This window comes from Pedobacter sp., from assembly GCF_045628745.1.
Classification (GTDB): Bacteria; Bacteroidota; Bacteroidia; order Sphingobacteriales; family Sphingobacteriaceae; genus Pedobacter.
Genome location: NZ_JAZQPU010000373.1, coordinates 1 through 49,266, shown reverse-complemented (window position 1 = coordinate 49,266; position 49,266 = coordinate 1). Strand labels below are relative to the sequence as shown.

At 39.9% G+C, this 49,266-nt stretch carries 44 protein-coding genes; 22 read left to right on the top strand and 22 right to left on the bottom strand.

What is annotated here, in order from left to right; genetic code table 11:
• The 3 genes from ACR2F7_RS13720 to ACR2F7_RS13710 all read right to left on the bottom strand — a co-directional run.
• On the bottom strand, positions 1-779 hold a 779-nt coding region (locus tag ACR2F7_RS13720), incomplete at its 3' end, for a Gfo/Idh/MocA family protein (RefSeq protein WP_432714124.1).
• Entirely contained in the window at positions 779-2,482 is a 1,704-nt protein-coding gene (locus ACR2F7_RS13715; RefSeq protein WP_432714123.1) for a GMC oxidoreductase, read from the bottom strand. The genes ACR2F7_RS13720 and ACR2F7_RS13715, both read right to left, overlap by 1 nt.
• A 15-nt stretch (positions 2,483-2,497) precedes the next feature.
• The gene (locus ACR2F7_RS13710) at positions 2,498-3,169 is read right to left on the bottom strand and encodes a gluconate 2-dehydrogenase subunit 3 family protein (protein WP_432714122.1); all 672 of its coding nucleotides are present in this window, start codon (positions 3,167-3,169) and stop codon (positions 2,498-2,500) included.
• A 173-nt stretch (positions 3,170-3,342) separates the two neighbouring features.
• Between ACR2F7_RS13710 and ACR2F7_RS13705 the strand changes: the two genes are divergently transcribed.
• Both ACR2F7_RS13705 and ACR2F7_RS13700 read left to right on the top strand, forming a co-directional pair.
• A complete protein-coding gene (locus tag ACR2F7_RS13705; RefSeq protein ID WP_432714121.1) occupies positions 3,343-4,293 on the top strand; it encodes an NAD-dependent epimerase/dehydratase family protein in 951 nt (316 codons plus the stop codon).
• 18 nt (positions 4,294-4,311) lie between these two features.
• Entirely contained in the window at positions 4,312-5,037 is a 726-nt protein-coding gene (locus tag ACR2F7_RS13700) for a YebC/PmpR family DNA-binding transcriptional regulator (protein ID WP_432714120.1), read from the top strand.
• On the opposite strand, the gene ACR2F7_RS13695 is transcribed toward ACR2F7_RS13700, so the two are convergent.
• From ACR2F7_RS13695 to ACR2F7_RS13650, 10 genes are all read right to left on the bottom strand, one after another.
• Positions 5,038-5,823, bottom strand: coding sequence for a prolyl oligopeptidase family serine peptidase (locus ACR2F7_RS13695; protein WP_432714119.1), 786 nt, complete (start codon positions 5,821-5,823; stop codon positions 5,038-5,040).
• Positions 5,824-5,971: 148 nt separating this feature from the next.
• A complete protein-coding gene (gene bglX / locus ACR2F7_RS13690; protein ID WP_432714118.1) occupies positions 5,972-8,263 on the bottom strand; it encodes a beta-glucosidase BglX in 2,292 nt (763 codons plus the stop codon).
• Between the two features lie 42 nt (positions 8,264-8,305).
• On the bottom strand, positions 8,306-8,965 hold the full coding sequence (locus tag ACR2F7_RS13685; RefSeq protein WP_432714117.1) for a GDSL-type esterase/lipase family protein: 660 nt from the start codon (positions 8,963-8,965) through the stop codon (positions 8,306-8,308).
• Between the two features lie 8 nt (positions 8,966-8,973).
• Positions 8,974-10,728 (bottom strand): family 43 glycosylhydrolase, encoded by a 1,755-nt coding sequence (locus ACR2F7_RS13680; RefSeq protein WP_432714116.1) that lies wholly within the window; start codon positions 10,726-10,728, stop codon positions 8,974-8,976.
• Position 10,729: 1 nt separating this feature from the next.
• On the bottom strand, positions 10,730-12,088 hold the full coding sequence (locus tag ACR2F7_RS13675) for a glucoamylase family protein (RefSeq protein ID WP_432714115.1): 1,359 nt from the start codon (positions 12,086-12,088) through the stop codon (positions 10,730-10,732).
• A gap of 14 nt (positions 12,089-12,102) precedes the next feature.
• Positions 12,103-13,590, bottom strand: coding sequence for a RagB/SusD family nutrient uptake outer membrane protein (locus ACR2F7_RS13670; protein ID WP_432714114.1), 1,488 nt, complete (start codon positions 13,588-13,590; stop codon positions 12,103-12,105).
• 11 nt (positions 13,591-13,601) lie between these two features.
• Positions 13,602-16,667 carry a SusC/RagA family TonB-linked outer membrane protein gene (locus ACR2F7_RS13665; protein WP_432714113.1) on the bottom strand — a complete coding sequence of 1,022 codons (3,066 nt, stop codon included), beginning with the start codon at positions 16,665-16,667 and terminating at the stop codon, positions 13,602-13,604.
• 243 nt (positions 16,668-16,910) lie between these two features.
• Complete coding sequence (locus ACR2F7_RS13660; RefSeq protein ID WP_432714112.1) at positions 16,911-17,543, bottom strand: helix-turn-helix transcriptional regulator; 633 nt, start codon at positions 17,541-17,543, stop codon at positions 16,911-16,913.
• Positions 17,543-18,472 (bottom strand): rhodanese-related sulfurtransferase, encoded by a 930-nt coding sequence (locus ACR2F7_RS13655; protein WP_432714111.1) that lies wholly within the window; start codon positions 18,470-18,472, stop codon positions 17,543-17,545. The genes ACR2F7_RS13660 and ACR2F7_RS13655 overlap by 1 nt, the downstream gene beginning before the upstream one ends.
• 145 nt (positions 18,473-18,617) lie before the next feature.
• Positions 18,618-21,068: a DUF5686 and carboxypeptidase regulatory-like domain-containing protein gene (locus ACR2F7_RS13650; protein WP_432714110.1), complete on the bottom strand. Its 2,451-nt coding sequence runs from the start codon at positions 21,066-21,068 to the stop codon at positions 18,618-18,620.
• Positions 21,069-21,204: 136 nt separating this feature from the next.
• Between ACR2F7_RS13650 and kbl the strand changes: the two genes are divergently transcribed.
• The 7 genes from kbl to ACR2F7_RS13615 all read left to right on the top strand — a co-directional run bounded on the left by kbl (position 21,205) and on the right by ACR2F7_RS13615 (position 26,531).
• Positions 21,205-22,392: a glycine C-acetyltransferase gene (gene kbl, locus ACR2F7_RS13645; RefSeq protein ID WP_432714109.1), complete on the top strand. Its 1,188-nt coding sequence runs from the start codon at positions 21,205-21,207 to the stop codon at positions 22,390-22,392.
• 15 nt (positions 22,393-22,407) lie between these two features.
• Positions 22,408-23,445, top strand: a complete 1,038-nt coding sequence (gene pheS, locus ACR2F7_RS13640) for a phenylalanine--tRNA ligase subunit alpha (protein ID WP_432714108.1) — start codon at positions 22,408-22,410, stop codon at positions 23,443-23,445.
• Positions 23,445-23,849: a hypothetical protein gene (locus ACR2F7_RS13635; protein WP_432714107.1), complete on the top strand. Its 405-nt coding sequence runs from the start codon at positions 23,445-23,447 to the stop codon at positions 23,847-23,849. Before pheS ends, ACR2F7_RS13635 begins: the two co-directional genes overlap by 1 nt.
• On the top strand, positions 23,849-24,424 hold the full coding sequence (locus ACR2F7_RS13630; RefSeq protein WP_432714106.1) for a TetR/AcrR family transcriptional regulator: 576 nt from the start codon (positions 23,849-23,851) through the stop codon (positions 24,422-24,424). The genes ACR2F7_RS13635 and ACR2F7_RS13630 overlap by 1 nt, the downstream gene beginning before the upstream one ends.
• Before the next feature lie 65 nt (positions 24,425-24,489).
• Positions 24,490-24,600: a phenylalanyl-tRNA synthetase subunit alpha gene (locus tag ACR2F7_RS13625; RefSeq protein WP_432714105.1), complete on the top strand. Its 111-nt coding sequence runs from the start codon at positions 24,490-24,492 to the stop codon at positions 24,598-24,600.
• A 106-nt stretch (positions 24,601-24,706) separates the two neighbouring features.
• Positions 24,707-26,125, top strand: coding sequence for a 23S rRNA (uracil(1939)-C(5))-methyltransferase RlmD (gene rlmD / locus ACR2F7_RS13620; RefSeq protein ID WP_432714104.1), 1,419 nt, complete (start codon positions 24,707-24,709; stop codon positions 26,123-26,125).
• A 1-nt stretch (position 26,126) separates the two neighbouring features.
• Entirely contained in the window at positions 26,127-26,531 is a 405-nt protein-coding gene (locus ACR2F7_RS13615) for a hypothetical protein (protein WP_432714103.1), read from the top strand.
• A 50-nt stretch (positions 26,532-26,581) separates the two neighbouring features.
• Here the strand turns inward: ACR2F7_RS13615 and ACR2F7_RS13610 are convergent, their stop codons facing one another.
• Entirely contained in the window at positions 26,582-27,295 is a 714-nt protein-coding gene (locus ACR2F7_RS13610) for a head GIN domain-containing protein (protein ID WP_432714102.1), read from the bottom strand.
• A gap of 126 nt (positions 27,296-27,421) precedes the next feature.
• Here ACR2F7_RS13610 and ACR2F7_RS13605 point away from each other — a divergent pair, with 126 nt between their 5' ends.
• From ACR2F7_RS13605 to hemH, 4 genes are read left to right on the top strand one after another with little or no spacing between them, the layout of a single operon-like run.
• Positions 27,422-27,931: a phosphoribosyltransferase family protein gene (locus ACR2F7_RS13605; RefSeq protein WP_432714101.1), complete on the top strand. Its 510-nt coding sequence runs from the start codon at positions 27,422-27,424 to the stop codon at positions 27,929-27,931.
• 56 nt (positions 27,932-27,987) lie between these two features.
• On the top strand, positions 27,988-28,836 hold the full coding sequence (locus ACR2F7_RS13600; protein ID WP_432714100.1) for a 4-hydroxy-3-methylbut-2-enyl diphosphate reductase: 849 nt from the start codon (positions 27,988-27,990) through the stop codon (positions 28,834-28,836).
• A 15-nt stretch (positions 28,837-28,851) separates the two neighbouring features.
• Positions 28,852-31,230 (top strand): TonB-dependent receptor, encoded by a 2,379-nt coding sequence (locus ACR2F7_RS13595; RefSeq protein WP_432714099.1) that lies wholly within the window; start codon positions 28,852-28,854, stop codon positions 31,228-31,230.
• 2 nt (positions 31,231-31,232) lie between these two features.
• Positions 31,233-32,249 carry a ferrochelatase gene (gene hemH, locus ACR2F7_RS13590; RefSeq protein ID WP_432714098.1) on the top strand — a complete coding sequence of 339 codons (1,017 nt, stop codon included), beginning with the start codon at positions 31,233-31,235 and terminating at the stop codon, positions 32,247-32,249.
• Here the strand turns inward: hemH and ACR2F7_RS13585 are convergent.
• The gene (locus ACR2F7_RS13585) at positions 32,246-33,466 is read right to left on the bottom strand and encodes a 3-deoxy-D-manno-octulosonic acid transferase (protein ID WP_432714097.1); all 1,221 of its coding nucleotides are present in this window, start codon (positions 33,464-33,466) and stop codon (positions 32,246-32,248) included. The genes hemH and ACR2F7_RS13585 overlap by 4 nt on opposite strands.
• 141 nt (positions 33,467-33,607) lie before the next feature.
• Between ACR2F7_RS13585 and ACR2F7_RS13580 the strand changes: the two genes are divergently transcribed.
• The 5 genes from ACR2F7_RS13580 to rfbB are packed head-to-tail and all read left to right on the top strand — an operon-like array spanning position 33,608 to position 38,596.
• The gene (locus tag ACR2F7_RS13580) at positions 33,608-34,918 is read left to right on the top strand and encodes a UDP-glucose dehydrogenase family protein (RefSeq protein ID WP_432714096.1); all 1,311 of its coding nucleotides are present in this window, start codon (positions 33,608-33,610) and stop codon (positions 34,916-34,918) included.
• Positions 34,918-35,907: a UDP-glucuronic acid decarboxylase family protein gene (locus ACR2F7_RS13575; protein WP_432714095.1), complete on the top strand. Its 990-nt coding sequence runs from the start codon at positions 34,918-34,920 to the stop codon at positions 35,905-35,907. The genes ACR2F7_RS13580 and ACR2F7_RS13575 overlap by 1 nt, the downstream gene beginning before the upstream one ends.
• 1 nt (position 35,908) lies before the next feature.
• Positions 35,909-36,931, top strand: coding sequence for a UDP-glucose 4-epimerase GalE (gene galE / locus ACR2F7_RS13570; protein ID WP_432714094.1), 1,023 nt, complete (start codon positions 35,909-35,911; stop codon positions 36,929-36,931).
• Positions 36,932-37,498, top strand: coding sequence for a hypothetical protein (locus ACR2F7_RS13565; RefSeq protein ID WP_432714093.1), 567 nt, complete (start codon positions 36,932-36,934; stop codon positions 37,496-37,498). It begins immediately after the preceding gene.
• A gap of 45 nt (positions 37,499-37,543) precedes the next feature.
• A complete protein-coding gene (rfbB, locus tag ACR2F7_RS13560; RefSeq protein ID WP_432714092.1) occupies positions 37,544-38,596 on the top strand; it encodes a dTDP-glucose 4,6-dehydratase in 1,053 nt (350 codons plus the stop codon).
• A gap of 60 nt (positions 38,597-38,656) precedes the next feature.
• On the opposite strand, the gene ACR2F7_RS13555 is transcribed toward rfbB, so the two are convergent.
• Both ACR2F7_RS13555 and ACR2F7_RS13550 read right to left on the bottom strand, forming a co-directional pair.
• Positions 38,657-39,889 (bottom strand): ABC transporter permease, encoded by a 1,233-nt coding sequence (locus ACR2F7_RS13555; protein ID WP_432714091.1) that lies wholly within the window; start codon positions 39,887-39,889, stop codon positions 38,657-38,659.
• A 100-nt stretch (positions 39,890-39,989) separates the two neighbouring features.
• The gene (locus ACR2F7_RS13550) at positions 39,990-40,343 is read right to left on the bottom strand and encodes a HesB/IscA family protein (RefSeq protein WP_432714090.1); all 354 of its coding nucleotides are present in this window, start codon (positions 40,341-40,343) and stop codon (positions 39,990-39,992) included.
• 119 nt (positions 40,344-40,462) lie between these two features.
• Here ACR2F7_RS13550 and ACR2F7_RS13545 point away from each other — a divergent pair, with 119 nt between their 5' ends.
• Both ACR2F7_RS13545 and dnaA read left to right on the top strand, forming a co-directional pair.
• Positions 40,463-42,010, top strand: a complete 1,548-nt coding sequence (locus ACR2F7_RS13545; RefSeq protein ID WP_432714089.1) for an acyl-CoA mutase large subunit family protein — start codon at positions 40,463-40,465, stop codon at positions 42,008-42,010.
• 195 nt (positions 42,011-42,205) lie between these two features.
• The gene (gene dnaA / locus ACR2F7_RS13540; protein WP_432714088.1) at positions 42,206-43,636 is read left to right on the top strand and encodes a chromosomal replication initiator protein DnaA; all 1,431 of its coding nucleotides are present in this window, start codon (positions 42,206-42,208) and stop codon (positions 43,634-43,636) included.
• On the opposite strand, the gene ACR2F7_RS13535 is transcribed toward dnaA, so the two are convergent.
• The 4 genes from ACR2F7_RS13535 to ACR2F7_RS13520 all read right to left on the bottom strand — a co-directional run bounded on the left by ACR2F7_RS13535 (position 43,633) and on the right by ACR2F7_RS13520 (position 46,065).
• The gene (locus ACR2F7_RS13535) at positions 43,633-44,181 is read right to left on the bottom strand and encodes an NUDIX hydrolase (protein WP_432714087.1); all 549 of its coding nucleotides are present in this window, start codon (positions 44,179-44,181) and stop codon (positions 43,633-43,635) included. The two genes, dnaA and ACR2F7_RS13535, sit on opposite strands and share 4 nt — an antisense overlap.
• The gene (locus ACR2F7_RS13530; RefSeq protein ID WP_432714086.1) at positions 44,181-44,960 is read right to left on the bottom strand and encodes a TPM domain-containing protein; all 780 of its coding nucleotides are present in this window, start codon (positions 44,958-44,960) and stop codon (positions 44,181-44,183) included. Before ACR2F7_RS13530 ends, ACR2F7_RS13535 begins: the two co-directional genes overlap by 1 nt.
• A complete protein-coding gene (locus ACR2F7_RS13525) occupies positions 44,960-45,406 on the bottom strand; it encodes a TPM domain-containing protein (protein WP_432714085.1) in 447 nt (148 codons plus the stop codon). The genes ACR2F7_RS13530 and ACR2F7_RS13525 overlap by 1 nt, the downstream gene beginning before the upstream one ends.
• Positions 45,407-45,483: 77 nt before the next feature.
• Entirely contained in the window at positions 45,484-46,065 is a 582-nt protein-coding gene (locus ACR2F7_RS13520) for a LemA family protein (RefSeq protein WP_432714084.1), read from the bottom strand.
• A 130-nt stretch (positions 46,066-46,195) separates the two neighbouring features.
• Here ACR2F7_RS13520 and ACR2F7_RS13515 point away from each other — a divergent pair, with 130 nt between their 5' ends.
• Together ACR2F7_RS13515 and ACR2F7_RS13510 are read left to right on the top strand one after the other, a co-directional pair.
• A complete protein-coding gene (locus ACR2F7_RS13515) occupies positions 46,196-47,737 on the top strand; it encodes an NAD(P)/FAD-dependent oxidoreductase (protein WP_432714083.1) in 1,542 nt (513 codons plus the stop codon).
• Between the two features lie 122 nt (positions 47,738-47,859).
• Positions 47,860-48,219, top strand: a complete 360-nt coding sequence (locus ACR2F7_RS13510; RefSeq protein ID WP_432714082.1) for a CoA-binding protein — start codon at positions 47,860-47,862, stop codon at positions 48,217-48,219.
• A gap of 684 nt (positions 48,220-48,903) precedes the next feature.
• Here ACR2F7_RS13510 and ACR2F7_RS13505 read toward each other — a convergent pair.
• On the bottom strand, positions 48,904-49,266 hold a 363-nt coding region (locus tag ACR2F7_RS13505), incomplete at its 5' end, for a hypothetical protein (RefSeq protein WP_432714081.1).

Here is a 49,266-nt window from a genome sequence, read left to right as displayed (position 1 = left end):
GCAGCAATTTGTGAGGCCATTAATAAGCCATTGGCACCGTTATTAAACTTGAGTAATACATTGCCATCATCGTCTAATAACCTGCCCTCAACAACGCGATTAAGGTCGGCACATATTTGAGTGATCTCCAGATCTGCGATGTATTCTGCAAGGTGTGCGGCATGTGTGCCTATGTCGCCCATGCAACCACTTATACCACTTTTGGATGGGTCAGTACGCCATGCAGCCTGCTGGTTACCTTCTCTTTCAGAAGGTTGACTTAGCCAGCCCTGTGGATATTCCACACACACTTTTCTTATTTGTCCGAACTTTCCTTCTTTAACCATCTGACGGGCTTGTTTAACCATCGGATAGCCCGAGTAAGTATGGGTTAAACACAATAATAAGCCCGTTTCCTGCACTTTTGCTTCAAGCAATTTTGCCTCTTCCAGCGTTAATGCAATTGGCTTATCGATAACAACATGAAAGCCATGGTCAAGTGCCATCATGGCCGGTTCAAAATGAGCGAAATTAGGTGTAACAATGCTTACAAACTGCATGCGTTGTGCTGCAGGAAGCTGTTGCTCTGCCTCAACCATCTCTTTATAACTGCCGTAATTTCTATCTTCAGGAATAAATAATTCCCTGCCAGAAGCTTTAGCCGTCTCCGGATTAGAACTTAGTGCGGCACAGCTGAGTTCAATCAGTCCGTCCATATTAGCGGCAATGCGGTGAACGGCACCGATGAAGGCATTTTTGCCTCCACCGATCATCCCCATTCTTATCTTTCCTGCAGCCATTAGATGTTGTGTTTTTTTAACTCACTCACAGCAAAATCAACTGCTCTTGCCGTTAAAGCCATATAGGTTAAGGAAGGATTCTGACACGCCGCTGAAGGCATACAAGAGCCATCTGTTACAAATACATTTTTCACTTCATGCATCTGGTTCCATTTATTCAAAACGGAGTTTTTAGGGTCATTACCCATTCTTGCTGTACCCATTTCATGAATGGCCATGCCGGGAGTAGAACCATTGTCGTAAACCTTAATGTCCTTCATTCCAGCAATTTCTAACATTTCAGCGGCATCGTTCATCATGTCTACGCGCATTTTTTGCTCATTTTCTTTAAATTCACAATCAATGGCTAAAACGTGCTGTCCCCATTTATCTTTTTTAGTTTTATCAATGTAGACGCGGTTTTCAAAATAAGGTAAAGACTCACCAAAACCTCCAAGTCCCATGTTCCATGCACCCGGAGTAGTCATTTGATCTTTAAACTCACCACCGAAAGCCATTTCAGCTACATCAGCATGCCAGTTGCCGCGTGTAGCGCTACCCTGGTAACCAAAGCCTCTTACATAATCACGTTTATCATTGCCAATGTTTCTGTACCTTGGGATATAAATCCCATTTGCACGTCTGCCATAAGTGTATTTATCGTCAAAGCCTTCTGCTCTTCCTGAAGCACCACAACGGAAATGGTGATCCATCAGGTTGTGGCCAAGCTGACCGCTGCCATTACCTAAGCCATCAGGGAACTCCGCTGAAGTAGAGTTTAACAACAAGAAAGTTGAACCTAAGGTTGAACCATTAACGAACACTATTTTAGCATAGTATTCTATGTTTTCATTAGTTTCTGAATCGATGACTAATACACCGGTCGCTTTTTGTGTTTCCTTATCATATAAAATCTGGTTCACTAAAGAGAAAGGACGTACAGTTAAATTACCAGTAGCCATTGCTGCCGGAAGGGTAGAGGACTGGGTGCTGAAATATGCACCAAAAGGACAGCCTCTGCTACATAAATTACGGTATTGACATTTACCACGGCCGCCATGTTCCACTGTTAAGTTAGCTACACGGCCGATAGTCATGATCCTGGATTTCTTCCAGTTATCTTCAACACGTTTCTTCATGGATTTTTCCACACAGTTCATTTCCATAGGAGGAAGAAACTGCCCATCAGGAAAATGTGGGAAATTTTCCGCCTGCCCACTGATACCGGCAAACTTTTCTACGTAATCATACCATGGGGCGATATCCTTAGTACGAATAGGCCAATCATTTCCGTGACCATCTTTAGCGTTTTCTTCAAAATTTAAATCGCTTAAGCGGTAACTTTGACGGCCCCACATCAGTGATTTACCACCTACATGGAAACCACGGTACCAGTCAAAACGCTTAACTTCTGTATAAGGGCATTCAAGGTCATTTACCCAGAAGCTTTCGTTGTACTCCTGATAGGGGTAATCTCTTTTTTGAACAGGGTGAGTTTTCTTTTGCTCTTCGGTTAAACGACCCCGATGCTCAAATTCCCATGGCTTTTTCATTGCCGTGGTATAGTCTTTTATATGTTCAATGTTTCTGCCTCTTTCCAGCATTAAAACTTTTAGACCTTTTTCGGTAAGCTCTTTTGCTGCCCATCCACCACTGATGCCTGATCCGACAACAATGGCGTCATAAGTGTTCTGTGCTGTAGCTTTTGTATTTAAATTACTCATGGTTCTTTTTCTTTTTTAGGAAGCCCAAACTTTTTGACCTGGTTTTAAATCTACACAGCCATCATAACGGCCAGGAATGTCAACATATGTATAGGCCTGTGTAGCCCCAATTTCAGAGGTGAAATAGCCTAGTAAAGTTAAATCACGCATAATGGCAAAAAATAATGGCTTTCCAGGAGGCGTTTGTTTTGCATTCATAGGTTTGCCGGCTTCTTCTTTTTCCGATTTTTTAACGATTTTATTTTCGGCGGCTATTCTTTCTTCTTCACTTTTGTCTTTTTCTTTCTTTTTCTCGGCAACGGCTTCATCCCTTAATTTGCCTAACAATTGTTCTCTCTCTTTTACTGAAATTTTCAAAAATGAGTTGCCAAATTCCTTTTTAGACTTTTCTTCAAGATCCTCCAAACCCTTTACAAACACTTTTTGAGCATCTTCAGGATAACAATCTTTAACCATCATTGGAATCCATTCTCCTACGCCTGCCGCTTTAGCGCCTGGTGTGCTGGTTGTTGGAATTATGATGTCGGCAATTTCTGTGATTAATAATTTCTGATCTGCGGAGAATAAGTCTGCATTGTCTTTGTTTCCTGAGGGACCGCAACCTTCCAGAAATACACCAATGGTGGTGGCAGATAGTGCTCCTCCTAATAAGAAAGCAACACTTTTCACTGCATCTCTTCTATCCATAATAATTTATCTTTGGTTTTTATTTAGGTTTTTGTTTCGAATTTTAATCATCTAAAATAACAAAAAGACAACGCAATGTGCATTATTTCAATAAAATGATTTCTGTTTATATTCATTTTGTTACCTGAATAAAATATCCTTCAAATTTTTACCTTTGCGCAAACATATTTTGAATGGGTGAGAGAATAATTGTACTAGGTTCTAACGGACAGATTGGTACAGAGTTAGTTACTGCTTTAAGAAGAAGCTATGGTGAAAATAATGTAATTGCCTGTGATATACGGAGGCCTGATTATGATATCAAGAATTCCGGACCTTTTGAATTTGTAAATGTGCTGGAGAAAGATACTTTAAACGGTTTATTTCAGAAGTATAAGCCTACGCAGGTGTATTTGCTTGCCGCTTTATTATCTGCAACAGGGGAACAAAACCCTAAACTGGCATGGGATCTAAATATGAACGGCCTGTTAAATATTCTGGATTTAGCGTTAATTTACAAAACGGCAAAAGTGTACTGGCCAAGCTCTATAGCTGTTTTTGGTCCAGGATCACCAAAGGTGGATACACCACAGTCTTGTGTAATGGATCCTAATACTGTGTATGGAATCAGTAAACTTGCAGGTGAAAGGTGGTGTGAATATTATCATCAGAAATTCGGTTTAGATGTGCGGAGTATCCGTTACCCCGGACTAATCAGTTGGAAAGCTGCCCCAGGTGGTGGTACTACAGACTATGCCATTCACATCTTTCATGAAGCGTTAAAAAAAGGTAGTTATGCTTCATTTTTATCGGCAGAAACTGAATTGCCTATGATGTACATGGATGATGCTATTCGCGGAACTATTGCCCTGATGGATGCTGAAGCCAGTAAAATCAGTATTCGTTCTAGTTATAATTTTGCAGGCGTGAGCTTTACACCAGAAGTTTTAGCAGCAGAAATCAGGAAATATATACCGGAATTTAAATTAACTTACACTGAAAATGATCCGCGCCAACTGATCGCAAATAGTTGGCCTAAATCTATAAATGATAGCTTTGCGGCAAAAGATTGGGGTTGGAAACCAGCGTTTGATCTGGCAAAAATGACCGAAGACATGTTGCAAAACTTAAAAAATAATAAGTAAATAAAACTTATCACCACTATGGGAAGAGCATTCGAGTTTAGAAAAGAAAGAAAATTTAAACGTTGGGCAAAAATGGCCGTTCAATTTACCCGTATAGGTAAAGAGATTGTAATGGCGGTAAAAGATAATGGTCCGAATCCTGAAACCAATTCACGGTTACGTACCGCTATTCAGAATTCCAAGGCTGTAAATATGCCAAAGCATACGGTAGATGCAGCGATTAAAAGAGCCTCTAACAAAGATGAAAACGGTTACGAAGAGTTTGTCTATGAGGGATATGCACAACATGGCGTTGCCATTTTAATTGAGACGGCTACTGATAATACCAACAGAACGGTTGCTAATGTGCGCAGCTACTTCAATAAAACAGGCGGTACTTTAGGGAAAACAGGATCCTTAGATTTTATTTTCAACCGCAAGTCTATCTTTAGGTTTTTACCTGGAGAAAAGGACCTTGAGGAGCTGGAATTTGAATTGATTGATGCTGGTTTAGAGGAATTATATGTAGAGGCAGATGAGGAAGGAAACGACGTCGCTGTGGTACAAACGGCCTTTGAAGATTTCGGTAAAATGCAAAAAGCACTGGAAGAATTAGGTGTAGAGTTGAAAAGTGCAAAATTAGAACGTATAGCTTTATCTACTATCGCAGTGACAGAAGAACAAGCTTTAGATGTGTTTAAGCTAATTGATAAATTAGAAGAAGATGATGATGTACAGGCTGTATATCATAACATGGAAGAGTAATTACTTCTGATGTGAAAATAACCAGGGCAATAATTGTGGTTCAGCGAAAGCTGAATCCCAACTATTGTGGTTGGCATCAGGATAAAGCGTATACTTAACCTCCTTGCCAATAATCTTCAGCTGATCGGCAATTTGCTTGGAATATTCAAAGCTGACCACATCGTCTTTACCACCGTGGAATAGCCATAGAGGGGTATTCTTATATTTCTTTACATTTGCAATGTTATCTCCTCCGCAAATGCTAAACGCTGCGGCAAATGTATTGTGCTTGCGCCTCAGCAGTTCAAAGGTCCCCATTGCCCCCATGGATAAACCACCAACATATACCTGCTTTTTTTCAACATATGGTTTGTCCAAAAAATCATTTATCATACTGATTAAAGCATGCTGTGCCTGTGTAGGCTTCCCGCGCTTTTGGAAGTCAAAGCGTTTCTTTCCCTGCTCTGCAGAATTAATTTTAACGTTAGACCAATAGTCGTTTTTAGGGCATTGTGGGAACACTATAATCGCTGGAAACTTCTTTCTCACCTCCTGTCGAAGAAAAAAGACCCCGCCATGTGCCAGTTGTTCCTGGTTTCCATCGCCACGTTCTCCACTGCCGTGCAGAAAGAACACAATAGGATACTTCTTATGCTGATCGAAATTTTCTGGCCACAGTACCCGGTATGAAATTTTATCTTTCCCTTTTATAAAGCTGCCCTTATCGTATTTGCTGAAATCCTGGCTTTTGACTTTCGACCCACTCAGGATCATCAGAAATATTAAAATAAAGTGCGCTGTTTTCATTGGGGGTATTTATAATTTTAAAGTAACGGAGCTATGAGGAACATTAATGGAGCTGTATACGTGTTCTTTGTTTGGTTTATAATTCTAAAATAAATAACCTTTTTTGATTTTTCTTAGAATTCACCTAATTTATAATTATTTTGTTTTATTATTTCACAAGTGTAAATTTTGTTTCTGCCACATCCCTGGAGTTGGAACCTATATAAATTTTAAAGTCTCCGGGTTCTGCACCAAATTCTAGTGCCGCATTATAAAATTTCAAGTCTTCCGTACCTATGTTAAAATCAATCGTCTTTATTTCCCCTTTCTTTAAAAAGATCTTTTTGAAACCTTTAAGCTCTTTGACTGGGCGTGTAATAGAACCATAAATGTCCTGTATATAAAGCTGCACTACTTCATGTCCATCATATTTTCCTGTGTTTTTTACAGCAACACTGGCTGTGATTTGACCACCATTCTTCAGCCTGTTAGCACTCAATTTGATGGGTTGGTAGCTGAAAGTGGTATAACTGAGGCCATAGCCAAAAGGGTATAAGGGCTCATTCGGACTATCAAGGTAGCGTGATTTATATTTATCAAGAAAATCTCCCGCATAGGGGCGGCCTGTGCTTTTATGGTTGTAATACAGTGGTATCTGCCCCACATTACGTGGAAAGGTGGTTGTGAGTTTCCCTGAAGGGTTATAGTTCCCTATTAATACATCCGCAATAGCATTTCCTGCTTCTGTACCGGCAAACCATGTTTCCAGGATAGCGGTCACATTTTCTTCTTCCCAGACTAATGTCATCGGGCGACTGTTCATCAATACCAATACTACAGGTTTTCCCGTATTAACAACTGCTTTTAACAGGGCTTTTTGTTGTGGCAACAAATCCAGTTGGGTAAGGCTGGTGGCTTCTCCACCCATGATGGCACTTTCACCTAAAACTAACACCGCTACATCAGCATTTTTAGTCACCTTAACTGCTTCCTCAAGGAGTTGAGCAGGACTTTTTTGATCGGCAACAATCTCTGCACCATTATGGTTGAGCTGTTTCAATAATTCGGGATTGTCTACTAGATTGGCGCCTTTAGCATAGGTAATTTCCATTTCAGGTGCCACACTTTTTAGCCCTTCCAAAACAGTTACGGCTTGTTTCCAATCACCCGCAGCACTCCAATTTCCTATCAAATCTCTTTTTCGATCAGCCAGGGGACCAATTAAAGCAATCTTAGCATTCTTTTTCAAGGGTAGAACAGACCTGTTGTTTTTTAATAAGACCATAGACGCTTGAGCTATTAACCGTGCATCGGCCCTATTACCCGGAGTTAGAATATCCTCCCGGGCACGTTTTTCACTGACATATTTATAAGGGTCTGCAAAAAGACCTAATTTATATTTTGCTTGTAAAATACGTCGGCATGCGCTGTTGAGCGTATTCATGCTTACAGATTGATCTGCCAGTGCTTGTTGAGTAGTCTTTAAAAAACCTTCTCCCACCATATCCATGTCTACACCGGCATTCAGTGCCAGGGTGCTCACTGTTTTTAAATCACCCAGGCCATGGGCAATCATCTCTGGGATTCCGGTATAATCGGTAACCACAAAACCATCGAAAGCCCATTGATTGCGCAATACCGTAGTCATTAGCCATTTGTTTGCTGTTGCAGGAATGCCGTTGACATCATTAAAAGCAGCCATCACTGAGCCTGCACCTGCCTCCACTGCTGCTTTATAAGGAGGGAAATATTCATTATACATCCTGTTCAGGCTCATGTCGGTGGTATTATAGTCTCTGCCGGCTTCTGCAGCACCGTACAGCGCAAAATGTTTTACACAGGCAAGAATGGCATCTTTGTTAGCTAATGAATTGGTTTGGTAACCTTTTACCATTGCCTTGGCAATTGCAGAACCTAGAAAAGGATCTTCACCAGCACCCTCCGCTATGCGTCCCCATCGGGGATCCCGCGCAATATCTACCATGGGTGAAAATGTCCAGCTCAACCCATCTGCACTTGCTTCTTTAGCGGCAATACGGGCACTTTTCTCGATCAGTTCCATATCCCAGCTGCTACTTAACCCCAGTGGAATAGGGAATATGGTTTTATGGCCATGGATTACATCATAGCCAAACAACAAAGGAATTTTTAAACGGGAGGACTGCATGGCCAGGTCCTGCAGCTTTTTCACTGCCGAAGGGGTGTACGTATTGAAAACTCCACCCACTAAACCTTCTTTTATTTTCTGATCTACACCCTCGCTTAAAATGGGACCTGTAACATCAAAGCCAACAGAAGGGAGGTTAAGCTGCCCAACTTTCTCCGCTACTGTCATTTTCGACAGCAATTGATTAATGAATTTATTCATCTCTACAGTGTCTGCTGCAGGTTTTGAAGACTGTGCCGAAAGGTTGCTTGCGCTAAAAAGTGCAAGGACAAACCATAAAGATGTTGTTTTCATGTCGGATCATTTAAGTCTGGCTCTCCTTCCCAGAATATTTACCTATTTGAGGAGGTAAGGCTTTATTTCTTTTATCCAGATGGCGTAACCATCAGGTTTCATATGTAACATGTCATCCTGGAAAAGCTCTGGTCGGAGTTGATTGTTCTTCAGCATTTTACTGTTTACATCAACAAAGTTGGTATGGCTGTAATGTGTTAGAAATTCTTTAATTAACGTATTGGCATACGTCATTGTTTCTGCATATTTTGTTCTGGAAGGGCTATTTTTCATCGAAACATAGAGCACAGGAATTGCTGGGAACTTATTTCTGATATTAGTGAAAAAGGTGGCGAAGCGGCTTAAAGTTTCAAGGGCAGTAGTTCCCATGGCGATATCATTTTCGCCACTATAGATAACCACCTGTTTAGGTTGGTAAGGGTAAACAAGGTCTGCAATATAATAATTGGCCTGGGCCAGCGTAGATCCACCAAAACCCCTGTTGATGGCATTATATTCTTTAAAGACGGTTTCAAGGTCTTTCCAAAAAGTAAAGGAGGAACTGCCAACAAATAACACACCGTTTTTTGGGGGCATGGCTATACTGTCTTGCTTTTTGAATTTCTGAATATCATTCCAGAAAGCAGGTTTTGTTTGTGCAAAGGATGCCGTACTCCATAGTATAACGAAAACGATGGATAAATAGTAAGTGTGTCTTTTCATAGATATATTTAGTTTACCTTGATGATTTCAGAACGTTCTGAAGCGCCATTTTCATTGATGGCCACTATGCAAAAATAATAGGGTTTTTCTTTATCCATCCCCTTGTACCAATATTCATTGCTGTTATAAACCATAATGCTATTATAGAGTTTCTGAGGATCGATGCCCAAATATAGGTGATATGCATAAGCATTGTCAACATTATCCCACTTTATCCATGCACTTCTTTTATCTTTCTCCGTACGCAGAATGGTTAAGTTTTTAACTTTTAAAGGTTTTGGAATGTCACTGTTACCAAAAACCCTAAAGCCACTGATGGCAAACTTGCCGGTAGGCATATGAATATTCTCCAGTTTCAGCCACCTTGCCTTAATGGGTTCATCCAGTTCTATGTAATCGTGGGGTACATCCTGCTTATTTGTACTCTTATCCACTAACAGCTTCCAGTTTTCGCCGTCTATAGAAAGCCATAATTTATATTGATGATAGATACCTTGCTGTTTCCCTAAAAAGGTAACATCCTGATCAGCATAGTTGAGCTGTATGGCTCTTACGGTAGATATAGTGCCGAGGTCTGTTTGCAGCCACTCTCCTTTTTGACTGGTCGCCGCAGACCAATAGGTTTTAATGTCTTCATCTACGGCATTGTTGGCATGGTAGCCTCCTAAGGTGGAGGAAACCATCACCGGTTTATGATAGTTGAGTAACATCCAACCTGTAAAGCCACTTTTTAAATGATTAGTCGCCCGTTGAGGTAGATAGTGAGGATAATCGCCGAAAGCAGCGTCCATATACATTACATTATCTTTGTCAAAGCCCGCAGGCCACATACCTAGTCTTCTTTCAAAGTTGTTCTTCACAGAGATCACCATTGTTGCTACATGCCAGTAATTTCCCCATAGATCCTGAAAAGTTGCTCCATGACCGGCACCGCGGACAAAACCACCAGGTTTATAAGAGAAAGGGAGTGATTGTTGTTCAAAAGGGCCCAGAGGTGATTTTCCTACAGCAACACCATCTGCATAACCACTAAATTCTGTAGCAGGCGCACCAAACTGGAAGAAATACTTCCCTTTATGTTTATTCATCCAGGCACCTTCGGTAAAAGGATCTAGAAAAGTGTTGTCAAGGTATTCTCCAAAACGCTGCCAGCCAAACCTATCTGGATTTAACAACAACAATTCTTTCCTTGTGCCTATTGGGGCGAAAGTTTTCCTGTTTAGTTCTATACCATACAAAGGATAAACATTGCTGCTGCCATTATACATATATAACTTTCCATCCTCATCAATAAAATGGGCAGGATCCCATCCACCTATATCAAATTCATGTACCGCTTCTTTCCATTCATTAGCTTTTGGATTGGTACTTTGCCAAATAGGGAAATTTCTGGAATAGGTAGAACCAAAAACAAGCATTGTATCTCCTTGTACCCACACAGAGGGCGCACATAAATCGTCATACACTTTATGCTCCGGACGGAGGAAAGATTTAGAGATGAAATTCCAGTGATACAGGTCCTTGCTCCACCAATAACCCCATTGGTTAGTCGAAAACAGGTAATAGTCACCTTTATAAGTGACGATCACCGGATCTGCCGTTGCCCGGTGTTTACCCTGCTCCGCAAAATTCGGAATAGGGGTGTAGCCATAATCAAGGTTGATGGGGTTACAATAAGTAAGTTCTTTGTGCTGGGCATACCCTACAGATCCCAGTGCAACTGCCAGAGCCGTAAATACCATATGGAGAAGTTGCCTTAACATCTTATTGCGGTATAGCAGGACTGCTGAAGCCAAGCTTTTTTAGACCTTTTTGTACTTCAGGTATGCTCATAAAAAGTTTCCATAACAAAGCGCTGCGGTAGTTTTCAATCATCACAATAATGGGCCCCTGGTCAATGGCAAGGTGAGATTTGGCTACCCAATTGTGCTGATCGCTAAAAGCATCGGCAAAACCATATTCTGTCCATATTTGATTGCCTTTATCTTCATAAAAATGTCTTAAAGCCTGCATTGAGAATTCTGGGGTATAAGGAAAGGAAGAGAGGGCTGCAGTAGGACTAATAACACCTAAATCTTCTTCAGGTGAGTGGGCTGCATAGCCTTGCCAGCTATCACTTGCCGTTAAGCCCCAGCAATTAGCGCCATAACCCTTATACTTCTTTGGATTTTCAATACAGTAAGCCCTGTTAATTAACGTATGTGCTTTATTCTGTTCAAAATAGTTTGCATACTGATCTTTCAATCCCCGTGGGTCAAGTCCTAAAAAAGAATAGTGAGCGAAAAACAGGGGGCCACCAAAATTAAAACCCAGGGGCAAGGTAATGCCATTATACTTGCGTCCATTGCGGAAATTCTCACTATTTGCCCAGCCCTGCGTATAAACTCTTTTGTCGATGCCAAACCGGGGAGAGGAAGCTGCCAATACATAAGTGATTAAACATTCATTCCATCCCCTAATGGGGTGGTTCATGCTCCAGTCATTATTCGGACTCCAATGCCAATATAAAACATCTTTATTTTGGGTAAACCAGTTCCATTCTATGCTTTCCCATAACCAGGTTATTTTATTCCTGATCGCTTTTTCTGTTTCGTTGTCAGCAGTATAATATTGCCGAGCCGTTAAAAGCCCCTGGAATAAAAAGGCCGTTTCCACTATATCTGCACCATCATCCTTTAAGCTGAAACGGATGACTTTGCCGGTTTCACCATTCAGCCAATGTGGAAAGGCACCATGGAATAAATCTGCTTTCCATAAGAAGTCTACAATTTTCTTAGTGCGCAGGGCTGCATCTGCCCGGCTGATAAACTTTCTTTCCGCAGCAACAATAATGGCCATGATACCAAATCCAGTACCTCCAATGGTTACAACCTCGGCACCATAATCAAAAGACTTGTTGCTGCGTTCCCTTGCCATGCCACTCACAGGATGTGCATAATCCCAGAAATAGCGGAATGTTTGCTTTTGTAACAGGTCAAGTAACTGCTCGTCGCTAAGGTTTTTTCTGATCTTCAACTCAGCAGGTATGCGGGTGCCCTTGGCGCTTTGTCCGCTGGCTGTAAATAAGCATAACAGTAAAGCGGAAATCAAAATAAATAGAGGCAACCATTTCTGCTGTATCATATCAATGGATTAAATTAATATCCGGGATTTTGTGTCAACACGCCACCGCTAAGGTCAATTTCAGTTTGAGGAATAGGCCAAACTTCGTTTCTGTTGGCCCTCCAGCCTTTAGGGCCGAATACTTCCTCGCCTCTTCCCTGGCGGATAACATCAAAATATCGATCAAATTCCATGGCAAACTCATACCTTCTTTCTCTGTAGATCGCCTGTCTTAAGGTAGCCTGATCTGTTGTAGTTACCTGTGGTAAAATGTTGGCATTGCCTTGTCGGGCTCTTGCTCTCACCTGTTCCAGAGAAGATAGGGCTTGACCTGAATTTCCCAATTCATTAGCTGCTTCTGCGTTCATTAATAAAACGTCAGAATACCGTAGTATACGTACGTTTTGTTGTGCCCCTTCGTTGAAACGATCTACCCATAAAGAAAATGGGACGTATGACTTTTGGTTGTACATGGGGTTATCACCAACTGGTGGAATCAAATCTCCCTCTGGTGTAGTTTCTCCTCTAAATAAAATGGTAGCATCTCTTCTAGGGTCACCAGGTTCAAAGGCTGCGGCTAAATCTGCAGTAGGAACATTAAAACCCCAGCCACCACCTGGTGATCCACGTACCCCTTGAACTTGTGAATATTGTGAATTTGAAGCTGCTGTATTTCCCGGAACCAGGGCTGCCTGTATTTCAAAGACAGACTCAATGCTGTTTTCATTCTCCAGACGGAACACTTTTTCAAAGTCAGGTAATAAACCATATCCCATTCCCATCACCGTATTGGTGTAATTCAATACGTCATTCCATTTTTTTAAATACATGGCAACCTTTGCATGTAAAGTTAAGGCTGCACCTTTGGTTGCCCTGCCTTTGTCTGCCGCTGGATAGGTCTGTGGTAAAACGGCTGCCGCATCTGTAAGGTCTGTTTCAATTTGCGCATAAACTTCTTCTGTACTGGCTTGAGGAATATTATATTCTGTAATATCTTCCGGTGCATGTAAGCGCAAAGGTACTCTGCCAAAAGCACGCACCAATCTGAAGTAAGAAAATGCTCTTACAAATTTAGCTTCCCCCAGGTAGCGGGCCTTTAAGTCCTCATCCATCGTAATAGTTGGTACATTGTCTAAAACCTGGTTAGCATAATTAATATTTCTGTATTGGCCATTCCAAAATCCAGAAATATTGCCTTGTGCAGGGTCAATTTTAAACTGGTCAAAGTCAAGGAAAAATGTAGCATCGGTAGGACTACTTCCTTTTTCGGCATCATCAGAGCCCATACTCTCAATGGCAATGGCTGGAAAAGCGGTGTTTTCCCATGAACGCAAATTACCATAAATGGCATTTACACCTTTTGCTGCATCCTCTGCTGTAAGCCAGAACACATCCGAATTTTGACGACCTTGTTCTGGCACATCTAAAAAGCTCTTTTTACAGGAAGTGATCCCTACCAGGAAAATTAACATGCAGATGCGCATTAATCGAAATCCTCTATATTTTAAATAGTTGTTTTTCATAGCTTTAAAAGTTAAAAAGTGACATTGATGCCGAAGTTATAAGTGGCATACAAAGGGTATACATTGGCATCCATACCTCCATTCAAGGTGGTGTTAGATACTGCTGTTGTAATTTTCTCCGCAGGATCAACAGGTACTGGACCAACTTCCGGACTGAATCCTTTATAACTAAAGAGGTTAATTGCATTTTGCGCATTCACGTATACCCGGATCTTTTTGATTTTCCATCTTTCTAATAATCCTGTAGGAATATTGTAACCCACTTGAAAATTCCTGACCCTAAAATAAGATCCACTGGAAACGTAGAATGAATTAGGTGTAGAGTTGGCAGAGGAGCCAATATTAGCAGAAGGGTAGGTATTAGAAGTGCCCTCGCCATGCCAGCGGTTGTCATAAAAATCTTTAGTATAGTTTTCATTGCCAAAGCGGTAGGCAAGGTTGGAATTATAAACATCTACACCAGCGACTCCCTGAAAATCTATCGCCAGATCAAAGTTTTTATATTCGAAACTTGTATTTATCCCGTAGGTGAATTTCGGGTTTGGATTTCCTAAAACAACCTTATCTAAAGAGTTAATGGTTCCGTCATTATTTGTGTCCTGGTATTTAAAACCTCCTGGAGCGGCATCTGATTGCGTAGGGGAGTTGCTGATGTCTTCAGCGTTCTGAAAAATGCCAATTGTTCTGTAGCCAAAGAATTGTCCAATTGGTTCACCAGTAATGGTCCTTGTAGCTAAATAGCCATTGGTAACGCCAGTACTTCCCGCGTAAATTGGCGTATTTCCAGAGACTACATCAAGCACTTTATTGGTGTTGTAACCTATATTTCCACTAATCCGATAAGTTAATCCACCCTCACGAACGGAGGTCCAACCTATAGACAGTTCTGCACCTCTATTTTGTATATCTGCCTGGTTCCCTAAAATCTGGTTGTCTACTGTTCCTAAAGAACCAAGAATGGGTAAAGCAAAAATAGCCTGAGAGGTTTTTCTGTTATAGTAATCACCTTCAACACTCAACTTGTTGTCCAAAAAGGTAGCTTCAAAGCCTATATTAGTACCTATACCTTTTTCCCAAACAATGGAAGGTGGTACAAGTGTATTCTCACTGGCTCCAGTATACAGAACATCGTTAAAAATAGCGGCCAGATCTGCTGTCTGGGCAATTAATGCTTGCGTAGGATTGATAGGCACACTTGCATTACCCACCTTTCCCCAGCTACCTCTAATTTTTAAAGAGTTAAAAAAAGTCTGGTCTTTCATAAAGTCTTCTTCAGTAACTACCCATCCGGCACCTATGGAAGGGAAATATCCCCAAGTTTCATTACCGAAAAATTGCGAGGCCCCATCTATACGGAAAGAGGTATTTAGAAGATATTTGTTTTTGAAAGCATAATTTATCCTGGCAAAATAGGAGGCGAATTTAATCAGCGAGCCTTGGTCATTTACAAATCTGGAGGCTTCATCTCCAAGCCGTAAATATAAATCTGCGTCACTGTTAAAAGGTACATTATCTGCAGATGCATTAATGGAATAACTTTTATTGCTTTGTGCCGACTGGCCAATCAATGCCGTAATCATATGGTTATCCAGGAAGGTATTCTGATAAGTCAGCGTATTTTCAATAATCCAGTTTCTGGTCTCAACACGTTTTAAATCCAATTTACTGGTAGAGCTTCTTTGTACGTTGGTAGCTTCATAAATAGGGCTATAAGTTCGTGCTTCATCCTGCCCGAATTCAGCACCAAAACTTGTTCTGAACGTAAAATGGTCAGCGAATTTTAACTCCGCGAACACATTACCTGTGGCACGGTAACTTTGCGACCTCTGGTTGAAAAAATCAATCGTAACCTGGGGGTTATAGTTGGCTGCGTTTCCCAGATTCTGGTCAAAGGGGTCTCCATAACTACCATCTGCATTAAATACAGGGATAGAAGGTGCCGCCGTATACAATTGATGGAAAATGCTCAAAGGAATATCCCTTGATTTTGACCCTACACCAGTTACATTATAACCAATTTTCAAGTCTTTAAAAACCTGTATATCATTAGTCACCCTTGCTGTGTATCTTTTAAAGTTATTTGTTTTTACAATGCCATCCTGATCAAGATAGCCTAAGGAGACGTTATAATTGGATTTTTCCCCTCCACCATTTATGGAAATATTATGTGTAGTAACGAAAGCATTCTGGAGGATTTGCTTGTACCAGTTGGTTCCTTCTCCTAAAGAGCTTGGGTTCGCAAATAGTGGCGGTTGGTTATTTGTGGTATAAAGTTCATTGATCAGGGTAGCAAATTCTGTGGCATTGGCCATGTCTACCTGGTTGGTAACCTTTTGAAAGCCCACATAAGCATCGTAATTGATGGTTGTGGGGGCAGCAATCTGTCCTCTTCTTGTAGAAATGAGTACAACTCCATTTGCCGCCCTTATTCCATAAATGGATTGTGCTGAAGCATCTTTTAAAATACTGATCGTTTCAATGTCATTAGGGTTAAGGAAGTTAATGTCACTGTACCAAACCCCATCTACCACGTATAATGGAGCCTGGTTTCCATAAATAGTGCCTAGACCCCTGATCCTGATCTGTGGCGAAGAGCCTGGCGTACCCGTATTGGTGACAGATACACCAGCTACTTTTCCCTGTAAAGCACTCACTGGGTTTGTGGAGGCCTGTTTAGAAATTTCTGTACCTTTTATTGTGGTCACTGATCCTGTAACATCAATCTTTCTTTGCGTACCGTAACCCACTACCACCACTTGCTCTAATTGTTGTGCTGTGGCAGACAAAGAAATATTAAGCGTTGTTTGGTTGTTGACGGGGACTTCTTTTGTCTGATAACCAACAAAAGTGAATACTAGGGTACTGTTGGCGGGCGCCTTAATAGCATATCTGCCATTCGCGTCTGTTTGGGTGCCTGTGGTTGTACCCTTTACAATAATACTCACTGCAGGGATGGTCGTTTTATCCTGGGCATCCGTTACTAATCCATTAATTGTAATGTCTTGTGCCTGGGTTGTGCCAACAATTAGCAAAACTAAAATAGTCCCCCAAATAATTTTGGTAAAGTATCTTTTCATGATCATGCAGTTTTGTAAATGGTATAATAAATTTCCACTACAAAATCTGCTATTACAAATTTTACAACACTACATTAATACATCAGTATTGCAGAATCTTTATAATTAGAAACTAATCTAAACCTGAAAGGCTTTTTCTGTTTAAACACTATGCTGACCTAAACTTTTCAATTGCGAAAGGAATTTTTTCTGATAAAAATATTATGAAGTTCAGTGAAGAGCAGTGTAGTGATGTAGTAGTCGTTATAGCTCCAGTAAAAAGGCAACCAGGTTCTGGTCGTGTGGAACTTGAAGTTTTTTTCTCAGCCTGTACCTTCTTATTTCTACCCCACGAAGTGAGATGTTTAGTAAAGAAGCTATTTCTTTACTACTCATATTCATATGGAGAAAAGCACAGAGTTTTAAATCATTTGGAACGAGATGTGGATGCTGCTGTTTGATTTTTTTGAAGAAGTTTTCATGTGCTTCATTAAAGGTTTTCTCAAACAAGGTCCAATCCTGCTCATCATTACTAGCATCGTCAATCATTTTTAAAATCTTTCGATAACGTTCTTCAGGCAAGAGATTGCCATTAAGGTCTTTAAGTTGCCCTAGTTCAATACTAATCTTTTGCAGCAGTTCATTTTTATAAATCAAGCTTAAAGCAGAATTGGCAAGTTCTCTTTTTAAACTTGCCAATTCTGTTTGCAGTGCTTTAACCTGATCTGGAGAGATCGGCTTTTCTGATAAGGAGGGGTGTTTTTCCTGCTTGAAGTTATTTCTGAATGACCTTCTTTCAAACAGCCTATTTCCAACAATCAACAAAGTTATGAAGATGATTGTCATCCCCATAAGTTGAATATCGTCAGCTGGAACGGAAGCGGTAATTGGTTTCATTACATATTTACTGGCTGCGGAACTTTAACATAATAACCTGTGCCATCATATGGCCTTCTGCGTGGATTGGTCACACAAGCCTCCGAGCAACAGCCTAGTAAGGCTTCACCACAATCATCACATTGCGTAACATGCTCATTGCATTCCGGGTTAGCACAGTTGATCATCTTTGGCGTTGTTTTTCCACAGTTATAACATTTGGAAACTATAGTGGGATTTATAGAATTGACATCCACGGCAATTCTGTTATCGAATACATAACACTTCCCTTCAAAGTCCTGGCCTCCGGCTTCTTTACCATATTTGATAATGCCACCATGTAACTGGTAAACATCATTGAAGCCATGATGTAACAACAAAGCAGAGGCTTTCTCACATTTGATACCACCTGTACAGTAAGTAAGTACTTTCTTGTCTTTATATTGAGCAAGCTCATTGATTTTTTCAGGAAAGTCCCTGAAGTTTTCAATGTCTAAAGTGATGGCATTTTTAAAATGACCAAGGTTATGTTCGTAATTTGAACGTACATCAAGGATAATTACATCTTCCTGGTCAATCATTTTCTGAAATTCCTGAGGTTCCAGGTGTTTCCCTGTTTGCCTGTTAGGGTCAATGATATTGGGGTCTCTTAAGCCAGAATGTACAATTTCTGATTTATAACGACAGTGCATTTTAATAAAAGATGGTTCGGCTACATCATCAATCTTAAAATCAGTTTTGGCAAAGCGTTCATCTGCTTTAATAGCGGCCATATAAGCCTCACAAGCTTCTTTTGTGCCGGAAACAGTACCATTTAAGCCCTCTTCGGCAACAATGATTCGGCCCACCAAGCCAAGTGATTTACAAAAAATAAGGTGTTGTGCTGCGAATTGTTCAGCTTCTGCTATGGGACTATAGCAGTAATAAAGTAAAGTCTGGAATTTTTTCATAATTATTGATACCGTTGCATACAGCGTTTAATAACCGCAAAAATACGTTTTTTTCTTTTACCCGTTCAGCCTCTCTGCCATTTGTATACCCAGATCTCGTCATATAAACATAAAAACTTTTTACTATACAGCATGATGTTAGCTGTTAAAACCCATAAGAAATCCTGAAACCCTGTTGAACCTTTTTGTTGCCATCATAAGCAAATCCATAAGTAGCCCTGAAGATCAATCGCTGCAGGCCAAAATAAAACTCTTTGTAATTCTTTTTTAAGGGCTGCGTAAGGTAGCTTCCCCCCAAAACTTCTTCTAGCTTTAGCTTACGGATTAAAGGTACTTTATTCATGATCAGGCCGGCAAAATTATGCTCCAAATGAGCCTCTATATAGTGTCTGTCGGTGCTGTACTGGTAAAAATCAAGGAAACTAAACTTCCTGATGTCTGGTAGTGAGGTTAATGAATTGTTTCCCCTGAAATGTTTGCTTTCCGGATAATAAACCACATTGTTATTTAGAAATTTACCTGCACCAATAACAAAGGAAGAGTATCCCCACAGTCCTGCGCTAATTCTGTCTTTTTCTATTTCCAAACTAATCAAATCATAATCTACATCACTGCCAAAAGCATTTTTGATGCCTTTTTTATAAGTCAAACTGATTTTTGGAGCTTCCACTTCCTGGTAAATTTTTCCATCAGGACGGGTAATGTATTTCTGTCCTATGGTATAGCTCACATTTACAGTGGCGGTTAAAGCTTTGTAAGTGGGAAATAAAGGTGTTTCTACCAATGGTGTAAACGGGTTGTTTGAGGTGAATGCTGTATCCTTCTTGTTGATAATTTTGAAAGAAGAATTGTTAACCAGGTTTTTATTTTTGTGATAACCTAAAGAGATTGTGCCTTGTAAACCTCTGGCTAGCTCTCTTGATGTTCCTCCATTGAGGAAAGTCTGCTGATAAAATTTAGGATAATTCCTCTCAAAGAGCAGGGAGTTTAATGTGTTAGACAATAAATTCATCGTGCCGTAGTGGTTCAAATCATAGATGCCTGAACCAAAAGCCAGGTTAACATTTGCTTTATGTACGGGGTCATAATCGTAGCTTCCCGTTATATTTCCCGTTAAGGTCTTATTGGCAAATCCGTACCTTACCTCTGGCCTGATGGTATATTTTCTGTTGTACTCAAAATCTTTAGTATAGGTTATGCCATACCTAAATCCAAACCCTTCTACGGTATTATAAAATATCGCCTTTAACAGTGGGTCAAGTTTATAAGATTGTTTATTGTACCGGTCATTTATAGTATAATGTGTCAATAAAAATTTTGGGGTAGTAAATTTGTTGTTCGCCCGCTCTAATGAATCAAGGTAAAATTTAGATTCTTTTCTTCTGGCGATGCTGTCTTTCCTGGTGTAATTTGATTTTTCTTCCTCATTCAGCGGTATAGGTCTGGCAGCAGCCCAATAGGCATTGTCTTTAGTATTGGCATGTTCAGGAATTTTTAAGATCTCTCCTTTAAAATAATTTTCAGGAAAGTTTGGCCTCAGGTTATAGTTATTATAAACACCAAGGTAGTAACCGTCAAACTTAAAGCCCATGACGTTACCATTAAAAGTAAAGTTGATGTTTGACGGCATATAGGTGCTGTCTACTTTAATAAACTGCTGTGTTATATTCAGCGTATCAATAAGGTTGATACCGGTATTTTTAGTAAGGTATAATTCGGTGCCTTGAATTCTCCAGCTTTCATCAGCAATATAAATGATGCCACGAAATGCAGGGTCATGCTTACGGCGTGGCGTAACTTGAATCTTATTGATGTTTACCCCATTTTCTACAGTAACCCCTAATAATTTGTAGTGATAATAGAACATGGCGAAATCGGCAATAGGAGATACGAAACCCCTGGAACTCAATACATTTTCCAGCATAATGTTGTTATAGAAATTGATCTCCAGATCTGAGGCCTTGTTAAAACTAAAGGCATTGTTTCTTCCCGCCACTTTAGAAGCGATCATCTCCTCATGAATGTGATTTGGCCTTTTGCAATTGTAAATCGACTGTGATTCTGACTGGTAAAGAATTCCTCTTCTGTTGGTGTCAAGATCTAAGGTTTTTTGGATGTCTTTGCCGAAAAACTTTTTTGGAGCGCCTACAAGTTTTTGAACGCCTTTAATGTAAACATTACAGCTAAATTCCTTTACTTCATTCAAATGCTTTTTACGGTTGCGGATAGCATTTCTAATGATTTCATTAGCAAGATTTTTTCCCTTGCCACTAATACTTACTTCTTGCAGGTTATAGGTTTCAGGCACCAGTACTACATTCTGTACACGGTTGCTTTCCATCACGATTGCTTTCTCAACAGTTTTATAACCTATTGTTTTATAAACCACAGTAGAAATCCCCTTTTTAAGCTTTAACACATAATGACCATCTATATTTGCAGACGTACCATTGGTCGTATTTTTAATGTATATAGAAGTGAAGGGTATAATTTCTCCTTCCTGATCTTTAATGTGGCCGCTTAAAGTAAATTCTTGTGCGTAAACACTGCTTAAAACAATAAAGAGGCAAAAAAGCGTTAAGTAAATCTTTCTCATAGGTAACCTAAAAATATAAATATCACGTAATTTTTTTATTAAAAAGTATTTTTATGTTGCTGTTTTATAGGGCACAGAAATTAGAATGGGGTGATAAAGTGATAATTTCCTAACTTTGACTAACAATTGAATAAAAATGTATAAAACATTACAACCGATTCTTAAACAAGAACTAGACCAAATAGAGAAAGATGGCTTATTTAAAAGGGAAAGAATTATTGTTACACCTCAGGGTGCAGACATTAAAGTAAGTACCGGACAAGAAGTAGTCAATTTTTGTGCAAACAACTATCTTGGTTTATCTGCTGACCCAAGGGTTACGGAAGCAGCAAAAAAAGCAATTGATCAATATGGTTATGGCATGTCCTCGGTACGCTTTATTTGCGGCACCCAGGATGTACACAAAGAGCTGGAGGCTAAACTTTCCACCTTTTTAGGTACCGAAGATACTATTTTATATGCTGCTGCCTTTGATGCTAATGGGGGTGTTTTTGAACCCTTGTTTAACGACCTTGATGCTATTATATCTGACGAGTTAAATCACGCTTCAATCATTGATGGTGTTCGCTTATGCAAAGCCAAACGCTTCCGTTATAAGCACAACAACATGGAAGACCTGGAAGAACAGCTGAAAGCAGCTGCGGGGTGCAGAAATAGAATTATTGTAACAGATGGTGCCTTTTCTATGGATGGAACCATCGCTCAATTAGATAAAATCTGTGACCTTGCTGATCAATATGAAGCATTAGTGATGATTGATGAATCGCACTGTACAGGTTTTATGGGTAAAAATGGGCGTGGTACACACGAGCATTGTGGTGTTATCGACCGTGTTGATATCATTACCGGAACCTTAGGGAAAGCTTTAGGTGGTGCTTCGGGCGGTTTTACAGCAGGTAAAAAGGAAATTATCGATATGCTGCGTCAACGTTCAAGACCTTATTTGTTCTCCAACACCTTAGCTCCGGCAATTGCAGGTGCTTCAGTAGCTGTTTTAGATATGCTGAGTGAAACCACGGAGCTGCGCGACCAACTGGAAAGCAATACTTTATATTTCCGTGAGCAAATGACTGCTGCAGGTTTTGATATTCCTAAAGGTGTTCACCCTATTGTGCCTGTGATGTTATATGATGCTAAGTTGGCACAAACCTTTGCGGCTAAAATGCTTGACGAAGGGATTTATGTCATCGGTTTTTATTATCCGGTGGTACCGCAGGGAAAAGCAAGAATCAGGGTGCAACTTTCTGCTGCCCATCAACAACATCATTTAGATAAAGCCATTGCTGCATTTACCAAAGTTGGTAAGGAACTGGGTGTTATTTAGCTTATATTTGCCGTCATGTTACAAGAGAAGATAACACAGTATACAGAAGAAATAAATGTTTTTTCAACCGCAAATGCGGATGAACTAGAACAATTCAGGATTAAATTCCTGGGTACTAAAGGCATCATCAAGGATATTTTTGATGAGTTTAAAGCTGTTTCTCCTGAAGAGAAAAGAACATTAGGAAAAGTCCTTAATGAGTTTAAACAACTTGCTGAGGCAAAATATACGAGCCTAAAAGAGCAGACTGAAGTAGAGGTTGCAGGAAAAGAAGCTGGCTTAGACCTTACCTTACCGGGTGAGGGCTTTGAAATTGGCTCCAGACATCCCCTTGCTTTAGTGAGAAGAGAGATCATTGATATTTTCAATAAACTGGGTTTCATCGTAGCTGAAGGACCGGAGATTGAAGACGACTGGCATAACTTTTCTGCTTTAAATTTCCCTGAAGAACATCCGGCAAGAGATATGCAGGATACTTTCTTTATCAAAAAGGGGGGCGCAAAAGGTGATATTGCTTTGCGTACACATACTTCTTCCGTACAGGTTAGAATGATGGAAACCGGTAAACCACCTTTCAGAGCTATTATGCCTGGCCGTGTTTACCGCAATGAAGCTATTTCTGCCCGTGCACATTGTTTCTTCCACCAGGTAGAGGGTTTATATGTTGATGAAAATGTGTCCTTTGCAGATTTAAAACAAACCCTTTTTTACTTTGTTCAGGAGTTGTATGGTGAGGGAACAAAAGTGCGTTTCCGTCCTTCATATTTCCCATTTACAGAGCCTTCTGCAGAAATGGATATCTCCTGCACCATTTGCAAAGGCGATGGTTGTCAGCTGTGTAAATATAGCGGTTGGGTAGAAATTTTAGGCTGCGGTATGGTAGACCCTAATGTTTTAGAAAATTGTAACATAGATTCTAAAAAATACAGTGGTTTTGCTTTTGGAATGGGCATAGAAAGAATTGCCAATTTAAAGTTTGAAATAAAGGACTTGCGTTTATTCTCAGAAAATGACGTCCGTTTCCTTAAACAATATAAGTCGTCATTAATTTAGTGACGAAAAATAAAGCTGTTTTATGTTTCCTCTTACCCTTCCTTTTTGGTTGTGCAAAAGAGGGAACATATATTCCTGATGTGGCTGTTAATTATTATATCACCATCCAGGAATTTAAAATTAAAGCAGTTAATAATGTGTTACTGGTGCCAAATCAAGGTGTGGCTGGTCTACTGATTGTCTCTACTGCATTCGGTTATAAAGTTTATGACCGCTGCAGTTCTATAAATCCAGAAAACAAGTGTAAAATAACACCAGATGAGGGCAGTTTAACTGCTACAGATCCTTGTACAGGCGCCAAATTTATGCTTACCGACGGCAGTCCGGCAAAGGCGCCTGCAGTTAAAAATCTGAAAGCTTACACCATTATACAAAGCTATCAGGAACTACATATAAGAAATTAATGGAACCAGAAAAAATTAAAGAGAGCATCCTAAGGTCTGCTAAAGAGTTATTTAGGAAATATGGCTATCATAAAACCAGTGTCAATGAAATTGCTAAAAAAGCACGCATTGCCAAAGCCACCATCTATAAATATTTCGATAGCAAGGAGCAAATTCTGGATGCCATTTTAATGAATTACCTGGATCTTAACCTCCATGAGATCTTAAAAAATAAAGCGCAGTTTGCAGATGAAGAAGAGCATTTAAAAGCTTTGGTCATGAAAACCTGCCGCTTAACCTATACCGTATGTAATGAATTTATTGGATGGGATTTTGTTAGGGAGAATGCCAATTCTCAGGAATTTTTAAAACATCTTTCAGATCAGCTGGAATCATTACTGCTTGCCGCTTACCTCAACTTAGATCATTTCAAAAATAATCCATCTCGTAAAGAAGGTCTTGCTTTTCTTTTAAAAGCCAGTAAAAGTATTGTCTTTTCTTTTGCCTTCACCTCTGTCAGCGATTCTGATGTCCGTAAGAACTTTGTGAGTTTCCAGAAAGAACTGCTTCCATTTCTCGTTAAAGCTGCTTTGTAATAATTACCATACCCTAACCGTTTTTGGTATAAATACCGCTATCTTTATAGAAATAGTCATGGCAAATGAGCAAAGAGGTTTTAGAAATTTCGGTATTGGTAGATGAGAAATTCGACGTAAAATTCAACTGGGCAGAAGGTTTCTTAGGTGTTATCCTTAGCCTTTTTGATCATTAGAAGGTAAGCATTTCTCTTATTCTTTCAGGCATTTTCAATGCCCTGAAATGCTTGTGTCAAAATTATCCTTCACAGGATAAAAAAAACCTGTAAATTTGCGCTCATAATGAGTAGAAACAGAAAAGCTGGGACGGTTACTATCCTTCCTAATTTGCATATCATAGATATTGCCGAAGAAGGTAAAGGTGTAGGTAAAGCCGACGAACTTGTAGTGTTTGTAGATAAAGCAGTGCCGGGCGATGTGGTTGATGTGCGCCTGATGAAAAAGAAGAAAAACTTTGCCGAAGCAGTTATTGAGGTGCTGCACACCGCTTCGGAATTCAGAACAGATCCTTTCTGTCAGCATTTCGGCACTTGCGGAGGCTGCAAATGGCAACATATGCAATATGATGCACAGCTGCAATTCAAATATAAAAATGTAGAGGCAGCTTTACAACGTTTGGCTAAAATAGATACCTCAATGATGGAGCCTATTCTTGGCTCTGCAGAGAACAAATACTACCGTAACAAACTTGAATATACTTTTTCTAACAAACGCTGGTTAGACAAAGAGGATATGGGCGATCAGGAAGATTTAGAGCTTAATGCCTTAGGTTTCCACGTTCCAGGTCGGTTTGATAAAATCCTTGATATTCAGCATTGCTATCTTCAGGCTGAACCATCTAACTCCATCCGAAACCAGGTGAGAGCCTATGCGCTGAGAACGGGAATTAGTTTTTATGACCTTCGCAACCATGAAGGTAGCTTGCGTAACCTTATTATCCGTACTTCATCAACGGGTGAGGTCATGGTGGCCGTCATCTTTGCTTATGTTGAGCAGCAACAGATTGATGGTTTAATGGAGTACCTGAAGGGTAACTTCCCTGATATCACTTCTTTACAATATATCGTCAACCAAAAGAAAAACGATACCATATTTGATCAGGATGTCGTTACTTACGCCGGTAGAGATTATATTTTTGAAGAGATGGATGGCCTGAAGTTTAAAATCGGCATCAAATCATTTTACCAGACCAATTCTTTACAGGCACATGAGTTATATAAAATCACAAGGGACTTTGCTGGTTTTACCGGAGATGAGCTTGTATACGATCTATATACAGGTGCAGGTACTATTGCCAACTTTGTTGCCCGTGGCGTAAAACAAGTTGTAGGAATTGAATATGTACCTACCGCTATTGAAGATGCCAAGTTTAATTCCAACCTGAATGGAATTAACAATACGCTTTTCTATGCCGGCGACATGAAAGATATTTTAACTACAGCATTTATTGCTGAACATGGCAAACCTGATGTGGTCATTACTGACCCACCAAGAGCTGGTATGCATACCGATGTTGTTGAACGTTTATTGGAACTTGAGGCTGAAAAAATTGTATATGTAAGTTGCAATGCCGCTACACAAGCAAGAGACTTAGCGTTACTTAAAGAGAAATATGAAGTAACACGTATAAAACCTGTAGATATGTTTCCACATACCCAGCATGTTGAAAACGTTGTTTTGTTGAATTTAATCAAATCATAAAATGGACTTAGAAGAATTATTACCTCAACAGCCAGACCCTAAAAAGGAAGAAAAACAAAAAAGTCCACTCGTAAGTCTTGAAAAAGACCTGGATCTTTATGCTGACTCTATCAAAGAAGTGGCTATGGAAATTATGTTAGAAGGAATCTCTTCCAATCCTATTTTTATTGCGCATCAGCATACGGTAAGTATCGGTGAAATGATTTTAAACAGGGAAGAGCTGCATACAGAATGGACTATACAGGCCTCCACGTTGGAAGAATTTGTAGAGAAAGGGATCATTAACCCAGAGAAAAAAGCAATGTTCCTGAAGGCTTATAAAAAACCTGAAGATTACATGTGTGTATTTGTCATTGTACCTGAAGGTGCAAATTTTATCTACTATCCCTACAAAAAAAGAGCATAAAAAAATCCCTGCTGGGAGGGGGTCCACAGCAGGGATATAAAAAAAATGGATTAATTTACTCTCTTTACTCCCCCACTTTTGGAAGAGTTGTCTTTTAATGCTGCATTACCTTTAAAATGAACTTCGCTGCCACCACTAGCACTGGCTTCCAATGCTTTGGTGACGTGAATGTTTACGTCAGAGCCACCACTTGTATTTACCCGGGCATTTTCAACAACAAAGTCGTACGCGTTAATGTCGCTGCCACCACTGGCATGGATTTCCATATTCGTCGCCTTACCTCTCAAGTCTACATCCGAGCCGCCGCTGGAGTGAAGTTCTAAATTAGAGGTCATCAAATCAAGCTTTACATCAGATCCTCCAGAAGAATGTATTGCAAAGTGCGAACTCTTAATGGTATTTTGTGAGTAAACATCACTTCCGCCACTTGCTGAAAGTGCATTTAACGTTTTATAGGTTACATAAGCCTTTATTTTTTGTGAGTGAACAATACGTTCCCAATTCACATTGTTCTTATACCTGATGGTCAAACTTGTTCCTTTTTTTTCTATAATAACATCCTTCAACAACTCTGCACTTGAAGTTATTTTTAATCCTTCACTGTTTCCTTGTCTAAGGTATAAATCTATACCGCTGGCTACGGAAATGTCTGTGAAATTTTGAACCGCTACAGTTTTAGTTTGCTGTGCTAACGACGTCAGTGAAAACCCAATGCATAAGAGCATTAGCGTTGATAAGAATTTGTAGCTTGTAGGTCTTGGCATGTGTTTCTTTTTATAAAGTTTAGACGCATTCCTTTGTAAAACGTTGCAGTCTGCGTAAAATATTTTTCAAATATTTGATTATGTACCTTAAAATGGTTCTTTTTGTATCCTAAATAAGGTACACCAATGGCTGATTCTCAATTAGTAATTCTAAATAAAATACAAATACAACAAAAGATTAATCGCATTGCTTATCAGATACTAGAAGATAACCTTAACGAAAAGGAAATTGTGTTGGCTGGTATCTGGGACAGGGGTTATAAATTAGCCCTTCGGTTAAGGACAGTTTTATTAGAAATTTCGGCATTAAAGGTGGTGCTGTTGCGCATTGACCTTGAAAAGGAAAATAGTAAGCTGATTGCCACTACCGACCTTGATGAAAGTAAATGGAAGAATAAAGTAATTATTCTTGTCGATGATGTTTTAAATAGTGGCAAAACTCTTGCTTACGGATTAGGGGTGTTTTTAAATACACCGCATAAAAAGATAAGAACTGTTGTGCTGGTAGATAGAAGTCATAAAATATTCCCCATTGCTACCGACTTTGTAGGTCTAGAAATGTCAACTGTTTTAAAGGAACATGTAGATGTGGTGTTGGATGTGGAAGGGGTAGAAGATTGTGTCTATTTAAGCTAAGACACCCAGGCATCAAATTTTTATGTATTTTTGTATAGATAAAGTTTTGACCATCGATGAAATATGATTTAGCTGTTACCATAGACAAGGCCTCTGGATTTTGCTTCGGAGTCGTTTACGCAATTGAAATGGCTGAAGATATTCTTGATCAGGAAGCTTATTTATATTGCCTGGGCGATATTGTTCATAATGATGAGGAAGTAAAAAGGCTCACTGATAAAGGATTGCGTATCATTGAACATGAGCAATTAGCATTGCTTCATGATGAAAAAGTCTTGATCCGTGCACATGGTGAAGCACCTTCTACTTATGAGCTTGCCCTAAAAAATAACCTTACCCTTATTGATGCCTCCTGTCCTGTAGTGCTTAAATTGCAAAACAGGATCAAGAATTCCCATGATGACAATGAGCAGATTCTCATCTTTGGTAAGCACGGACATGCTGAGGTGATCGGACTTCAAGGCCAGACAGATGGTAAAGCAATTGTTTTCCAGGATCTGGAAGAACTGGATGCCATGGAACTGCCTTCAAAATTCACGCTATATAGCCAAACGACCAAGAGCACTGATAAATTTTATCATATTAAAGAGCAATTGCTCAGCAGGGGCTATGAAGTTAAAGCTAATGATACCATATGCAGACAAGTTTCCAGCAGGTATGAGGATCTTGAGAAATTTGTAACCAACTACGATAAAATCATCTTTGTTTCGGGTAAGAAATCTTCCAATGGCAAAGTGCTATATGATGTGTGCAAAAAATATAACCCTAATTCTTATTTCATTTCTAATGTAGAAGAATTAGACCTTTCCTGGTTTAACCCTATGGATAGAGTTGGCATTTGTGGTGCCACTTCTACACCAATGTGGTTAATGGAACAGGTGAAATCACGATTATTAGCTTATTAACTTAACCAGCTGCTTATGCCTAAATTCCTGAAAGCGATTTTGTTTGTCGTGCTAACGCTTTGCGCAAATATAGTTTTAGCACAAAATGGCATTATAAAAGGTAAAATTACCGATGCTTTCAGTAACACATCACTCCCAGGGGTAAATATTTATATCCAGGGACTTCCGAGCCCGGTGAAAAGTGACAGCCTGGGTAACTATACCATTAAAGAATTAGCTCCCGGCGTATATAACATTACCTTTTTATTTGTGGGCTACAAACGCAAATCTGTTTTTGATATTGCCGTGAGCAATTTCCGGCCCGCCATATTAGATGTAACTTTGGAAACCGAGGTTAGTGCCTTGAATGAAGTGACCATCGAAGCCCCTAAGTTTATTAAACCTGTGGAAAGTCCTTTATCCTTGCGTACCATTGGGGCCACAGAGATCAAAAGAAATCCCGGTGGCAATAGGGACATCTCCAAAGTTATCCAGTCCTTACCCGGTGTATCCGCACCAGTAAGTTTTCGTAACGACATTATTATTCGCGGTGGTGCACCCAATGAAAATAGGTTTTACATCGATGGCGTAGAAATCCCTAACATCAACCATTTTACCACCCAAGGTTCTTCGGGTGGCCCTGTAGGCTTAATTAATGTAGATTTCATTAAAGAGGTAGACTTTTATTCCGGTGCTTTTCCTGCATCACGAGGTAATACCTTAAGCTCTGTTTTTGAATTTAAACAAAAAGATGGTAACCCCGATCAGTTGCGTGCTTCCCTCACCTTAGGATCAAGTGATTTTGCCACTACCTTAGAAGGCCCGCTAACAGAGAAAACCACTTTTATAGCTTCTTATCGTTTATCTTATTTACAGGGACTATTCAAACTCCTTGGCTTACCGTTTTTACCTTCTTACCAGGATTTTCAGTTTAAATTGAAAACCAGGTTCAATGCCAAACATGAATTAACCATTCTCGGACTGGGCGCCATTGATAAATCAAAGCTTAATTTCTCTGCTGATGACACCGAGAGCAACAGCTATCTATTGGCCAACCTGCCAGAGAATAACCAGGAGAATTATACCCTTGGGGCCGTCTATAAAAATTACCGCGATAAAGGTTTCTCTACTTTTGTGCTCAGTAGAAATTACCTCAATAATAGCGCTGATAAATACAAAGACAACAACGAAAACGATGTGAAAACGTTGGACTACCTGAGCAAGGAAATTGAAAACAAACTTCGTTTTGAAAACACCTCAAAGGAGGGGAAATATAAAATTAATTTTGGTGCAGGGCTGGAAAGTGTGGAATACAATACCCGTACTCTACAATATGTACCCGGTACGATAGATCAATACCAGTCTGAGCTCAGCTTTCAGAAGTACGGTTTGTTTGCACAGCTGAGTGCTCCTTATTTTAATGAGCAGCTCAACTTGTCATTTGGAATCCGTTTTGATGGTAATAATTATGCCTCACAAATGCATAACCCGCTTCAAACCTTTTCACCCAGGTTTTCTGCCTCTTATAACCTCACAGAAAAAATAAGCTTCAATTTTAACACCGGCATTTATTACCAATTGCCTTCTTATACTTTATTAGGCTATCGTAAAAGTAAAGATGGCCCTTTGTTGAATAAAGCGGTCGACTATATCAAGTCTAAACAAATTGTGGCAGGCTTTGAATACAATACCCTTAAAAATACGAAGTTTACAGTAGAAGGTTTTTATAAAGGCTATTCCAACTACCCAATGATAGAAATCCTCAATGATACCATTCCGCTGGCCAATTTAGGTGCAGATTTTGGTGTTGTGGGTAACAGACCTTATACAGGCGTTACTGAGGGCAGAAGTTACGGACTTGAATTTTTTGCCCAGCAACGTTTAAACAAAGGTTTCTATGGCATTTTTGCCTTAACTATCTATAAAAGTGAATTTAAGGATAAACATGAAGAATATGTTCAGTCGAGCTGGAACAACCGCTTTATTCTGAGTCTGACCGCTGGTAAAATTTTGAAACGCAACTGGGAAATAGGGGCCAAGTTCAGGTATACAGGCGGTGGACCATATACACCATACGACCTTGCTTATTCATCATTAAAAAGTAATTATTCCGTTTATCCACAAGGTGTGCAGGACTATGATAGGTTGAATGTCAGTAAGTTAAAAGATTTTTATCAGTTTGACTTACGAGTAGATAAGAAGTATCCTTTCAGGAAATTTAACCTTAACGTATATTTGGACATTCAAAATTTAACTTACAACAAGTACGAAACACAACCACAATTAGTGTTAGATAGAGATGGTAATGGAAATGCCCAGGATATGCCTGGCGATCCTTCCCGCTTTAAGACCAAATTGCTGGACAATACCAGTGGAAATATTTTACCTTCCATCGGCATTATTTTTGAATTTTAACTATGGGCAAAAAAGGTATATTATTCGTGAATTTAGGAACTCCGGACAGTCCGGAGGTGGGTGATGTTCGTAAATACCTCGACGAGTTTTTAATGGACGAGCGGGTTATTGACATCAATGCCTTTAACAGAACATTGTTAGTGAAGGGTATCATTGTGCCTTTCCGTAGTCCGAAAACGGCCAAACTTTATAAGGAAATATGGGATGAAAATGGCTCTCCATTACTCTATTTCAGTAAAGTCCAAACAGCTTTGGTGCAGGAAGAATTGGGTGACGAGTACCATGTTGAACTGGCCATGCGTTACCAGACACCATCCATCAAGTCTGCATTGGAAAATATGAAAGCAGGCCTGGTAGAAAGCATCCGTGTGGTTCCTTTGTTTCCGCAATATGCTTCGGCCAGTACAGGTTCTGTGATTCAAAAGGTAATGGAAATTGTAAGCAAATGGCAGACGATCCCTGAAATTAGCTTTGTCAACTCTTTTCATGATAACAAATTGATGATTGAAACTTTCGCTGACAAGGCCAAACGTTACCAGCCAGAAACTTACGATCAGATTTTATTCAGCTTTCATGGTTTACCAGAACGCCAGCTCATCAAATGTGATCACTCTGGTCACCACTGCCTCAAGAAAGACAACTGCTGTGCAACTTTAACCGATGTCAACAAATACTGTTATTCTGCGCAATGCCACGATACCGCAAGGTTAATTGCTGAAGAATTAAACATCCCTGCAGATAAATATTCCGTATGCTTCCAATCACGATTAGGTAAAGAACCTTGGGTACAACCTTATACAACCGATGTCTTAAAAGATTTAGCCGCCAGGGGTAAAAAGCGTTTACTAGTTTTCTGTCCGGCATTCGTGGCTGATTGTCTGGAAACCCTATACGAGGTGAGTGTAGAATACCATGAGGAATTCAAAGCTTTAGGTGGTGAAGAAGTGCAGCTTGTAGCCAGCTTAAATGACCATCCTAAATGGATTGAAGCCATGGTGGCCATGGCAAAAAATAACTAATTTAAAAAAGGAATGATGTGCCGTAGAATACCTTCGGTGGCACCTTTTTTCTCTACAACATAAGCCTGTGCCTTTTTTCCTGGCTCAGGGTTTTCGGTAAAGGTCTGGAATGCATTTTCCAGGTCTTTGCCATCTGTAATAGAGATGGCTGCTCCTAGCGCCACTAAATCTTTCGCTTCCTGAAATTTATCATAACGTGGTCCTATAATCACTGGCAATCCAAATGCCGCTGCTTCCAGGGTATTATGTATACCAACGCCAAATCCACCTCCTATATAAGCGATTTTACCATATTGATAAAGAGAAGATAAAAGACCTATATTGTCAATAATTAATACTTGAGCCGGCACTGTTGCTTGATCCTTTATTTTGGAATAATTGATGGCTTCAGGAAAGAGCGAACTTATTTGGTTAAGGTGTGCAGCCCCAATTTCATGGGGCGCCAGGATAACTTTCCAGTCGCTATGATTTTTAGCCCATGAAGCAATTAAAACCTCATCTTGTGGCCAGGTGCTTCCTGCTATTAAAACGGGTGATTGCTGTATGAAATCTTCTATCACCCTAAGCTTTTTAACTGTAGCCACATTTTCAAAAACACGATCAAAGCGGGTGTCACCACTGAGTGTAACATCGTGCAGACCGATGCTATTTAATAACCTAATGCTTTCTTCATTTTGAACAAAGAAATGGCTGATGTCTTTCAATAGGGCCCGGTAGAAACCACCATACCATTTAAAAAACACTTGTTCCGGTCTGAAAATACCTGATATTAAGAATAAAGGAATGTTTCTGTTTTTGAGCTCTCTGAAATAATGATACCAAAACTCATATTTGGTAAATATGGCAATTTCAGGATTCACCACCTCTATAAATTTCTTTGCATTAGCAGCTGTATCCAGAGGTAAATAAAATACGGCATCTGCAAGCGCATAATTTTTCCTGATTTCATAACCAGAAGGAGAGAAAAAGGTAACCACAATTTTTTTACCCGGATAAACAGTTTTGATTTTCTCCAGTACAGGTCTTCCCTGTTCAAATTCTCCTAAGGAAGCAAAATGAAACCATACATGAGCTTGCCCAGGTTGTATACTTTGTGCAAGGCGTTTAAAAATATCTTGCCTGCCTTGAATAAATAGTTTAGCTTTAGGACTAAATAAAGCAAATGCTTTAACCAGGAAGCTATAAAAGTAAATACCAAAGTTATAAAGAAAAAGCATTTTGGATGTTTATTTATTATCTTCGCCGAAGATACTTTATTAAATTAAAACTCTACTAATTTATGAGAAACACAAGTTCCGGAACTATACTCAATAGAACGTGCTGCTCTTCTCTGTTCAACCTAAAATCTTATTTATTTTATGAAAATTGCTGTAATCGGAACAGGATATGTCGGTTTAGTTACCGGAACATGCCTCGCTGAAACGGGTAACGATGTTATCTGTGTTGATATTGATAAAGCCAAAGTGCAGAATATGCAGAACGGTATTATTCCTATCTATGAGCCAGGCCTTGATGTTTTATTTCTTAGAAATATTGTACAAAAAAGATTAACTTTTACTACAGATCTTGCTTTAGCAGTAAAAGAAGCGCAAATTATATTTATGGCCTTGCCAACGCCTCCGGGTGGTGATGGCGCTGCCGATCTTTCTTATATTTTGGGTGCGGCAAAAGACATTTCCAGGCTGGTTACTGAATACAAGGTAATCGTTAACAAATCTACAGTACCTGTAGGCACCGCAGATAAAGTGCAGGCAGTGTTCACTGAATATACTGATATAGAAATTGATGTAGTTTCTAACCCTGAATTTTTACGTGAAGGTGTCGCTGTTGATGATTTCATGAAACCCGACCGTGTGGTGATTGGCACAAGAAGTGAAAAAGCACAAAAATTAATGGCCGAATTATATGGTCCCTATGTGCGTCAGGGCAACCCTATTTTATTCATGGACGAGCGTTCTTCAGAATTGACCAAGTATGCGGCAAATTCTTTCCTGGCCACCAAAATTACCTTTATGAATGAGGTCGCTAATTTATGCGAAATCGTAGGTGCTGATGTTGATGCTGTACGTAGAGGCATTGGGTCTGACGACCGCATTGGTAAGCGTTTCTTATTTCCCGGTATAGGCTATGGTGGAAGTTGTTTCCCTAAAGATGTGCAGGCCCTGGCAAAATCTGCTGAAGAGAACAAGTACGATTTCCAGATCCTTAAAGCGGTGATGGAAGTTAACGAAAGGCAGAAAATTATCCTTGTGGATAAAGTGTTGAAATACTATAAAGACGATATCAAAGGAAAGCATTTTGCATTATGGGGCTTAGCTTTTAAACCAGAAACGGATGATATTCGTGAAGCACCAGCCTTGTACATCATTGACTACTTAATTAAACACGGCGCTACAGTAACTGCATTTGATCCTGAAGGAATGTCAAATGTGAAGAAAATCGTAGGCGACAAAATCAAATACGCAGAAAACCAATACGAAGCTTTAGCAAATGCTGATGCCTTGTTGATTGCTACAGAATGGTCGGTATTCCGAAATCCTGATTTCGAAAGGATGGAAGCTGCAATGGCAAACAAAGTAATTTTTGACGGACGTAATTTATATGACCTTCAGAAAATGATTGACCTGGGTTATTATTACAATAGCATTGGTCGTAAACTGATTAACTAATGGAACAAAAAAGAGTTTTAATTACCGGTGCAGCTGGTTTTTTAGGATCGCATTTATGTGATCGTTTTATCAAAGAAGGTTTTTTCGTCATTGGGATGGATAACCTGATCACCGGAGATTTACATAATATTGAACACCTGTTTAAGCTGGAGAACTTTGAGTTTTATCACCATGATGTTTCTAAGTTTGTTTATGTACCTGGTCCTTTAGACTATGTATTGCACTTTGCTTCGCCGGCAAGTCCTATTGACTATTTAAAAATCCCTATCCAGACTTTAAAGGTGGGTTCTTTGGGAACGCATAACTTGTTAGGACTGGCCAAAGATAAAGGGGCAAGGATGCTCATTGCTTCTACTTCAGAAGTTTATGGTGATCCTAATGTCAATCCTCAGCCAGAAGAATACTGGGGTAATGTAAACCCTGTAGGCCCACGTGGGGTTTACGATGAAGCCAAGCGCTTTCAGGAAGCCATGACCATGGCCTACCATACTTTCCATGGATTGGAAACCCGTATTGTGAGGATTTTTAATACTTATGGTCCAAGAATGCGTTTGAATGATGGTCGTGTATTGCCAGCTTTTATCGGCCAGGCTTTACGTGGTGAAGACCTTACCGTATTTGGTGATGGTTCTCAAACCCGCTCTTTCTGCTATGTGGACGATCTGATTGAAGGAATTTACCGTTTGCTGTTGAGTGATTATGCGCAACCAATGAATATTGGTAATCCCGATGAAATTACCATTAAGCAGTTCGGCGAGGAAATTATTAAACTGACCGGTACCAACCAGAAAATGGTGTTAAGAGATCTTCCTGTTGACGATCCTAAACAACGCAGGCCAGATATCACCAAGGCTACAGAAATATTAGGCTGGGCACCAAAGGTGAGCAGGGAAAAAGGACTTAAAATTACTTATGAGTATTTTAAATCTTTACCAGCCTCTGCTTTGTTTAACAATGAACATAAAGATTTTGCAACCTATAACAAATAACATGTCAAAAATATTGGTAACTGGCGGTACAGGATTTATAGGATCCCATACCGTTGTTGAACTACACAACGCTGGATACGAGGTTGTCATTGTTGATAACTTCGCGAATTCAAATCCTAAGATCTTAAACCAGCTCAAAAAAATTACCGGCAAAGAGTTTCAATTTTTTGAATTGGACTTATGTGATGAAGCTAAAGTTAAAGCCTTCGTGGACCAAAATGCTGATATCACCGGCGTTATTCACTTTGCTGCCTATAAAGCAGTTGGTGAATCTGTACAGCAGCCCCTAAAATATTATAGAAACAATTTGTATTCCTTGATCAATGTCATCAATGGCTTTAATGCCGATATTGATTTGGTGTTTTCTTCTTCCTGCACCGTTTATGGTCAGCCAGATGTATTACCTGTAACAGAAGCTGCGCCCGTTAAAAAGGCAGAGTCTCCTTATGGAAATACCAAACAAATAGCAGAAGAGATTTTACAAGACAGTTGTGCGGTCATGCCTGCATTGAAGGTCATCTCTCTGCGCTATTTTAATCCGGTGGGTGCTCATGCTACCGCTTTAATTGGCGAATTGCCAATTGGCGTGCCTCAAAACCTGGTGCCTTTTATTACGCAATCCGCTATTGGTAAACGTGGTCCTATTACCGTTTATGGTAATGACTACGCTACACCAGATGGAAGTGCTGTCAGAGATTATATTCATGTGGTTGATTTAGCTAAAGCACACGTAGCTGCCATCAGAAGAATGGAAAGCAAAAAAGCGTCCAGCAATTACGAAGTATTTAATTTAGGTACAGGTAAGGGCTCCTCGGTGTTAGAAATTATTCAGGCTTTTGAAAAATCTACCGGCCAAAAGCTCAACTATACCATTGGCGCCAGACGTGAAGGGGATGTTGAAAAGGTGTGGGGCGATGTCACTAAATCTACGCAGGAGTTGGGCTGGAAAGCTGAATTAGACATTAATGAAATGATGCTGTCTGCCTGGAACTGGGAAAAATATTTGAAAGATAATCCATTTTAAATGTTATTAAAGGAGCATAAGGACTTAAAAGATGCTATTGTCAATCTTCCTCCAAAGGAAAAAGATAAGTTATTGCTCCGCCTTATCGCCAAAGACAAAGTATTAACAGAACACCTGCACTTTAAATTGCTGGAAGATGAACATGATTTAACAGCCAGGCATGAACAGCTTCAAGCAGAAATTGATGAAGCTGTGGCACTGCTGAACGGCCAGAAACACTTGTCTTCCAAAGATACACTGGCCATATTCAGAAAACTGAACGGCCAGCTGAACCACCACTTTAAAGTAACTAAAGCGGTAAACAGCGAAGTAGAGTTGCGGATTTATTTACTTTACAACATTCCTCTGGTCTTTAATGAAAGTGTTTACTCCGCTTTATATAAATACCAGGAGAAATTGACCACGTATTTTTTAAGAACGACGTTGTCGGTGTATAAAAAGTATCTGAAACTGCACGAAGACTGGCAGTTTGACCTGCAGGAAAACTTCAACGCTTTATTGAATAAAGTTAATAACAGTAAAATAGCCCATTCTGCTGCAGATATGGGCTTACCGAAAGAATTGTAAAATGATTACTGCTGCAGTTTATCATTACCTTAAAAATACCTACTGATGAAAAAAATATTAATTACAGGCGGCGCCGGATTTATTGGATCTCATGTTGTTCGCCGCTTTGTGAACAATTACCCAGAATATAGAATTGTTAACTTAGATAAGCTTACCTATGCTGGTAATTTGGCCAACCTTCAAGATATTGAGGATAAACCAAACTATACTTTTATCAAGGGTGATATTACCGATGCCCTGGAAATGAATGAGCTTTTCAGAAAAGAAAATTTCGATGCCGTTATTCACCTAGCTGCAGAATCTCATGTAGACAGGTCTATTACAGACCCTACAGCCTTTGTCATGACTAATGTTATTGGAACAGTAAACTTGCTCAATGCAGTGAGGGAATACTGGAAAGGCGATTTCGACAAAAAGCGCTTTTACCATGTTTCGACAGATGAGGTATACGGTGCACTAGGCGAAACAGGTATGTTTACAGAAACAACAGCCTATGATCCGCATAGTCCTTACTCTGCTTCTAAAGCAAGCTCTGATCATTTTGTTCGTGCTTACCATGATACTTATGGCATAGATGTGGTCATCTCTAATTGTTCTAACAACTATGGTTCTCACCATTTTCCTGAAAAACTAATCCCCTTAGCAATCAATAACCTTAAAAGTGGTAAACCTGTTCCGGTTTATGGCAAAGGTGAAAACATCAGGGATTGGTTATGGGTAGAAGATCATGCACGTGCTATTGATGTAATTTTCCATGAAGCTGCATCTGGTGAAACTTATAACATCGGCGGACATAATGAATGGAAAAACATTGACCTGATCCAGTTGTTGTGCAAAATCATGGATCAGAAACTTGGTCGTGAGCCTGGAGAATCTGCTAAACTGATTACCTATGTAACAGACCGCGCTGGCCATGACTTGCGTTATGCTATTGATTCTACCAAGCTGCAGCAAAAACTAGGCTGGGTGCCGAGTTTACAGTTTGAAGAAGGTTTAGAGAAAACAGTAGACTGGTATCTTGAAAATGAAGAATGGTTAACGAATGTAACCTCTGGAAACTACCAGGCTTATTATGATACACAATATGTAGGCAGGTAACACTGCTTAATATTAATTAAAACGCCTGTTAGCATCATCATGCTAACAGGCGTTTTTTATTTATTCGTACCTTAAGGCTTCTACAGGATCTAGTTTGGAGGCTTTTTTTGCAGGATAATAACCTGAAATGACGCCCACAATGACACATAGTGCAAAACCACCCAGAATAAACAGCCATGGGATGATGAATGAACCACCCATCATGAGTGAAATACCATTGCCCAGGAGAATACCGAATAATATACCCATTGCACCACCCATTAAACAGATCACTACTGCTTCAATTAAAAACTGTTTCCTAATGACGGATGGGGTGGCACCTATCGCTTTTCTTATGCCGATTTCCCTGGTTCGTTCTGTAACAGAAACCAGCATGATGTTCATTAATCCAATAGAGGCTCCAATAAGGGTAATTATGCCAATGGCGACGCCGCCAATGGCAATAAAAGCAAGGTTCTCAAACAAGGTCTGTGCTACGGCATCACTTTTAGTAATTTCAAAGTTGGCACTTGCAGTTGTTTTCAGCTTCCTGATATTCCTGAATTCTGCCGTTGCCTCCCCAATCATATTTTCCAAAAGGTCCATATTGGGTACCATTACCGTAATGGTATAAGAAGGGTCGTTGTTGGAGTTGATCTGCTTGGCTTTTAGCAATGGCACATAAACTGCCCTGTCGCCACTAAAACCCATGCTTGATCCTTTAGAAACCAATACACCTATTACTTTTAACCTGTTATTGCCTACATTGATGACCTTATCTAAAGGCGATTGTCCTTTGAATAAGGTTTTGCTGATTTCACTTCCTATAATGCAAACATTGTTTCCTTGTAGCGATTCTGTGTTGCTAAAGTTTCTGCCTAAGGCAAGTTCTAACCCCTGAGCGCTTAATCCATTTTCATCTACTCCTTGAACATTGATGTTAGGATTAGTTTTTTCAGTGCCATATTTAACAGTAGCGCCACTACTTGCCCGCACGCTGATGGCTACAGTAGCAGCAGGATTTAGCCGTTCTTTAAATTCCAGGGCCTCTTCATAGCGAATAGATTTGAAGGGCTTAGGCCGCTGACCTGGATTTCCAACCCTGATGCCTGATCCCCTGTTTCTGATGGTAAATGAATTAGCACCCATACTGGAGAATGCTTCTGTCATGCTCGCTTTAACGGCATCCAGGGAAGTTAAAATCCCTACAAGTGCTGATAAGCCTATGGCAATGATCAATGCGGTCAGCATTGTTCTTAAACGATTACTCTTGATAGATTGGAGTGCCAGTCGGACATTTTCAGTATAGGTCATTTTCCAGGTTTAATTTCTTTGTGGGATAAAAATAAAAAGTCCCGTTGTTATGACAACGAGACTTCCTTAAATGTTACAATTTTTTTATCGATTTAGCTGTTTATACGGAGAAACTTGTTCCACAACCGCAAGAACTTGCCGCATTAGGGTTACTGAAGGTAAAACCTCTGGAGTTTAAACCATCTTGCCAATCCACCTGCATGCCCATCAAATACATCTGATGTGCTTTATGCATAAATACTTTAATGCCGTCGATCATAAATTCCTGATCGCCATCTTTTCTCTGGTCGAAGCCTAAAACATAACTCATTCCTGAGCAGCCACCACCTTCAACGCCCACCCTTAAACCAAAGTCTTCTGCAATCTCTTGTTGGTCCTTCAATTTAAATAGCTCTTTTAAGGCGCCTTCTGTAAATGTTACAGGTGCAAATGCTGTATCCACTGTATTACTCATGTTATTTCAAATTAGGAATAACAAAGATAAAAAATAATGTACATTTTTGCACTTGTAGTCAGCTAATTATTACCGTACTTAAACAATTAGCAGCCTTCCTAAATTCATTTACCACGCACATGGACAAGCAAAAAATAACCACCACATCAGGTATAGAAATAAAACCATTATACGATACTGTAAAACCTGCAGTGGAAACACCTGGGGAGTTTCCTTTTACACGGGGTATCCAGAAAGACATGTACCGTGGGCGTTTATGGACTATGCGCCAGTATGCGGGCTTTTCTACAGCCGAAGCCTCTAATGAACGTTACCATTATTTGTTAAAGCAAGGCACCACGGGTCTTTCCGTTGCCTTTGATTTGCCCACACAAATAGGTTATGATTCTGATGATGAAATGGCAGAGGGTGAAGTAGGCAAGGTAGGGGTGGCTATTGATTCTTTAAAAGACATGGAGCTTTTATTTGACGGCATTGAGCTTCAAAAAATCACTACGTCCATGACCATCAATGCCACTGCTGGAATTTTACTGGCCATGTATATCGCATTGGCCAAAAAGCAGGGGGCAGATTTAAAGCAGATTTCCGGTACTATCCAAAATGACATCCTGAAAGAATATGCCGCCAGGGGCACCTATATTTATCCCCCTAAGCAGTCTATGCGTTTTATTACGGATATATTTGAGTTCTGCAGCAAGGAAGTGCCCAAATGGAACACTATTTCTATTTCTGGCTATCATATCAGGGAAGCAGGGTCTACTGCCGTGCAGGAACTCGCCTTTACCCTGGCCAACGGTAAAGCTTATCTACATGCGGCACTGGAAAAAGGGCTTGACATTAATGTTTTTGCTAAACGCCTTTCTTTTTTCTTTAACTGCCATAATAATTTCTTCGAGGAGATAGCAAAATTCAGGGCTGCCCGCAGAATGTGGGCCCACATCACCAAAAGCCTGGGGGCAACAGAACCAAAGGCACAGATGTTACGTTTCCATACCCAAACAGGAGGCTCTACTTTAACCGCACAACAGCCTTTAAATAACGTTATTAGGGTAACCAACCAGGCCATGGCTGCTGTGCTTGGTGGTACACAGTCTTTACACACCAACGGTTATGATGAGGCCCTGACGCTACCTACTGAGGCAGCAGCAAAAATTGCTTTGCGCACCCAGCAGATTATTGCTTTTGAAAGTGGCGTAACTGATACGGTTGATCCTTTAGCAGGTTCTTATTTTGTAGAATCTTTAACTGATGAAATTGAAGCTGCAGCACAGCTCTATATAGACAAAATTGACGCCATGGGTGGCGCTGTCAATGCCATTGAAAATGGCTATATTCAGAACGAAATTGCCAGTGCAGCCTATCAATACCAATTGGAGATTGAAAGCGGTAGCCGAATTAGCGTGGGTGTTAATAAGTTTACACAAGAAAAAGAGGGCATCACGGAAGTGATGAGGATTGATGAGTCCATTAGAACCATACAAACCGACAAGCTTAACAAGCTCAAACAAGAACGTGACCAGCTTGCTGTAAATCAGGCTTTATCGAACTTAAAGATCGCTGCGGAAGGTACCGGAAACATCATGCCTTTTATCGTTATTGCAGTAGAATGTTATGCTACGCTGGGTGAAATTTCAAATGCACTCAGAGAGGTTTTTGGTGAATATTAAAAGTTATTAACAGAAAGTTATCCACATTAAAAATTCATGTTAATAGTGGTATTGCATTGCGCTATAGGTAGTTACCAAAAAGTTATAATTTATGTTTAAAATGTTGATAATTTTTTGAATATTCGATATGTCATTTCGGTCATCAATTTAGGCCCTTATCGACTCTGAAAACCAATATTTTAGAGAAAATTACCTATGGAAAAATCTAGTACTGAAGTGTGGAATAGTTGCCTCCAAATTATTAAAGATAACATCCCAAATCAAAGCTATAAAACTTGGTTTGAACCGATATCGGCACTAAAATTGGAAGGTACTGTTTTGACTATTCAGGTACCTAGTTTGTTCTTCTATGAATGGTTGGAAGAACACTATGTAGGGCTGTTACGAAAGACTGTTAAAAAGCAGTTGGGAGACGACGGCAGATTGGAATACAACATCGTTGTTGATAAATCTTCTAAAAACGGACTTCCTTATACTACTAATATGCCTTCTAATGGAATTGGCGCTGCGGCAAAAATGCAGTCTATGCCTATTCCTATAGCTATTAATAAAGATATCAAAAACCCATTCATTATACCCGGACTAAAGAAAATGAATGTAGACCCACAGTTGAACGCTAATTATACTTTTGAAAGCTATATAGAGGGGGACTGTAATCGCCTGGCGAGATCTGCGGGTTTCGCTGTTGCCGCTAAACCTGGGGGCACTTCCTTTAATCCGCTCATGATCTATGGTGGCGTGGGTTTAGGAAAAACACATTTGGCTCAGGCCATAGGTAATGAAATCAAAGCTACCCTTCCTGATAAACTGGTCATCTATGTTTCCTGCGAGAAATTCTGTCAGCAATTTGTTGACTCCCTGAAAAATAATACCATCAACGACTTTGTTAACTTTTACCAGGCCATGGATGTGATCATCATGGATGATGTGCATAACTTTGCCGGTAAGGAGAAAACACAGGATATCTTTTTCCATATCTTCAATCATTTACACCATAGCGGTAAACAGGTGATTCTAACTTCAGATAAGTCCCCAAAAGATTTATCCGGTTTAGAAGAGCGTTTGTTGAGTCGTTTTAAATGGGGACTTTCTGCAGATTTGCAAATTCCTGATTTTGAAACCCGCATTGCCATTCTAAGAAAGAAGATGTATGCTGATGGGATTGAACTGCCAACAGATGTAGTAGAATATGTAGCCAACCATATTGACAACAATGTAAGAGAGCTGGAGGGAGCCATGGTTTCCCTACTGGCACAGTCTACCTTGAACAAAAAGCAGATTGATCTGAACCTGGCTAAGCATATGCTGAAGAACTTCATTAAAAATACCTCTAAAGAGATTTCGATGGAGTTTATTCAAAGGCTGGTGTGTGAGTATTTTGAAGTGCCTATGGAAATGGTGAAGTCGCCGACAAGGAAAAGAGAAATTGTACAGGCGCGTCAGATTTCCATGTACCTGGCAAAAAGCCATACCAAATCATCGTTAAAAACTATTGGTGCTTTCTTTGGCGGTAGAGATCACTCTACGGTTATTTATGCTTGTCAAACCGTAGAGGACCTGATTGATACCGATAAAAAGTTTAAAGGATATGTAACTGATATCCAGAAAAAGTTAGTACTGAGTTAAAGGGCACCTAATTTTGCAAGGCCATAAAATAGCGCAGCCGTATGTAGGGCTTGCTCTATTTTATTGTCAAGCAGCAACTGCTTAACTTCTTCAATAGTATATTCCTCTACATTTAAGATTTCATGTTCATCAAGGTGTTGCTCATGCGTTTTTGTTCCGCCTGTTAAAAGGTAGGTAAACGTAATGTTGTTAGAGGTTGCCGGGTTAGGATACAGTTGGGCAATCAGTTCTGCCTTCTCAAAAGAATAACCTGTTTCTTCCAGCAATTCTCTTCGCACACCAGCTTCGGCATCTTCACCCTCCTCCATCACACCACCTGGAATCTCCAGGGAAACAATGTCTGCAGCATGCCTGTATTGCCTCACCAGGATGATTTTATTTTCCTTGGTTACCGCAATGGCATTTGCCCAATTTGGATATTCCAACACATAATAGTCGTCTTTGACGGTTCCGTTTTGTAATTTACAGGTGTCTACCCTTAGGGTAGCCCATTTCTCTTGCACCAAATACCTTGATGCAAGTTTCTGCCATTTTAAAATTTCCATTACCAGCTACCGCTGCTCCCTCCACCGCCGAAACTACCACCACCAAAACCACCAAATCCGCCACCACTGCTGCCGCCGCCACCAAAGCCACCGCCAAAACCGCCTCTGTTAGAGCGTCCCGATGCGCCGCCTAAAAGCATGCCCCAGAAGATAGAATCTGCAACACCACGACTGCCAATAACCTGGCTGCCACCTTTACCACCGCCACCTTTGCGCATAATGATAATAATCACAATGACAATTAGAATGATGAAGGGGATAGCAGATCCTGGATTTTTAGTTGCTTTTTTAGGATTGTCGTTTTTATACTCTCCTTTGGTATAACTAATGATGGCATTTGTGCCTGATTCTAAACCGCCATAATAGTCGCCGTTTTTAAAATAAGGCTTGATGTCATTTTCAATAATTCTTTTAGCATACACATCAGGCAAAGCGCCCTCCATGCCATAGCCGGTTTGAATGGCTAGTTTGCGATCTCCCAGACCTACAACAATCATGATTCCTGTATTCTTTTTGGAGCCGACACCCCATTTTCTGCCCAGTTCCAGTGCATATTCATTGATGTCGTATTCACCAACAGATTTAATAATGGCAATGGCAATCTGTATAGAGGTGCTGTCGTCAAATGCTACCAGTTTACTTTCCAGCTGTTGAATTTGAGCTGCTGTTAAAGTACCGGTATAATCGTTTACCAATTTATCGGGCTTGGCGGGAAAGTCCTGGGCGAAACCCAGGCTGGTTAAAAAAACCAATAAAAATAATAGAATTGGTTTCTTCATTAGGTATTCAGTTTATGCTTGTCCATATAGATAATGTCGTTGGGTAATTCGTTAATATCTCCACCATTGGGAGGGAAAAAGATAGCTAATTTTTCTCCAACCAGGCTAATGCCGGCAATTAATCCTTCCACCAGCTTACCACCGGCAAAATGTGCTTTCATGGCTACTTGTGTGGTTTCCCAGAAATCTGGCGGAACAACTTTGTTGATGCCCCGATCGCCAATAACGGCAAATTTATGATCTTCATAAGCCAGGTAGATTAAAACACCATTGTGCTCACTGGTTTTATCCATTCCTAATTTATCGAAATAGCTGGTTGCCATATCAAGGGCATCGCCTTCACATTTTTTATCTATAGCAATTCTGATTTCGCCCGAAGTAAGCTTCTCGGCTTCTGCAATAGTAGTTGAAATCAGCTCTTGTTCTTGTTCATTAAAAAGTGTCATATTTTCTATATAAAGATAAGGGTAATGGTGTTTTTAGTTAAAACGCTCATTACCCTGTATATTTTATGGCTATTGGTTTAGAATTGAACTTTAGGGGCGTTTTGAGCACCAGCATCGGCTTTAAAGCCTGCTTTTTTACTAAATCCGAACAATCCGGCGGTAAGGTTATTAGGGAATGACCTAACTTTAGTGTTATATGCTTGTACAGCTTCGTTATAATCTTTACGGGCCACAGCAATACGGTTTTCTGTTCCTTCTAACTGTGCGGAAAGATCACTAAATTGTTGTGTCGCTTTTAATTCTGGGTAGTTTTCTGTTAATACCATTAATCTACCTAAGGCCTGTGTAACCTGTCCTTGGGCTGCCTGGTATTTGCTAATGTTTTCTTCCGTTAATTTATCTGGATCAATCGTAATCTGACTCGCTTTTGCTCTTGCTTCAATCACTTGAGTTAAAGTTTCTTTTTCAAAATTAGCCGCTCCTTTAACTGTGCTCACCAAATTGGGAATCAAATCTGAACGACGTTGGTATTGTGTTTCCACCTGGTTCCATTTGCTTTGAACATTTTCATCAAGACTCACGAGGGTATTATAGCCACAACTGCTGAAAGTGGTTAATGCCACAAATAAGCCTACTACGATTAAAACTATTTTTTTCATAAAAATATAATTTGTTTTTTAATGGTGAAGAAGTGCGCTCAACCTCTTTTTCCGTTTAATGGTTAATTTACGCATTAGATCGCAATTTCTGTACCTTTGTTACTATTCAGGATAAAAACCTGACATATTTATGCAGAAAGATATAGAAATTAAATTATTACCAAGTCAAATTGATCAGGAAGAAATTTTAAAGAATACACTAGCATCAGCCTTAAATGTGGATTTGTCGAGAATTAAGGGCTATAAAATCTTAAAACGATCTATCGATGCCAGGTCAAGGCAAGTGATTTTTAGGTTACAGGTTAAAGTTTTTCTTGATGAGCCATTTCTGGCAGAGGTTTTCCACACCAGCTATCAAAATGTCAGTAATGCTAAGCCGGTTTTAATTATTGGTGCAGGCCCTGCAGGTTTGTTTGCCGCCCTTCAATGTGTGGAAAATGGTTTCAAGCCTATTATTCTGGAACGTGGAAAAGATGTTAAACAACGCCGCAGAGATCTTGCAGCCATCAATAAGGAAGGGCTTGTCAACACAGAATCTAATTACTGTTATGGTGAAGGTGGTGCCGGTACTTACTCAGATGGTAAATTATATACCCGCTCTAATAAAAGGGGCGATATCAATAAAGTGCTGGAAACTTTTGTACAGCATGGTGCCACAGGTGATATCCTGGTAGATGCAAGACCACATATTGGGACCAATAAACTGCCACAAATCATTACTGCTATTAGAGAAACACTTTTAAATGCTGGTGCTGAGGTTCGTTTTGATCAAAAAATGACCGATCTGATCGTTGAATTTGGCAAAGTGAAAGGGGTAGTGGTAAACGGCGACGAGAAAATACATGCCGATGCAGTTATTTTGGCCACTGGCCATTCTGCCAGGGATGTATATGAATTACTGAACCGTAAAAACATTTTACTGGAAGCGAAGCCTTTTGCACTTGGTGTAAGGATAGAACATCCGCAGGCCATTATTGATGCGGCTCAATACCATTGCGATATTCGCAGTGAATATTTACCGCCGGCTTATTATAGCTTGGTGGAACAGGTAGTAGACCGCGGTGTTTTTTCATTTTGTATGTGCCCGGGTGGTATTATTGCTCCCTGCGCCACTTATCCCAATGAAATTGTGGTCAACGGCTGGTCGCCTTCTAAAAGAAATAACCCTTTTGCAAATTCTGGAACGGTTGTACAGGTAGGGCTTAATGATGTTAAAGGTGACGATCCTTTGCGGATGATGCACTTTCAGGCAGAAATTGAACGACAGGCATTTGCTTTGGGTGGTGGTAACCTGGTTGCCCCGGCACAAAGGATGGTAGATTTTGTGGAAAATAGACTTTCAGTAGATCTTCCTAAAAATTCTTATCTTCCCGGTACTAAATCTGCGCTCCTGGATCAAACTTTGCCTGGATTTGTAGCGGATAGCTTAAGGGGTGCTTTACCACTTTTTGGAAAAAAAATACGAGGTTATTATACCAATGAAGCTATTTTAGTAGGGGTGGAGAGTAGAAGTTCATCTCCAGTGCGTATCCCCAGGGATAAGGAATCTTTCCAGCACCCGCAGGTAGGTGGCTTATTTCCATGTGCAGAAGGTGCAGGTTATGCCGGTGGTATAGTTTCGGCTGCCATTGATGGTATCAATTGCGCTAATGCCGTGGTGAAATACTTATAATTCAAACATTCTTTTCCTAAGAACTGTTATTTCAATAAAGCCATCATCAGCTTTTAGCTCACCAGAGGTGATATTTATACTGATGATGGCTTCAATTCCGTTAGAGCATATAAAATATACAGATGAAGAAAACTTTAATTATTGGTGCCTCGCCTAATCCCATGCGTTATGCTTACAAAGCCGCCACTATGCTGAAAGCCAAAGGGCATGATATCATCAATATTGGAATTAAAAAAGGCGCGGTAGCTGGCGTTGAAATAGAAGAAGCGGGCGTTGTCTATCCAGATGTGCATACCATCACCTTATATATAGGTCCTCATTTGCAGCCAGCCTATTATGATTATATCTTAAGAACGAGCCCTAAAAGGGTGGTTTTTAATCCAGGCACAGAAAATGAAGAGCTTGAGATGATGCTTAGGGCAGAGGGTATTGAAGCGGAAGAAGCTTGTACGCTTGTATTGCTCTCCATCGGTCAATACTAAAATAATATAACCTACAATCCTTTGGGCAGCGTTTTCTTTGCCCTTTTTCCATTTATACTTTATTGACTGGGCTTAATAATCAATAGTTATTTTTAAAATAACCGGGGCGCTTTGTTATAGGTGTCTTTCCTGAGTTAGTAGTCAAGGTTTATTTGCCTGTTCACCTGTGGTTGAGGCCTGGTGTATTGGTGCCACGTGCTTGTCGGCTATGGGTGAGTCCACAGTGAGTCCACCATGAGTCCACGGTGAGTCCACGTTTAGCCAAACAAAGGGTGGACTGAGTGTGGACTCATGGTGGATTGGATGCGCTGTCATTATAACGTGTCACCAAGCCGTCCCTTAATCTTTGCTAACTTTTAGTTTATCTTTTTTGTGCAGACCATGGGGCGGTGTTCCTTATACTGAGCTTTAGGAACTGTAAATCAGCCTAAATATGATAAAGCAGCTGATATTTAGGCTATTCAAGGCTTTCTTTTGAGCAGCGCAGCAGGCTTTAGGCAGTTTTAAGTATATATACATATATATAAGGTGATCAAATTTTTCTCTTTTTAGCGCTTTCTATCATTTAACCGCTATTTCTCAGAAATCTCCTGCTGCTGTTTTGAGAAGGTTTTAAAGCTGTTTGTGTTTTTGTTTTAAAGAATTTTAAATAAATTTGAATTCTTTTCACAGTTACAGAGAGAGTTAACTATTTAATTGGATTTTATTGATAAATAAGTTTTGGGTTTGCCAATTTTTTGCTACTTTTGCATCCCGCTTCGGAGGAAGGGAAACAGTGAAAGCGATATTGAGAAGAGAGTTTGAAAGGCGAAAAGGAGTAAGATTGTCCGCATGTTGTATCTGTTTTAAGCAGGAAAAACAAAAAGAAAAAAGTTTTAGTAAAAAGCTTGACAATGTTAAAAAGATTACTACCTTTGCAGTCCCAAACAAAACGGGAATTTTAGCAGCGGAGCTGCTAAAGAATAAAAAAGATTGAAACGATGAGAAATCATTGCAACATATAAAAGGCCACCGTGAGGGTTGGGCCGAGAAGTTCATTAAAGAGAT

What these genes read in the sequence shown, in the direction of transcription:
- ACR2F7_RS13550 (WP_432714090.1), bottom strand. Translation starts at nt 40,343, where the DNA reads ATGAGTAATACAGTGGATACAGCATTTGCACCTGTAACATTTACAGAA.
- ACR2F7_RS13580 (WP_432714096.1), top strand. Translation starts at nt 33,608, where the DNA reads ATGAAAATTGCTGTAATCGGAACAGGATATGTCGGTTTAGTTACCGGA.
- ACR2F7_RS13520 (WP_432714084.1), bottom strand. Translation starts at nt 46,065, where the DNA reads ATGAAAAAAATAGTTTTAATCGTAGTAGGCTTATTTGTGGCATTAACC.
- ACR2F7_RS13660 (WP_432714112.1), bottom strand. Translation starts at nt 17,543, where the DNA reads ATGAAACCAATTACCGCTTCCGTTCCAGCTGACGATATTCAACTTATG.
- ACR2F7_RS13595 (WP_432714099.1), top strand. Translation starts at nt 28,852, where the DNA reads ATGCCTAAATTCCTGAAAGCGATTTTGTTTGTCGTGCTAACGCTTTGC.
- dnaA (WP_432714088.1), top strand. Translation starts at nt 42,206, where the DNA reads ATGGAAAAATCTAGTACTGAAGTGTGGAATAGTTGCCTCCAAATTATT.
- ACR2F7_RS13615 (WP_432714103.1), top strand. Translation starts at nt 26,127, where the DNA reads ATGGACTTAGAAGAATTATTACCTCAACAGCCAGACCCTAAAAAGGAA.
- ACR2F7_RS13700 (WP_432714120.1), top strand. Translation starts at nt 4,312, where the DNA reads ATGGGAAGAGCATTCGAGTTTAGAAAAGAAAGAAAATTTAAACGTTGG.
- ACR2F7_RS13625 (WP_432714105.1), top strand. Translation starts at nt 24,490, where the DNA reads ATGAGCAAAGAGGTTTTAGAAATTTCGGTATTGGTAGATGAGAAATTC.
- ACR2F7_RS13670 (WP_432714114.1), bottom strand. Translation starts at nt 13,590, where the DNA reads ATGAAAAACAACTATTTAAAATATAGAGGATTTCGATTAATGCGCATC.
- ACR2F7_RS13535 (WP_432714087.1), bottom strand. Translation starts at nt 44,181, where the DNA reads ATGGAAATTTTAAAATGGCAGAAACTTGCATCAAGGTATTTGGTGCAA.
- pheS (WP_432714108.1), top strand. Translation starts at nt 22,408, where the DNA reads ATGTTACAAGAGAAGATAACACAGTATACAGAAGAAATAAATGTTTTT.
- ACR2F7_RS13575 (WP_432714095.1), top strand. Translation starts at nt 34,918, where the DNA reads ATGGAACAAAAAAGAGTTTTAATTACCGGTGCAGCTGGTTTTTTAGGA.
- ACR2F7_RS13545 (WP_432714089.1), top strand. Translation starts at nt 40,463, where the DNA reads ATGGACAAGCAAAAAATAACCACCACATCAGGTATAGAAATAAAACCA.
- ACR2F7_RS13675 (WP_432714115.1), bottom strand. Translation starts at nt 12,088, where the DNA reads ATGATACAGCAGAAATGGTTGCCTCTATTTATTTTGATTTCCGCTTTA.
- ACR2F7_RS13600 (WP_432714100.1), top strand. Translation starts at nt 27,988, where the DNA reads ATGAAATATGATTTAGCTGTTACCATAGACAAGGCCTCTGGATTTTGC.
- ACR2F7_RS13655 (WP_432714111.1), bottom strand. Translation starts at nt 18,472, where the DNA reads ATGAAAAAATTCCAGACTTTACTTTATTACTGCTATAGTCCCATAGCA.
- ACR2F7_RS13610 (WP_432714102.1), bottom strand. Translation starts at nt 27,295, where the DNA reads ATGCCAAGACCTACAAGCTACAAATTCTTATCAACGCTAATGCTCTTA.
- ACR2F7_RS13695 (WP_432714119.1), bottom strand. Translation starts at nt 5,823, where the DNA reads ATGAAAACAGCGCACTTTATTTTAATATTTCTGATGATCCTGAGTGGG.
- ACR2F7_RS13515 (WP_432714083.1), top strand. Translation starts at nt 46,196, where the DNA reads ATGCAGAAAGATATAGAAATTAAATTATTACCAAGTCAAATTGATCAG.
- rfbB (WP_432714092.1), top strand. Translation starts at nt 37,544, where the DNA reads ATGAAAAAAATATTAATTACAGGCGGCGCCGGATTTATTGGATCTCAT.
- galE (WP_432714094.1), top strand. Translation starts at nt 35,909, where the DNA reads ATGTCAAAAATATTGGTAACTGGCGGTACAGGATTTATAGGATCCCAT.
- kbl (WP_432714109.1), top strand. Translation starts at nt 21,205, where the DNA reads ATGTATAAAACATTACAACCGATTCTTAAACAAGAACTAGACCAAATA.
- ACR2F7_RS13630 (WP_432714106.1), top strand. Translation starts at nt 23,849, where the DNA reads ATGGAACCAGAAAAAATTAAAGAGAGCATCCTAAGGTCTGCTAAAGAG.
- ACR2F7_RS13605 (WP_432714101.1), top strand. Translation starts at nt 27,422, where the DNA reads ATGGCTGATTCTCAATTAGTAATTCTAAATAAAATACAAATACAACAA.
- ACR2F7_RS13510 (WP_432714082.1), top strand. Translation starts at nt 47,860, where the DNA reads ATGAAGAAAACTTTAATTATTGGTGCCTCGCCTAATCCCATGCGTTAT.
- ACR2F7_RS13680 (WP_432714116.1), bottom strand. Translation starts at nt 10,728, where the DNA reads ATGTTAAGGCAACTTCTCCATATGGTATTTACGGCTCTGGCAGTTGCA.
- ACR2F7_RS13585 (WP_432714097.1), bottom strand. Translation starts at nt 33,466, where the DNA reads ATGCTTTTTCTTTATAACTTTGGTATTTACTTTTATAGCTTCCTGGTT.
- ACR2F7_RS13705 (WP_432714121.1), top strand. Translation starts at nt 3,343, where the DNA reads ATGGGTGAGAGAATAATTGTACTAGGTTCTAACGGACAGATTGGTACA.
- ACR2F7_RS13525 (WP_432714085.1), bottom strand. Translation starts at nt 45,406, where the DNA reads ATGACACTTTTTAATGAACAAGAACAAGAGCTGATTTCAACTACTATT.
- rlmD (WP_432714104.1), top strand. Translation starts at nt 24,707, where the DNA reads ATGAGTAGAAACAGAAAAGCTGGGACGGTTACTATCCTTCCTAATTTG.
- hemH (WP_432714098.1), top strand. Translation starts at nt 31,233, where the DNA reads ATGGGCAAAAAAGGTATATTATTCGTGAATTTAGGAACTCCGGACAGT.
- ACR2F7_RS13710 (WP_432714122.1), bottom strand. Translation starts at nt 3,169, where the DNA reads ATGGATAGAAGAGATGCAGTGAAAAGTGTTGCTTTCTTATTAGGAGGA.
- ACR2F7_RS13715 (WP_432714123.1), bottom strand. Translation starts at nt 2,482, where the DNA reads ATGAGTAATTTAAATACAAAAGCTACAGCACAGAACACTTATGACGCC.
- ACR2F7_RS13530 (WP_432714086.1), bottom strand. Translation starts at nt 44,960, where the DNA reads ATGAAGAAACCAATTCTATTATTTTTATTGGTTTTTTTAACCAGCCTG.
- ACR2F7_RS13650 (WP_432714110.1), bottom strand. Translation starts at nt 21,068, where the DNA reads ATGAGAAAGATTTACTTAACGCTTTTTTGCCTCTTTATTGTTTTAAGC.
- ACR2F7_RS13665 (WP_432714113.1), bottom strand. Translation starts at nt 16,667, where the DNA reads ATGAAAAGATACTTTACCAAAATTATTTGGGGGACTATTTTAGTTTTG.
- ACR2F7_RS13565 (WP_432714093.1), top strand. Translation starts at nt 36,932, where the DNA reads ATGTTATTAAAGGAGCATAAGGACTTAAAAGATGCTATTGTCAATCTT.
- ACR2F7_RS13555 (WP_432714091.1), bottom strand. Translation starts at nt 39,889, where the DNA reads ATGACCTATACTGAAAATGTCCGACTGGCACTCCAATCTATCAAGAGT.
- ACR2F7_RS13685 (WP_432714117.1), bottom strand. Translation starts at nt 8,965, where the DNA reads ATGAAAAGACACACTTACTATTTATCCATCGTTTTCGTTATACTATGG.
- bglX (WP_432714118.1), bottom strand. Translation starts at nt 8,263, where the DNA reads ATGAAAACAACATCTTTATGGTTTGTCCTTGCACTTTTTAGCGCAAGC.